This window comes from Enterobacter sp. 50793107 (assembly GCF_001463365.1).
GTDB classification, from domain to species: domain Bacteria; phylum Pseudomonadota; class Gammaproteobacteria; order Enterobacterales; family Enterobacteriaceae; genus Enterobacter; species Enterobacter cloacae.
Window position 1 is genome coordinate 1 of sequence record NZ_LNII01000012.1, and the last position, 57671, is coordinate 57671.

Here is a 57671-nt window from a genome sequence, read left to right on the forward strand (position 1 = left end):
TCACGCTATCCAGCCGTTTGTCGATCTCTTCCCTGACTTCAGAGACCGTTTTTCCCGCCACCGGGAGTTTGCCGACATAGGGATAAAAGAGCGTACCGTCGGCGTTGACCCAGTTGCCGGTGTCACTGGCACTGCGATACTGTCCGGCCGGTGTTGTCAGTTCAGGGTGATCCCAGACGGTTACGGTCAAAATATCACCGGTTCCAATGCGGTACTCCCAGTTTCTGACCTGCTCATCGAGCTTAGGATTAGACTGAGATTTGGTGACGGCAGGGCGCAATTTCTCAATCAATGAAGGGGTAACAGGATAGAGATCCACGCGCTTATCTAAATTATTATTTTCATCACCCGACGTAATGACGTTTTTTCCCGCTGAGCTTAATGTTTGCCCGGGAGAAAATACGCAGCCCGTCAACTGACTTATCGCTAAGAATATTACAGATAATGTGGTTGTGTTTTTCATTAGAATTAATATTTCATTCATGAGCGCAAAAAACGCATAACAGGCCATTCCGGAAGAATCGCCTACTTTTTCAACATGCTGTTTTTCAAGCAATTACGTAAAATTACACATCACTGAATGATGTGTAGAATGAACTGAAGGACCGGAACCACGTAGAATTGAGAATTAAACCGCTCCGCTTTTAGAAGTTTAAATCGTCTTCAAATGAAATGCATGCATTTCAGGTCACAAATTTAGAGTAAACTTATATTTTCAGAATTAATTAAAAAAAATATTTCCGTTCTGAATAAGTCCTAGGAAATAATATTCATAAACAAAATAGTATTAACCGTTTGATCTACACAAAACCGTCCACTTTTGTTACATTTTTTTTCTAACAGGCTCTGCTGGGATACTTAAAATAGGCTGTCTGCCATATCGTCAACACAGCAGGCTGAGCGTATCAGTAACGGTATAACTGGAGAAAAAATGGCTAAGCGTACATGGCTGCTTCTGGGTGTAGTAATGTCTCTTGCGAGCGCGGCTTCGGCAGCCCCGCAAACGGCGTCAGCATCTGGCGGCATCAAAGCTTATGAAGAACAAGAGTTCATTGCTGATTTCACGAAGTTCAAAATTGGCGACACGGCTCCGGCGCTGTATCAAACCCCTGAATACACCATCAAACAGTATCAACTGCGTAACCTCCCGGCGCCGGATGCGGGTACGCACTGGACCTATATGGGCGAGAACTATGTCCTGATCGGCGATGCCGACGGTAAGATCTATAAAGCCTATAACGGAGATATCTTCTATCATCGCTGATACCGTCCATATTCGGCCGTGGCAGGAGAGCGATCGTCCTTTCCTGCGCACCCTTTACCTGCATGCCCGCCGCGAGGCGTGGCCGTGGCTGAACGGTGCAGAATGGCAACTCGAAGATTTTGACGAGGCAACCCGAGACGAAGTGATTTGGGTTGCTGTACAGAACGGCCATCGTGTGGGCTTTGCGTCAGTCTGGACGAATGATAACTTTCTGCACAATCTGTTCGTTGATCCGCAGTATCAGAGCCTGGGTGTTGGCCGTTTGCTGCTGGAACAGGTACAAAAAACGTTTACCAGTACGGGGGCGTTAAAGTGTCTGGTGAGAAACGAACGGGCTATCGCGTTTTATCAGCGTCATGGCTGGCACATCGAGGCAACGGGGGATTCTCCGGAGGGAGAGTACTATCTGATGCATTACCGATTGCGTTAATGTCGGGTGGCGGCTTCGCTTACCCGACCTACATGATGGTGCCATTTGTAGGCCGGGTAAGCGAAGCGCCACCCGGCACTCAAGCGCAGAAGAATTACACCGCGCGGAAGGCGATTTCGCCAGGAATGACTTCACCCTGCCAGTAAAGCTGCGCCGCAACGCGTCCCGCCAGCTGACGGTACAACTCCGCAAACTCACTGTCCGGGCGGTTGATGACCGTCGGTTTCCCGCTATCCAGATCTTCACGCAGCGTGATGTGCAGCGGCATCTGTCCCAACAGCTGGGTGTGATACTGCGCCGCCAGTTTTTCTGCACCGCCGGTGCCGAAGATAGGCTCGTGATGACCACAGTTGCTGCAGATATGCATGCTCATGTTCTCGACGATACCGAGCACAGGCACCTCGACTTTCTCAAACATCACGATGCCTTTTTTGGCGTCGATCAGCGCGATATCCTGCGGCGTAGTGACGACAACTGCCCCGGTGACGGGGATGTTCTGCGCCAGCGTCAGCTGGATATCACCGGTACCCGGCGGCATATCCAGCACCAGATAATCCAGATCCGGCCACAGGGTCTCCTGCAGCATCTGCATCAGCGCTTTGCTGGCCATTGGACCACGCCAGACCATCGCATTGTCATCAGTCACCAGATAACCGATGGAATTCGTTGCCAGACCGTGCGCCATGATTGGCGCCATGTGGGTTCCATCCGGCGAGGTTGGACGCTGGTTTTCTGCGCCCAGCATGTTGGGAATTGACGGCCCGTAGATATCCGCATCCAGAATACCGACCTTCGCCCCTTCGGCCGCCAGCGCGAGCGCCAGGTTGACGGCGGTAGACGATTTCCCCACCCCGCCCTTGCCGGAGCTGACGGCGATGATGTTTTTCACACCGTTAACGCCGGGCTGGTTTTTCACCCGCTTGAGGGTGGCGATACTGTGGCTCAGCTTCCAGTCAATCGCTTTTGCACCGGTAATGCGCAGCAGCTCCGAGCTGGTTTGCTCTTTCAGCGCGTCGAAGGCGCTGGTCCAGACGAACGGCATCTGCAGCTCGATGTGCAGCGTATCGTCCAGCCATGCGACATGGTGCAACGCTTTCAGCGTAGTGAGATTGTGCTTAAGGGTTGGATGCTGAAAGTTAGCCAGCGTCCCGGCGACCATTGCTCGTAAGGCTTCCGGTGATTTGGCCTGGGATTGCGAACTCATCCCGACTCCTTTGTTCTTGTGAATAAGACCTTAGATGAACAAGTTTACCTGAAAGGCCGTGGTTTGTGCTTACTTAATAATGCCCCTTTTGGTAATATCAAAAACCCTTTTCACAGTTAAAAGAAGTAATGCCTACTATGACTCAAGTCGCGAAAAAAATTCTGGTAACGTGCGCACTGCCGTACGCCAACGGCTCAATCCACCTCGGCCACATGCTGGAGCATATCCAGGCTGATGTCTGGGTCCGTTACCAGCGAATGCGCGGCCACGAGGTTAACTTCATCTGCGCGGACGATGCTCACGGCACGCCGATCATGCTGAAAGCCCAGCAGCTGGGAGTTTCCCCGGAGCAGATGATTGCCGAAATGAGTCAGGAGCATCAGACCGATTTTGCTGGCTTTGACATCAGCTATGACAACTACCACTCCACGCACAGCGAGGAGAACCGCGAGCTGTCAACGCTTATCTACACCCGTCTGAAAGAGAACGGTTTTATTAAAAACCGCACTATCTCTCAGCTGTACGATCCGGAAAAAGGCATGTTCCTGCCGGACCGTTTCGTCAAAGGCACCTGCCCGAAATGTAAATCACCGGATCAGTACGGCGATAACTGCGAAGTGTGCGGCGCTACCTATAGCCCGACAGAGCTGATCGACCCGAAATCGGTGGTCTCCGGCGCCACGCCTGTGATGCGTGACTCCGAGCACTTCTTCTTCGACCTGCCATCCTTTAGCGAAATGCTGCAGGCGTGGACCCGCAGCGGCGCGCTGCAGGAGCAGGTAGCGAACAAAATGCAGGAGTGGTTCGAATCCGGTCTGCAGCAGTGGGATATCTCCCGCGATGCGCCCTACTTTGGTTTCGAAATTCCAAATGCGCCGGGCAAATATTTCTACGTCTGGCTGGACGCGCCAATCGGCTACATGGGCTCCTTCAAGAACCTGTGCGACAAGCGTGGCGACACCGTCAGCTTCGACGAATACTGGAAGAAAGATTCCACCGCCGAGCTGTATCACTTCATCGGCAAAGACATCGTTTACTTCCACAGCCTGTTCTGGCCGGCAATGCTGGAAGGCAGCAACTTCCGCAAGCCAACCAACCTGTTTGTTCACGGCTACGTGACGGTGAACGGCGCGAAGATGTCCAAATCGCGTGGGACGTTCATCAAAGCCAGCACCTGGCTGAACCACTTTGATGCGGACAGCCTGCGTTATTATTACGCGGCGAAGCTCTCTTCCCGCATCGACGATATCGACCTGAACCTGGAAGATTTCGTGCAGCGCGTGAACGCGGACATCGTGAACAAGGTGGTGAACCTGGCGTCCCGAAACGCGGGCTTTATCGCCAAGCGTTTTGACGGCGTGCTTTCTGCCGAACTGGCCGATCCTGAGCTGTATAAAACCTTCACCGATGCCGCCGCTGCGGTTGGCGAAGCCTGGGAAAGCCGTGAATTCGGTAAAGCAATTCGTGAAATCATGGCGCTGGCCGATGTTGCCAACCGCTATGTGGACGAGCAAGCCCCGTGGGTTGTCGCGAAACAGGAAGGCCGCGACGCTGACCTGCAGGCGATCTGCACCATGGGTCTGAACATGTTCCGCGTGCTTATGACCTGGCTGAAGCCTGTACTGCCGCAGCTGGCAGCGCGTGCAGAAGCGTTCCTGAACGCCGAACTGAGCTGGGATGCAATCCAGCAACCGCTGCTTGGCCACAAGGTGAATACCTTCAAGGCGCTCTACAATCGCATCGAAATGAAACAGGTTGAAGCCCTGGTGGAAGCCTCGAAAGAAGAGGTGAAAGCAGCTGCCGCACCGGTGACCGGCCCGCTGGCAGACGATCCGATTCAGGAGACCATCACCTTTGACGATTTCGCTAAAGTTGACCTGCGCGTGGCGCTGATTGAAAACGCGGAATTCGTGGAAGGCTCTGACAAGCTGCTGCGCCTGACGCTGGATCTGGGCGGTGAGAAGCGTAACGTCTTCTCCGGCATCCGTTCTGCCTATCCTGATCCGCAGGTACTGATTGGCCGTCAGACCGTCATGGTCGCGAACCTGGCACCGCGTAAAATGCGCTTCGGCATCTCTGAGGGGATGGTGATGGCCGCAGGCCCTGGCGGGAAAGATATCTTCCTGTTAAGCCCTGACGAAGGCGCGAAGCCGGGTCAGCAGGTGAAATAACAAAAAAGCCGGAGATTATCTTCGGCTTTTTTTGTTCTCCCTCTCCCACAGGGAGAGGGCCGGGATGAGGGCATCAGGCCGCACCCATTCCGCAATCACGCCTTCGTATTATGCACCCGGTGGGTCAGCCCGCGCAGGAAATTACGCAGAAACTGGTCGCCGCACTCGCGGTAATTTTTGTGGCCCGGCGCACGCATCATGGCGGTCACTTCCGGCACGGATACACGGTATTTTTGCTCCGTCATGATCGCCACAATATCATCCGTTTTCAGCGAGAACGCGATACGCAGCTTTTTCAGCACCGTGTTGTTGTCCACCCGACGCTCCAGCGCCAGTTCAGGTGCAGAATCATCTTTGCCACGCTTATCGTAGATCAGGCCGTTCAGGAAGCCTGACAGGATAATGTCAGGGCAGCGAACAAACCCCTCTTCGTCCTCTTTGGTCATCCAGGTGTCAAAACCAGCAGAGGTGGATTCCATGGCAGACAGCGCAAGAATGCGCACCATGTCGTTGTTGTTTGCTTTCAGGGTGTAGCGCAGGCTACGAAGAATATCATTACTAAGCATGAGTGCCTTTAACTGTCGATGATGCAATGGCGCGCAGTGTACCAGTTTTACAGCCCAATCGCCTCTTTCAAACTTTTCAGGTAGCGACGACTGACGGGTACCGTTTGACCGGCCCGCAGTACCAGCTCTGCCTGACCGTTATCTTCCAGACGGATCTCTTTCAGGTGCGCCATGTTAACCAGATACTGCCGATGGCAGCGGACAAGCGGCGTGCGGCTTTCCAGCGTGCGCAGCGTCAGCTCGGTGAAGCCTTCACTGCCCTCGGCGCTGGTGACAAACACCCCGCTCAGGCGGCTGCTGACAAATGCCACATCATCCATTTGCAGCAGGTAAATCCGGCTATGCCCGGTACACGGGATAAACTTCAGCGGCTGCTGGTTTTCCGGCAGCAGCGTGACGTCCTGTACCGTACGCTCCTGGCGTAAACGCGTCAGGGTCTTTTCGAGCCGCTTCTCTTCAATCGGCTTCAGCAGGTAATCGAACGCGTGTTCTTCAAATGCCTTCACGGCATATTCGTCAAACGCCGTCAGAAACACGATATACGGGCGATGCTCCGGATCAAGCATGCCGACCATCTCCAGCCCGCTGATACGAGGCATCTGGATGTCGAGGAATAGCACATCCGGGCGCAGTTTATGCACAGCACCAATGGCTTCAATGGCATTGGCGCACTCTCCCACAATCTCAATGTCACTCTGCTCCTGCAACAGCACGCGCAGGTTTTCCCGTGCTAACGGTTCATCATCGACTATCAGCACTCTTAACATGCGGTCTCCTCCAGCGGCAATCGTAACGTAATACGGGTAAATCGGTCCGGCTCACAGGCCACGGTGATGCCACATCCATCCCCAAAGTGAGCGCGCAGGCGTTTATCCACCAGGCTCATCCCCAGCCCGCCGGAAGCGGACGGGACGTAAAGCCCGGCATTGTCTTCAATATTCAGCACCAGATGATGATTAAAACGGCTGGCAGAAATAGTGATCTCCCCGGTGCCCAGAAGCTGCGATGTCCCGTGTTTAATGGCATTTTCCACAATAGGCTGCAGCGTAAAGGCCGGGAGATGCTGATACGCCAGCTCATCCGGCACGGATAACGACACCTGCAGACGAGACTGGAAGCGCGCCTGCTCAATCTGCAGGTAGGCGTTAACATGTTCAATCTCATCGGCCAGGGTCACAATCTCAGACGGCCGTTTCAGGTTCTTGCGGAAAAACGTCGACAGAAACTGCACCAGCTGCGCGGCCTGATCGCTGTCGCGGCGGATCACCGCTTTCAGGGTGTTGAGGGCATTAAACAGGAAATGCGGGTTCACCTGAGCGTGCAGGAGCTTAATCTCCGACTGCGTTAACAGGGCTTTTTGCCGCTCATATTGCCCCGCCAGGATCTGCGCGGAAAGCAGCTGCGCAATCCCCTCCCCCAACGTCCGGTTGATCGAGCTGAACAAGCGGTTCTTCGCTTCGTAGAGCTTAATGGTTCCCATCACCCGCTGGTTTTCCCCCCGCAGCGGAATGACCAGCGTAGAGCCGAGCTTACACTGCGGATGCAGCGAACAGCGGTAAGGCACTTCGTTACCGTCGGCATAGACTACCTCACCGGTCTCTATCGCACGAAGCGTATACGCGGACGAAATCGGTCTGCCAGGAAGGTGGTGATCGTCGCCGGTACCGGTAAAGGCCAGCAGCTTTTCACGATCGGTAATCGCAACGGCACCAATATCCAGCTCCTGATAGAGCACCTGCGCCACCTTCATGCTGTTTTCTTCGTTAAAGCCCTGACGCAGGATCCCCTCGGTTGAAGCGGCGACTTTCAGTGCCGTGGCAGAGAACGCCGAGGTGTATTTCTCAAACATGGCGCGCTTGTCGAGCAGAATGCGCATAAACAGCGCCGCGCCCACGGTGTTGGTGACCATCATCGGGGCGGCAATACTGTTCACCAGATGCAGTGCGTCCTCAAAAGGTCGGGCGATAAGCAGAATGATCGCCATTTGCGCCATTTCGGCCACAAAGGTGATCGCGCCAGCGGTAAGCGGGCTGAAGACTTTATCCGGGCGGCCACGTTTGATCATGTAGCTGTGCACCAGGCCACCAAGCAGCCCTTCTACGATGGTCGAGATCATGCAGCTCAGCGCCGTCATCCCGCCCATGGAATAGCGGTGCAGCCCACCAGTTAAACCGACAAGGCCACCCACAACGGGGCCGCCGAGCAGCCCGCCCATCACCGCGCCGATGGCGCGCGTATTGGCAATGGAGTCTTCAATATGGAGGCCAAAATAGGTCCCCATGATGCAGAAAATGGAGAAAGTCACATAACAGAGGAGCTTGTGCGGCAGGCGGACGGTGACTTGCATCAGCGGGATAAACAGACGCGTCTTACTCATCAACCAGGCGATGACAAGAAACACGCACATCTGCTGAAGCAACAGCAGCACCAGATTAAACTCGTACATACTCAGGAACCGCACCTTCTGAAAACGCGTAACATACACTGAAGGCGCCGAAGTTTCTTTGAAGCAGTCCAAAAAAGCGGTAAATCGTGTCCGTCATCACATCTTTTGCCGAACATAACGGCTGCTTCGCATTATTTGTACAAAAAAAAGGCAATTCTTCCTGGTTCGACAAACTGGGTCTACAGTTAAGCTGGGGACGCGTTAGCCAGGGGGCGAATATGGCGCTTTACACGATCGGTGAAGTGGCACTCCTTTGTGATATCAATCCCGTCACGCTACGGGCTTGGCAGCGACGGTATGGTTTACTCAAACCGCAGCGCACGGACGGCGGTCACCGCCTTTTCAATGATGCCGACATCGATCGGATCCGCGAGATCAAAAGCTGGATAGATAACGGTGTGCAGGTGAGCAAGGTAAAGTCGCTGCTCTGCCATGACGATCCCGATACCCAACACCGCTGGCGCGAACAGCAGGAAACCCTGCTCCGGCTTCTGCAGGCGGGCAACGTTCAACGTCTGCGCGCGTGGATCAAAGAGCAAGGCCGCGATTATCCGGCGCAAACCTTAATCAACCATCTTTTCATCCCGCTTCGTCGACGGCTGCAATGCCAGCACTCTACCCTGCAGGCGCTGCTGAGTATGCTCGACGGGGTGCTGATCAATTATATCGCCGTCTGTCTGGCCTCGGCGCGAAACAAGGGCGGAAAAGACGCGCTGGTTGTTGGCTGGAACGTGCACGATACCACGCGGCTGTGGCTCGAAGCCTGGATCGCCACCCAGCGGGGCTGGCGCGTGGAGGTGCTGGCGCATTCGCTGGCTCAGCTACGGCCCGAATTCTTCGACGGCCAGACTCTGCTGGTCTGGTGCGGGGAAGTGCCCACCGCCTCGCAGCAACAGCGGCTGACGGAATGGCGGGAGCACGGTTATCCGGTTTACGCCCTGGGCCCCGACGAAACGTAACGGCATTTAATGGTTCATTAACAGCTGCGCTTCACCGTATAATTGTTCCGTTAACAACAGGAGCAGATGATGAAGGCAACCAAACTGGCCGTAATTACCCTTTTTGTACTGATGGCCGTAAGCGGCATCGGCGGCGTGATGCTGGCCGGGTACTCATTTATTGTTCGTGGCGGTGTCGGCTGAGAAGCCGGGCCAGTCGTTCAAACAGGCGATCGATAACGATGGCCGCCAGCGCGACCAGTACCGCACCCTGAACGATATAGGCCGTATTGAACCCGCTTAAGCCGATGATGATCGGCGTTCCCAGCGTATTGGCCCCCACCGTAGACGCGATGGTCGCCGTGCCGATGTTAATAATCACCGACGTACGGATCCCCGCGATAATCACCGGTGCCGCAAGCGGCAGCTCAACCTTGCACAGCCGCTGACCGCAGCTCATGCCCATCCCTTCGGCCACGCTCAGTACCGATGCCGGTACCGACGCAATGCCCGCCAGCGTCCCCTGAAGAACAGGCAACACGCCGTAAAGGATCAGCGCAATGATAGCCGGTTGCTGACCAAACCCGATCACCGGCACCGCAATCGCCAGTACCGCCACCGGCGGAAATGTCTGTCCGATAGCCGCAATCGTCTCTACCAGCGGGCGAAACTCTCTCCCCCAGGGCCGGGTGACCACAATCCCCGCCCCCACGCCCAGCACCACGGCAATCGCGCTGGAGAGCGCCACCAGCCACAGGTGCGCCAGGGCAAGATTGATAAAACTCTCCTGCTGATAGACGGGGCGCGGCAGGCCGGGAAAAAGCGAGCTGAACAGCGCCGCACTGTGCGGCATCAGAAACAGCAGGGCAACAAAAAGCACCGTCAGCCAGAGGAGCGGATCACGCATGACCTTCACGCGTCACCTCCCCGGCCAGCAGATCGCGAAAATGCAGGGTGCCACACGGTGCCCCAGCGGCATCCGTAACCGGCAGTACCTCGCACTGGCGCGCCACAAACGCGGAGAGCGCGTCCCGCAGGCTCATCTGTTCTTGTAATGCTTCACCGCCCATCGCCACATCCTGTCGACGCATATAATCGCTGACGGTTCGCAGGGAGAGCAGTCTGACGCCCAGTTCGCTGCGTCCAAAAAACTCGCGCACAAAATCGTTCTGCGGATGGGTCAGCAGTTCAAGCGGCGTGCCCTGCTGGATCACTTCCCCGTGGTCCATCAACACCAGATGATCGGCCAGCCGCAGCGCCTCATCAATATCGTGGGTCACGAGGACGATCGTCCGGCCAAGGATGCGGTGAATGCGGGTCATCTCGGTCTGCAGTGCCCCGCGCGTAACGGGATCGAGCGCGCCAAAAGGCTCATCCATCAGCAATACCTGCGGGTTCGCCGCCAGCGCGCGCGCCACTCCCACACGCTGCTGTTGTCCACCTGAAAGCTGATGCGGATAGCGGCCACGCAGCCCAGGCTCTAACCCCAGCAGCGACATAAGCTCGTCCACCCTCTCGTCACTCTTTGCCCGCGACCATTTTTCCAGCTGCAGCACGGTGGCAATGTTCTGCGCGACCGTCCAGTGGGGAAACAGGCCGATGGACTGGATGGCGTAACCCATGCGACGACGCAGCTCCAGCACCGGCAGACTGCGGATCTCTTCCCCGGCAAAACGTATTACACCGCTGTCGTGCTCCACCAGGCGGTTGATCATCTTCAGCGTGGTGGATTTCCCCGACCCCGAGGTGCCAATCAGTACCGAAAACGCCCCCTCGGCAAAATTCAGGTTCAGGTGACTTGCTGCCGGACGACCGGCAAATGTTTTACTGACATCGTGAAATTCAATCATTGGCTCTTCTCCCGAGCAACGCGAGCCATAAGGCAAACAGCGCATCGATGACGACCGCCAGTGCAATCGTGGGCACCACGCCCAGTAACACCAGATCCAGCGCGCTGCTCAGCAGCCCCTGGAACACCAGCGCGCCAAAACCGCCTGCGCCAATCAGCGCGGCGATAACCGCCATCCCGACGGTCTGGACTGCCACCACCCGCAGGCTGCGCAGCAGCAGGGGCAAGGCGAGCGGCAGCTGGATCTGCCAGAAGCACTGTCGCCGGCTCATCCCCATCGCGTGGGCGCTCTCCAGCACATCCGGCGCGACCTGGCTTAAGCCTGCCACCACGCCACGGACCAGCGGCAGCAGCGCGTACAGTACCAGGGCAATAAGCGCGGGGGTTAATCCGGTTCCGGCGATACCGACCGAGGCTAACGCCGGAAATGACTTCACCAGCCCCGCCAGCGGCGCAATCAGCAGGCCAAACAGGGCCACGGAAGGGATGGTCTGGATCACGTTGAGCACGGCAAAAACCCCGCCCTGGCGGGAGGGATGACGATAACACCACATGCCCAGCGGTACCCCCAGCAGTAACGCCGGGAACAGCGTGCCGAAGAGGATCGTCAGGTGTTGCGCCAGCGCATCATCAAACACCTCCTGACGGTTGGCGTACTCTTTTAACAGCGAGAGATTATTCAGCTCACCGCTGAACAGCAGCAGCAACGGAATACACCAGATCTGGGCATTGAGCACCCAGCGCCAGGCAGACGACGGGATCAGGCGGCGGATCGCATCGCTGCAGGCCAGCAGACACAGCGCCAGCCACAGCCACAGGCCACTGCCCACGGTGGTTCGCGCCAGTGGACTTTCCGCCGAGGTCATGTGCGTGGCGGCAAGCCCGGCACTCCAGAACAAGGTGATGAAGAGACCTTCACTGAGGAGTAACGTCAGCCACTGTGCAACCCGCCCACGGCTGAGCGAGAGCACAACCAGTGCACCCAGCGCCACAACCAGCAGCAGCGGCGTAAACGGCCAGACCTGCCAGAGCGCGCGCCCTTCCCCCGACATCAGGCGGTTTGGCGCCACATTGACAAACGGTAGCGCGACCGCCGCAATGGCCACACAGGCCAACAGCAGCAGTACGCGGTTATGACATTTTATTGGCACAGCCCTGTCCTGTTACTTCACAAGCCCTTGTTGTTTCAGGAAATCGGCGGCCACTTTTTTGGCATCCAGTCCCTCTACGGCAATGCTCGCATTGAGCTGTTGCAGCGTTTTTGCATCCAGTTTTTCAAAGACCGGTTTGAGCCAGTCGGCGATATCCGGGTAGGCTTTCAGCACCGCCTCACGCACCACCGGCGTGGGGGCATAAATAGGCTGAACGCCTTTTGGATCGGTTAAGGTCTGCAGACCAAGCGCCGCGACCGGGCCGTCCGTACCGTAGGCCATCGCCGCATTGACGCCAGAGGTCTGCTGCGCCGCCGCCTTGATGGTCACCGCGGTGTCACCGCCCGCGAGCGAGAGCAACTGTGCCTGGTCAAGCTTGAAGTCGTAGGCTTTTTCGAAAGCAGGCAGCGCGTCCGGACGCTCGATAAACTCCGCCGAGGCCGCAAGCTTGAAGTCGCCCTTCTCTTTCAGATAGCGGCTGAGATCCGCAAGTGACGTCAGTTTGCCTTTCTCCGCCACGTCTTTACGCACCGCGATGGTCCAGGTGTTGTTGGCCGGAGCCGGAGTCAGCCAGACCAGCTTGTTCTGTTCTGCATCGAGTTTTTTGACTTTTTCATACCCGGCTTTGGCGTTTTTCCATGCCGGATCGTTTTCATCTTTGAAGAAAAATGCCCCGTTGCCGGTGTATTCCGGGTAGATATCCAGCTCGCCGGAGGTGATGGCCCCGCGTACCACGGGCGTGGTACCCAGCTGAACTTTATTCACGGTTTTCACGCCGTGGCTTTCCAGCACCTGCAAAATAATATTCCCGAGCAGCGCGCCTTCAGTGTCGATCTTTGAGCCCACTTTTACCGGTTCTGCCGCCTGTAGCGGCAGGCTTAGCGTCGCGAATAACGCCGCAGAAACTACCATCCCCGTTTTAATCGTCATTCCACTATCCTCATTTTTTTGCTGCCTTTTTCAGAGGCTTGAGAGAAAAGCGTAGCTTAAAACGGCGGATTTACCCGGCAAAATGCCTTTTTAGCATAAGGTAAGACGCATCCCCCGGTGAACGGGGGATGCAAAGGAGGGAAAGGTTACAGCAGCTCGAACTCGCCTTTATTGACGCGGGCGGAATCCACACCAATGTAGACATTGAACTTGCCCGGTTCCGCATCGTATTTCATCTGCTGGTTCCAGAACTTCAGGGCATCCACGTCGATCGGGAAGCTGATGGTTTTGGTTTCACCAGGTTTCAGGTTGACCTTCTCAAAGCCGCGTAGCTGTTTCACCGGACGGCTCATGGAGGCGGTCACATCCTGAACATACATCTGGATCACCGTCGCACCTTCACGTTTACCGGTGTTCGTCACGTCAACGCTGGCAGTCACCTTACCGTCACGCTTCAGGCTCGGGGCCGACATTTTCACGTCAGAGACCTTAAAGGTGGTGTAGCTCAAACCGTAACCAAACGGATACAGCGGACCGTTCGCTTCATCGAAGTAACGGGAGGTGTACTTGTTTGGCTTATCGGCGTTATACGGACGGCCGGTATTCAGGTGGCTGTAGTACACCGGGATCTGCCCGACAGAGCGCGGGAAGGACATCGGCAGTTTGCCCGACGGGTTGTAATCACCAAACAGCACGTCGGCGATGGCGTTACCCCCTTCCGTACCGGCGAACCAGGTTTCCAGAATAGCATCAGCCTGCTGATCTTCTTTCACCAGCGCCAGTGGACGACCGTTCATCAGCACCAGCACCAGCGGCTTGCCGGTGGCTTTCAGGGCGGCGATCAGATCGCGCTGGCTTTGCGGGATCGTGATGTCCGTTCGGCTGGAGGCTTCGTGTGCCATCCCCTGTGCTTCACCCACCACGGCAACCACCACGTCAGACTGTTTCGCGGCGTTTACCGCTTCATCAATCATCTCTTTCGGCGAGCGCGGATCCACCTTCACCGCCTCTTCATACTGATTGAGGAAGGTCACGATATCTTTATCATCAGTGACGTTCGCCCCTTTGGCGTACACCACCTTAGCGTTTTCACCGACCGCATTTTTAATACCGGTGAGCACGGTCACGGACTGATCGGCCACACCCGCAGCAGACCAGCTCCCCATCACGTCGCGCTTGCTGTCGGCCAGCGGGCCGACCACCGCAATGGTGCCGGATTTTTTCAGCGGCAGCGTGTCGAGGCGGTTTTTCAGCAGCACCAGGCTTTCACGCGCCACTTCACGGGCCTCTTTACGGTGCAGACGGCTTTCGGCATTGGTGTCCGCCGGGTCTGACTCTTTCGGCCCCAGGTGGCTGTACGGATCGTTAAACAGCCCCATGTCATATTTCACGTTCAGCACGTGACGCGTGGCATCGTCCAGCTCCGCCATTGTCACCTTGCCGCTCTTCACCAGCCCCGGCAGGTATTTGCTGTAATATTCGTCGCTCATGCTCATGTTGATGCCGGATTTGAGCGCCACGCGCACCGCATCTTCCGGGTCGGAGGCCGTACCGTGTTTGATGAGCTCTTTAATGGCGCCATGGTCAGAGACTGTGATGCCCTTGAAGCCCCACTGGTCGCGCAGCACGTCTTTCAGCAGCCAGGAGTCAGAGGTGGCAGGCGTGCCGTTGAGCGAGTTCAGGGCGACCATCACCGCGCCGCTACCGGCATCCAGGCCTGCTTTGTACGGCGGCATGTAATCGTTAAACAGGCGCTGCGGGCTCATGTCGACGGTGTTGTACTCTTTACCGCCTTCCACGGCACCATAGGCGGCGAAGTGCTTGACGCTGGTCATGACCGAATAACGATCCGCCGGGCTTTTACCCTGCATCGCTTCCACCATGGTTTTCCCCATCGTGGCGGTCAAATAAGTATCTTCACCAAAGCCCTCTGACGCGCGGCCCCAGCGCGGATCGCGGGAGACGTCAACCATCGGGGCCCAGGTCATGTTGAGGCCGTCGTCTGCGGCTTCATATGCCGAGACGCGCCCGACGGTTTTCACCGCGTCGAGGTTAAAGGAAGAGGCCAGACCGAGGCTGATAGGAAAAACGGTACGCTGTCCGTGTACCACGTCATAGGCGAAGAACAGCGGAATTTTCAGGCGGCTAAGTTCCATCACCTGATCCTGCATTTTGCGGATATCCTGACGGGTCACGGTGTTAAAAATCGCCCCTACCTGGCTCTCTTTAATCATTTCGCGGATCGCCTCTTTCGGGTTATCCGGGCCGACGCTGATAAGACGCAGCTGGCCGATCTTCTCATCGACCGTCATTTTCTTGAGCAATTCCGTGACAAACGCGTCCCGTGCTTCAGGCGTAAGCGGGTGATTACCAAACAGTTCATCTGCCAGCGCAGGTTGCAGTGCCAGGCTGACGGCGACACCTACAGAACATAGCCATTTCATGTCGTTTTACTCTCTCATCAATTTCCGCCGGAAGATCTCGGCCAGGGCGTGCGAAAAGCGCAGTGTGCCACAAACCCTCAGAACGTTGCAGGGTTATTCTCTGATTTTTCTCGCAAATACGCGCCCTCTAAACAGCTAATCGCGCTATGCTTTACAGCGAGAAATTTGCCCCACCACAAGGAGTGGAAGATGTCTTCTGTTCGAACTGCCGATAACACGACTTTTATTAACGAACTGTCGCGCCTGGTTGGTCACTCTCACCTGCTCACCGACCCGGCCAAAACTGCCCGCTACCGTAAGGGCTTTCGTTCCGGACAGGGCGATGCGCTGGCGGTGGTTTTTCCCGGCACGCTGCTGGAGCTGTGGCGCGTCCTGAGCGCCTGCGTCGCCGCGGACAAGATTATTTTAATGCAGGCGGCTAACACCGGCCTGACCGAAGGCTCGACGCCGAACGGCAACGATTACGATCGCGACATCGTGATTATCAGCACCCTGCGCCTCGACAAACTTCACCTGCTCGATAAAGGCGAGCAGGTACTGGCCTTCCCTGGCACCACCCTCTACTCGCTGGAAAAAGCGCTTAAGCCGCTTGGGCGAGAACCGCATTCGGTGATTGGTTCATCCTGCATCGGCGCCTCCGTCATTGGTGGGATTTGTAATAATTCCGGCGGTTCGCTGGTGCAGCGCGGCCCGGCTTATACCGAAATGTCGCTCTATGCCCGTATTGATGAAAACGGCAAGCTGACGCTGGTGAACCATCTGGGAATCGATCTGGGCGTCACGCCGGAGCAGATCCTGAGTAAGCTCGACGACGATCGCGTGAAAGATGAAGACGTACAGCACGATGGGCGTCATGCCCACGATCACGATTACATCACCCGCGTACGGGATATCAACGCGGATACGCCAGCGCGTTACAACGCCGACCCGGATCGCCTGTTTGAATCCTCCGGCTGCGCGGGCAAACTGGCCGTTTTCGCGGTCCGGCTCGACACCTTCCCGGCCGAGAAAAAACAGCAGGTGTTTTACATCGGCACCAATCAGCCTGACGTGCTGACCGAAATCCGTCGTCATATTCTCGGCGAATTCACGCATCTGCCGGTGGCGGGCGAGTATATGCATCGGGATATTTACGACATCGCCGAACGCTACGGCAAAGATACGTTCCTGATGATCGACAAGCTCGGCACCGACAAAATGCCGTTCTTCTTCACCATGAAGGGCCGCACTGATGCAATGCTGGAGAAAGTGCCGCTGTTTAAACCCCACTTCACCGACCGCTTTATGCAGAAGCTGGGTAACGTTTTCCCGGCCCACCTGCCGGAGCGAATGAAAACCTGGCGCGACAAGTATGAACATCACCTGCTGCTGAAAATGGCCGGGGACGGGATCGCCGAAGCACAAAACTGGCTGAGCGAATTCTTCAAAACCGCCGAGGGAGATTTCTTCGCCTGTACACCTGAGGAGGGGAGCAAAGCGTTCCTGCACCGTTTTGCCGCTGCGGGGGCCGCCATCCGTTATCAGGCCGTACACTCAGAAGAAGTAGAGGATATTCTGGCGCTGGATATTGCGCTGCGACGCAACGATACCGAGTGGTTTGAACACCTGCCGCCGGAAATCGACAGCAAGCTGGTGCATAAGCTCTACTACGGCCACTTTATGTGCTACGTCTTCCACCAGGATTACATCGTTAAAAAAGGGGTCGACGCGCACGCGTTGAAAGAGGAGATGCTCGCCCTTCTGCGCGAACGTGGCGCACAATATCCTGCGGAACACAACGTTGGGCATCTTTACAAAGCCCCTGAGACACTTAAGCAGTTTTATCGCGAGAATGACCCTACAAACAGTATGAATCCCGGCATTGGTAAAACAACGCGGAATAAATACTGGAAAGAGAGCGATAACGCAGAGCAGGCCATTACGCAAGCATCTGATTAATTCATACAGCCATATTTAAGAGATTGTTAAGCACAGCTCAATCGTACTAGAGTACCTGCACTCGCCGGAGAAACGTTTCTCCGGCATTCTTTGACGAGGAGCAGGCACATCATGTCGGCTGTTGATATTTTATCCGTAACCGAAGTGGAAGTGCGCGATGCCCTTCCCGACGATGTGCATGCCATTTCGGCTATTTATGCATGGCATGTACTTCACGGACGTGCGTCGTTTGAGGAAATCCCCCCCACCGTTGATGAAATGCGTAAGCGGTTGAAAAACGTGACCGATAACGGTTTGCCCTGGCTGGTGGCGCTGTATCGCGGCATTGTGGTGGGCTATTGCTACGCCACGCCATACCGTCCACGACACGCGTATCGCTTCACGCTGGAAGAGTCAATCTACGTGGATGCCAGCACCACCGGACGCGGTTTTGGCAGTGCACTAATGGACGCGCTGATTGAACGCTGCGAACAAGGTCCCTGGCGTCAGATGATTGCGGTTGTGGGGGATGGCCATAATAACGCCGGGTCATTGCGGCTGCATAAAAAGCACGGTTTTGAAGTGGTCGGCCAGCTGCGCAGTGTGGGCTACAAAAAAGGCGACTGGCGGGATACGGTGATTATGCAGCGCCCGCTTAACGACGGAGACTGGACCCTGCCGGAATAGGCCCAGTGCGGTCTGGTGACCTCACCTCGGCCCTCTCCCACCGGGAGAGGGAGAAAACATAAAAAACGGTAACACAGTTACCGTTTTGCTTTTACCTAATCGTTCTGCGCCGTCGCCATCTGCTCGGCTTTCTGCTTTTTATACGTCAATGCCGCAGCCGGAACAGGCTGCACTTTCCCGGTTTCAATCCAGGTGCGCAGTCGGCTGGCATCGGCGAAGTGAGTATATTTGCCGAAGGCATCCATCACCACCAGCGCCACCGGTTTACCGTTGAACACGGTACGCATCACCAGACAGTGCCCCGCCGCGTTGGTAAAGCCGGTTTTCGTTAACTGAATGTTCCAGTTCTCGCGATACACCAGGTGGTTCGTATTGCGAAACGGCAGCGTATAGGCCGGGTTCGCAAAGGTCGCCATCTCTTCACGGGTGGTACTGAGCTGCCCAATCAGCGGGTACTGTTTGCTGGCAATCAGCAGTTTGGTCAGATCGCGCGCCGTAGAGACGTTGTGAATCGACAAACCTGTCGGCTCAACAAAACGGGTGTTATTCATTCCCAGCGCTTTGGCTTTGGCATTCATCGCTCGAATGAAGGCGTCGTAGCCGCCCGGATAATGGTGGGCGAGGCTCGCCGCGGCGCGGTTTTCTGACGACATCAGCGCCAGCAAGAGCATATTTTTACGACTGATTTCACTGTTCAGGCGCACGCGGGAGTAAACCCCTTTCATCTCCGGCGTGTGGCTGATATCCACTTTCAGTTTTTCATCCAGCGGCAGATGTGCATCCAGCACTACCATCGCGGTCATTAATTTGGTTATCGAGGCGATCGGGCGCACCAGATCCGGATGGCTGGCGTAGATCACCTTATTGGTGTTGAGATCAACAATCATCGCGCTGCCGGAAGCGATTTGCGGTTGAGCAGCAGCGGTGGTCACCGCGGGCGTTTTGGCGAGAGCTGGCACGCCAGCGGACGCCCCCAGCAACAGTGCCAGGCTAAGTAAAGAAACTCGGAATTTCAGCATGGTGAGACTTCTGATAATTATTCACGCACGTTATGACGTACACCGCCTGCGTCGACGGAGAAACACAGGCTGGCTTCGGCATCATAGCGGTCACCGTGCATTGTCGCCAGCGGATAATCGTGAACAGATGCTGCATTGCTGGCATTTACGCCAGCAATGCAATTAACTCAGAAGAGACGGTAACCATAACCCCAAAGAATCACCGTCAGCGCCAGTAACGCCTCCAGTACCAGCACGCCGATGGCGAGCGTAGAGCTGGAAAAGCTCAGGCCTTCTTCTTTATTGATATTCAGGAAGGTAGGTACGCCCAGATACAGCAGATAGCCGGTGTAAAAGAGCGCAATGGTCCCGATCAGCGCGCACAGCCAGACCAGGGGATAGAGCGCAACAATACCGCTTAAGAACAGCGGGGTCGCGACATATCCGGCAAAGACCATACAGTGTGCCAGGGAAGGACGCTGCGGATAGTTACGTGCCATCCAGTGAATGACGCGTCCCATAACCGCCACCCCTGCCAGCATCAGGCCATAAAAGAGAATGGCAAGATAAAGCCCGGTAAACCAGGAAAGCTGTACTACGGTGCCATCACCAAAGTTCCAGCCGATTTGTGTTGTACCAATAAACGCGCATATCACCGGCACCGCCGCCATCAGCAGCACGTGGTGCGTGTAATGATGCGAGACCGTTTCGTTCTCACTTTTGATGACATGCATTTCACGATCGGGATGGGAAAAAAGTCCCCAGACATGGTTCATAGCGCCCCCTTGTTGTCGGCCCGTCATCGATACCTTAAGTATAATGCAGGGTTTAGATTATTTTATGTACAGTGGGAAATTTCCGTTGATTGCCCCGCGGTTGTCACAAGGGGTATATGATTAACCGAGGCACGCTGAGGGAGATGATATTTACGTAATGGATATCAACGGAGTTATTGAACAATACGGATACGCTGCGCTGGTTGTCGGAAGCGTGGCAGAAGGTGAAACCATCACCCTGTTAGGCGGCGTCGCCGCGCATCAGGGATTACTTAAATTCCCGCTGGTTGTCGCCGCGGTTGCGCTGGGCGGGATGATTGGCGATCAGCTGCTCTACTTTCTGGGGCTGCGTTTTGGGCCAACGCTGCTTAAGCGTTTCGCTAAGCACAAGAAGAAAATTAACCGCGCGCAGCGGCTGATCCAGCGCCACCCTTACCTGTTTGTGATTGGCACCCGCTTTATGTACGGCTTTCGGATTATCGGGCCGATATTGATTGGCGCCAGCCGCCTGCCGCCGAAAATTTTCCTGCCGCTGAACGTGATTGGCGCGTGCGCCTGGGCGCTGATCTTTACCACGCTCGGTTACGTGGGTGGAGAAGTGATTGGCCCGTGGCTACATAACCTTGACCAGCATCTGAAGCACTGGGCGTGGCTGATTCTGGTGGTTGTAGCGGTGATTGGGGTCAGGCTGTGGATGCGGCACAGAGAGAAGAAGCAGGATGAGGAGTGAGTGCGGTCTGTTGCCCTCACCCTAACCCTCTCCCACAGGGAGAGGGAACTTAAAGCCCCCTCTCCCACGGGGTGAGGGGAAGCTACCCCGCTGGCTTAAACTGCGGATTCGCCAGCATAAACCCGCCATCGACGATAAACGACTGCCCGGTGGTGTAGCTGGCGTCGCTGTCGCATAACCACGCCACCAGACTGGCGATCTCTTTGGTATATCCCGGTCTTGCGAGCGGGATCGCTGGCATCGATCCTTCCTTCACTTCACTCTCGTCCATATCATTCATCGGTGTGGCAATCGCCCCCGGCGCAACGGCATTCACCAGAATGTTGTGCTGCACCAGTTCCAGCGCCATCGATTTGGTTAATCCTCCCAGCGCATGTTTTGCGGCGGTATAGGCGCTGGCTTCCGGCAGCGGCGTATGTTCATGCACCGAGGTGATATTGACGATTCGCCCTCCTTCCCCCTGCTCCACCATTTTACGTGCGGCAATCTGCGAACAGAGAAACGCACCGTCCACGTCGACGGTGAAAATGTTTCGCCACTCGTCAAACGGCATATCCAGGAAGGGCGCTTTGGTCATCGCCCCCGCATTGTTAACCAGCACGTCCAGGCGACCAAAACGGGCAATTAACGTTTCTATCTCCTGCGCGCCCTGTGGGAGGGTGCTTAGATCAAGGTGGATAGCTTCAGCCCGCCGTCCCTGCGCCTCCACTTCGCGGCAGGTATCCCGCGCCCCTTGTTCATCAGAGTGCCAGGTGACGCCAATATCAAACCCACGTTCAGCCAGCATCAGGGCCGTGGTTTTACCAATCCCGGAATCCGATGCGGTAACAATCGCTACTTTGGTCATACTCACCTCCTGAAGAACGGCAAAGAGGTAAGTATAGATAATGACCCTGATTAGCCATGATGATAACCACCACCCAGCGCGGAGGTGAGCTGTAGCGTGGCGTCGATATACTCGCCCTGCAGCATCAATCCGGCGAGATGTTCCTTCAGCGCTGGAATTCTGGCTTCACTGACGCGCGAGCCGGCAATAATTCCGGCGCTAAAACGTGCCTGCGCCAGCGCCACCACGCGCGCCGCATCTTTTTCTACCTGCTGCTGATGCTGATTTTTCGCCGTCAGCATTTCCACTTCGCTGGCCGTGCGCGCCACCTGGTTCACGGCATCCACCACCGCCTTGTTGTAGTTCGCCACCGACAGATTGTTCTGCGCCTGGGCAATATCCAGCTGCGCGTTCAGCCTGCCGCTGTCAAAAATGGGCAGAGTCAGCCCGGCGGTCACACCCATTTGCTGGGCTGAAGAACGGAACAGATCGCTCAGGTGCAGGGCATCCTGTTGTAAAAACGCCATCAGATTCACATCAGGATAAAACGCCGCTCTGGCGGCATCGACCTCGCTCATTGACGCTTCGATATACCAGTGCGCCGCCTGCAGATCCGGTCGTCGGGCCAGCAGTTCATACCCCAGCGTCGACGGTAACGACGCTTCAACCGTCGGTAAGGCATGCCGTGTGAGCGCCAGGGCGGGGGTATTAGTCAACGCGTTCAGACGCGCCTCGATGGCTTTCACTTTGCCGTGAACCTCTGCGATCTGCTCTTCGGTTTTGCTGGCACTGATGTCGGTTTCGACACCTTCCACAGAGGAGGTGATCCCGTGCTGATACAGCTCGCGATCGGCACCGATGATATTGTCCTGTTGGGATTTGATCTGCGTGAGGACCTCCTCCACGGCGGCCTGAGTTTGCCAGTCCCAGTAGAGCCGCGCCACGCTGCTGGCAAGCAGTTGGCGGGTCTGCTCAAGCTCCACTTTTTGCGCATTCACCTTGCCTATCCTGGCCTCCAACCGGGCGCGATTTTTGCCCCACAAATCCAGATCCCAGCCCGCAGTCAGACCAAAGGTACCGTTGGTATACCAGGGGCCGGTGGTGCCCGCAGCCGGGTCAGTTATGGCAAAGGGCCCCATCAGCCCTTCAGCGGACATTTTCTGACGTTCGGCATCGGCCGAAAAATCAATTTGCGGGCCGTCGGCCGCCAGGGCTGCTTTGGCCTGGGCTTCGGCAAGGGTAATACGCTGACGGGCAATCTGCATATCGGGCGCATCGCTTAATGCTTTGGCAATAAGCTTATCAAGCTGCGGATCGTTATACGCTTTCCACCATGCATTTTTCGGCCAGTCCTGATGAGGCAGCACCGTATTAACCGACGCCGTGAGCGACTGGGTATTGAGGGGAGTTACCGTGGCATGTTGCGGCGCACAGCCGGCCAGAATAACGGCAAAGGGAGCACTCAGAGATAAAATAAGAAAACGTTTCATTACGCCATTCACGCCAAAAAATAAAGGCGCAAAGTACGCCTGATGTCTCTCTTTTTTTTAGTAATGCGTGGCAATGCGCAAATTGTCATACATTTTTGTAATTAGAAAATTATACATGCCGAGAATAAGTCAAACTAACAAATTCATCTTAATTATAAATCGCCTGCTACACTTACTGTTGACATACATACGCAGGAGAAGGGAATGAAAATATTATTGTGGGTCATTTTAATTATATTTCTGATAGGACTGCTGGTAGTAACGGGTGTGTTCAAGATGATTTTCTGATTCCTTTGCCCGGCACCGCGCCGGGCAAAGGTCAACCAGCCCATGCGTCTGGTCCAGCGCTTCACAGCGATAATTGCGGTCACACGCTTATTATTTTGCCTGGATCACCCGCGCAATATCCGCAGAAGTCTGTAATGTCCGAATCTCCTGAAATAACCCCAGCGCTTCATCGTACTCTTTGCGTAAATAGCTGAGCCACTGTTTGATGCGCGCCACGTGATATAGCCCGGTGTCGCCCTGCTTTTCCAGACGGCTATATTTTTGCAGCAGCGTCACAACATCAGCCCACGGCATACGCGGCTCGTTATATTTAATCACCCGGCTGAGGTTAGGCACATTCAATGCCCCGCGGCCGATCATCACCGCCTCGCAGCCGGTGGCCTTGAGACAGGCCTGCGCGCTCTGGTAATCCCAGATTTCACCGTTGGCGATCACCGGAATGCTGAGGCGTTTGCGGATCTCACCAATTGCCTGCCAGTTAATGCGCTCGGCTTTATAACCATCTTCTTTGGTGCGGCCATGCACCACCAGTTCAGTAGCCCCGGCCTGCTGCACCGCATCGGCAATTTCAAACTGCCGCGCGTCGCTGTCCCAGCCCAGGCGCACTTTCACCGTCACCGGCAAATGGGCAGGCACGGCTTCACGCATCGCTTTCGCGCCACGGTAAATCAGCTCAGGATCTTTCAGCAGCGTCGCCCCGCCGCCGCTGCCGTTCACCAGCTTCGACGGGCAGCCACAGTTGAGATCGACCCCGTAAGAGCCGAGCTCGACGGCACGGGCGGCGTTCTCGGCCAGCCATTCAGGATACTGGCCCAGCAGTTGAATACGCACCAGCGTGCCGGAGGTGGTCCGGCTCTGGCGGTGCAGCTCCGGACAGAGTCTGTAGAACGATTTTACCGGCAACAACATATCGACCACGCGCAAAAACTCCGTCACGCAGAGATCGTAATCGTTCACCTCGGTCAGAAGTTCGCGCACGAGGGAATCGAGCACGCCTTCCATTGGGGCCAGTAAAACACGCATAGCAGTACCTGTGAAAAAAGACGCGCTATAGTAATCGCTCTGTATGTATGTTGAAAGCACGACGTTCTATTCTGGAATGACGGGTATGCTTAAAATTCATGATGTGATCCATGGCACACTTTCTGGTTTAATTGTATGATGAATGCGTTTCAGCAAGGATTTTAACCATGAGAAAATCATTGAACATTATCTGGCAATATCTGCGCGCATTCGTCCTGATTTACGCCTGCCTGTACGCCGGGATTTTCATCGCTTCCCTGCTTCCTATCACCATTCCCGGCAGCATTATCGGCATGCTGATCCTCTTTGTTCTGCTGGCGTTGCAAATTCTGCCCGCTAAGTGGGTCAACCCCGGCTGCTTCGTTCTTATTCGCTATATGGCGCTGCTGTTCGTGCCGATTGGCGTCGGGGTCATGCAGTACTTCGATCTGCTTAAAGCCCAGTTCGGCCCGATTGTCGTCTCCTGCGCGGTCAGTACGCTGGTGGTTTTCCTTGTGGTGAGTTGGAGTTCGCATCTGGTACATGGCGAACGTAAAGTGGTTGGACAGAAAGGAACAAAACAATGATGGCCAATATCTGGTGGTCGCTGCCATTAACCCTGGCGGTGTTCTTCGCGGCGCGCAAACTTGCCGCCCGGTTCAAGATGCCGCTGCTTAACCCGTTGCTGGTGGCGATGGTGGTGATTATCCCGTTCCTGCTGCTTACCGGTATTCCTTACGAACGCTACTTTGCCGGCAGCAAAATTTTAAACGACCTGCTACAACCCGCCGTGGTCGCGCTCGCATTTCCTTTATATGAACAGCTGCACCAGATCCGCGCCCGCTGGAAATCCATTATTACCATCTGTTTTGTGGGGAGCCTGGTGGCGATGATCACCGGTACTTCAGTCGCACTGCTGATGGGGGCCTCTGCGCAAATTGCCGCCTCTATTCTGCCGAAATCGGTGACCACGCCTATCGCCATGGCCGTGGGCGGCAGCCTCGGCGGCATTCCTGCCATCAGCGCCATGTGCGTGATCTTTGTTGGCATACTGGGCGCCGTGTTTGGCCATACCCTGCTCAATGTCATGCGCATTCATACCAAAGCCGCACGCGGTCTGGCGATGGGCACCGCGTCGCACGCGCTGGGCACCGCCCGCTGTGCGGAGCTGGATTATCAGGAGGGGGCGTTCAGCTCGCTGGCACTGGTGATCTGCGGAATCATGACCTCGCTGATGGCGCCGTTCATTTTCCCCGTGATTCTGGCGGTGATGGGCTAAAATTTGCGATGCGTCGCGCAAATTTCATTTTGTTTTCATAAGTTGCATACATAATGAGATATGGATCACATATAAAGCCCCAGCGGCTCCGTACACTACCGATCCATTAACCTTTATGAGGCAAACGCCATGCATCCACGTTTTCAAGCGGCTTTCGCCCGGCTTGCAGAGAATTTGCAATCAGCTCTGGCCCCGATTCTGGCGGATGAGCATTTCCCCGCCCTGCTCACCGCTGAGCAGATCACCACGCTGAAACAGGCCACGGATCTTGACGAAGACGCGCTGGCTTTCGCATTGCTGCCGCTGGCTGCCGCCTGTGCACGTGCCGATCTTTCCCACTTTAACGTTGGCGCCATTGCGCGCGGCGTCAGCGGAACCTGGTACTTCGGCGGAAACATGGAGTTCCTGGGCGCAACCATGCAGCAGACTGTTCATGCGGAACAGAGCGCCATCAGTCACGCCTGGCTGCGCGGCGAAAAGGCCCTGAGCGCCATTACCGTGAACTACACCCCGTGCGGGCACTGCCGTCAGTTTATGAATGAACTGAACAGCGGGCTGCAGCTGCGCATCAATCTGCCGGGTCGCGCGCCGCATACGCTGGGCGACTACCTGCCTGACGCCTTTGGTCCGAAAGATCTTGAAATCAAAACCCTGCTGATGGACGAGCAGGATCACGGTTACACGCTGACCGGTGATGACCTGACCCAGGCGGCCATTCGCGCTGCCAACAAGAGCCATACGCCGTACAGCAAATCCCCGAGCGGCGTGGCACTGCAATGCCGCGATGGGCGTATTTTTAGCGGCAGCTATGCCGAAAACGCCGCGTTTAACCCAACGCTGCCACCGCTGCAGGGCGCACTGAACCTGCTGAGTCTGAACGGCTATGACTACCCGGATATTCAGCGCGCCATTCTGGCAGAAATTGCCGATGCACCGCTGATTCAATGGGATGCCACCGCCGCCACCCTGAAAGCGCTGGGCTGCACGTCAATCGAGCGTGTATTGCTGGCGTGATCCTTCTGGCGGGCAGACATGCCCGCCCGTTTTGCTGAAAAAGCCTTCAGTTGATGCGCTGTTTCTTGCGCTAACCAGGCGGGTACAGTAGCCTGAGTTAAATTCACCTTCGGTACGAGCCATCTGCATGTTAAAGCGCGTTTTTTACAGCCTGTCTGTCCTGGTCGGCATACTGCTGTTGATCGTGCTGGGTCTCGACCGCTGGATGAGCTGGAAAACGGCCCCCTACATTTTTGATGACCTGCAGGACCTGCCCTATCGCCAGGTGGGTGTGGTGCTCGGCACCGCGAAGTATTACCGCACCGGCGTCATCAATCAGTATTACCGCTACCGTATTCAGGGCGCGCTCAACGCCTACAACAGCGGCAAGGTCAATTACCTGCTGTTAAGCGGCGATAACGCACTGCAAAGCTACAACGAACCGGTCACCATGCGCAAAGACCTGATTGCCGCAGGCGTTGATCCGGCAGATATCGTGCTCGACTACGCCGGGTTCCGCACGCTCGACTCCATCGTGCGCACGCGCAAAGTGTTCGACACCAACGACTTCATCATCATCACCCAGCGCTTCCACTGCGAACGTGCGCTGTTTATCGCGCTGCACATGGGCATTCAGGCGCAGTGTTATGCGGTGCCCTCGCCAAAAGATATGCTGAGCGTGCGCGTGCGTGAGTTTGGCGCTCGCTTTGGCGCGCTGGCCGATCTCTATATCTTCAAACGTGAACCGCGCTTTTTAGGCCCGCTGGTGCCAATTCCGGCCATGCATGAAGTGCCGGAAGATGCGCAGGGTTATCCGGCGGTGACGCCGGAGCAGTTGCTGGACATGCAGAAGAAAAAGTAATCAAATTCTATAATGCGTGATATAACACGCACTACTCTGTCATCAGCTATCTAATGAGTGATATAAGTGGCGCTATTTGCCATTTTCATTAACAATGAGTAATATTTTACTCATTGTCGTTTTATGGAGGTGAGATGGAGACGTTAACCGTACAAGCATATCTGAATGAAACATGGACGGATATCGCCCTCATCAAATATCCGGGAAGCGAAAACAATGACTGGAACACCACACAGTTAGACTATCTTACTGAGTATGCGATTAATTTTCTTGACTATGATGATTTTCACGCGGTCTCAGTCAACCACCCTGTATCACTCTTTTTTGATGACCAGGGTCAACCGGGCTGGCTGCGATTTATCGACGATATCATTCCTGCCGGAGCCAGTCGCCGTTATTGGATAAATGCACTCGATATCAGTGAGTTGCCTGTTGATCAGCAGAATTTTTTATTGTTGAAATTTGGCACAATGTCCCCTGTCGGGAATTTGCGTATAAAAGAATCCGTTCCTGAATGGAATGAATTCGCACGCACTAAAACGTTTACGGTTGCGGACGTCATCGATCGTGCGGCAGATTTTCTGGATTATGCCCAGGAAAGAGGCGCGGCGGCGGGTGGTGCAACCGGCGCTGGGGGTGAAGCGCCGAAACTGTTGCTGCGCTGTAGTGAAACGGATGCCATATGGATCGATACCTGGCAAAACGAACCGGATAACCGGGACCGCTATTATTTGGTTAAATATCCACGCGGAAACAGAACAGAAGTTGATTGTAATATTCTCCGGGCTGAATTTCATTATTACCATGAGCTTAACGCGATGGGCTTTTCCACGATCCCAGTGGACACAATGCGCCTTGAAGAAGGTAGCCACTATCCTTCGCTGTGGTTGCCACGTTTCGACATAGTGAGAAATGAGCAGGATCAACTGATCAGGCTGGGTATGGAATCGGTGTATTCACTATTACAAAAAGCACCCGGTACTCTCCTGGATCATGAGGCAACGCTGCGCGCGTTAATTAATAAAATTACCTCCAGCCATATGGTTCAGCAGCAGGGCTATCAATTTGATATCCCTGGTTTTGTAACAGAATGGGTACGTCGCGATCTGTTAAATATTATTTTTGGGAATAGTGACAACCATGGGCGAAATACCGCCTTTGTGAAAGCTGAAAATCACATTATGCTCTCCCCTGTTTATGACTTTGCTCCAATGAAAGCCGATCCAGAGGGGATACCGCGAACCCTAAAGTGGTCATTATCTTGTGAATCTGGGGGGGATTATAATTTCAACGCTATCGCGCAAGCGCTGGCGGAGTGGATCCCTCCCACAACTTTACTTGACGCTCTGCATGATACAGCCGTCCAGCTCATCGATCTCCCGGAAAGGCTGGAGGCGCGAGGCGTTCCCGACCAGATAATGGAAATGCCCGCGATTGGTTTTCGCTATATTCCGAATAAACTTTCTCGTTGGGGTTTATTATGAAAATATCTAATAAATCTGAATCAGAGCTTCTACAAACATTAGCCCGGGTACGCAGCGTAAATGAAAAGCGACGTCATGATGAGGATGAAGATCCGGACAAGTCATCGGTAGTAAAGAGGCAACGCGTTTCATCAGGCTTAACACGGATTAGTACTCTTGATCGCCAGGCTGTATTGCATGCAGCCATACGGGACATTTTACTGGGTAAAATCACACAGGGTGAGGCGCTGAAAAGACTCAGGGTCGAAGTGTTGGGGATGAAGCAGGATGAATATGCAAAGCTGGTCAGCGTATCCCGGAAAACATTGTCGGATGTAGAAAATGGCAGAGGCAATTATTCCGCTGACATTATAAATAAAATCTTTAAACCCTTTGGGCTTCAAACCGGACTGGTGCCCATTTCCAAATCGCTTATAGCTTCACTTTTCACGTAAAAAACCCGCATGCCGTTCACGGGCAGCGGGTTTTATTTATTCGCCTGATAATTATTTCTTACGCGCGTATTTCAGTGAATCCAGCGCAACCGCGAAGATGATAATGGCACCCTTGATGATGTACTGCCAGTACGGGTTCACGCCGATGTAGGTCAGACCATAGTTGATGACCGTAAAGATGATCACACCGGTGACCACGCCAAGCACGGTACCCACACCGCCGCTGAAGGAGACCCCACCCACCACGCAGGCGGCAATCGCATCCAGTTCGTACATAAAGCCGAGGTTGTTGGTGGCAGAGCCGATACGGCCCGCTTCCAGCATCCCGCCGAAGGCATAGAACACACCGGACAGGGCATAAATCATCAGCAGGTTCAGGGCCACGTTAACGCCGGACACTTTCGCTGCTTCCGGGTTGCCCCCGATGGCGAAGATGTTCTTACCAAAGCGGGTTTTGTTCCACAGGATCCAGACGAACGCCACCGCAATCAACGCGTAGAAAGTGATGTACGACAGGCGGAAGCTGCCCAGCGCAATAAATCCTTGCGTGAAGGTCGAGAAGCCGCTGTCGAAGCCCGAGATGGGGGACGCACCGACGAAGTCGTAGTACAGGGAGTTGATACCGTAAACGATGATCATCGTACCCAGGGTGGTGATAAATGGCGTCACGTTCAGGTAAGCGATGATGATACCGTTGATCAGACCAATCACTGCACCGATGGCGCAGACAATCAAGATCACCACGAAAATGGGCATGGTCGCCATTTCCGGGAACACCTTGTTGGCGTTTTCCATCGACTGCAACAGGGTTGCCGCGATCACCGCCGCGAGGCCAACCTGGCGCCCTGCGGAAAGGTCAGTCCCCTGGGTGACGATGAGCCCCGCCACGCCCAGCGCGATGATAATACGCACGGAAGACTGAGTCAGAATGTTACTCAGGTTCAGCAGACTTAAGAACGTAGGGTCCTGGAAAATGATAATGGCCAGCAATACTAAAAGAACAACGTAAATACCGCCTTCTTTCAGATAAGTGAGAAAACTTTTTTTATTTAACGCACTCATGAGGAGCCCCTGATCTTAAAGGTGCAAAGACGCTAAACGCAAGATTTCGTTTTGCGTTGTCGTTTTCGTGTCAACAATACCGGCAACGAGACCATTGCTCATAACCAGAATACGGTCTGTGATCCCTAACAATTCCGGCATTTCGGAAGAGATAATAATGATCCCTTTATCCTTTTTCGCCAGTTCAGCGATCAGCTGATAAATTTCAAACTTCGCGCCGACGTCAATACCGCGGGTTGGTTCATCCAGCATCAGAATTTCTGGCTGCGTTAATAACCAACGACCGATAATGACTTTTTGCTGGTTGCCGCCCGACAGCGAACCAATTTGCGTACGATGCCCCGGCGTTTTTACGCGCATAGAGTCAATGACCCACTGGGTATCGCTCTTCATGCGGGAGTTATCCAGCAGACCCACTTTGTTTTTATAGTTGCGGATATTAGAAATTAACGAGTTAAAGTTAATATCCAGATAGGCATAAATACCGGTCGAACGCCGCTCTTCCGTCACCAGTGCAAAACCATTATTAATGGCTTCGTTGGCGTTGTGGTTGTTAATTTTCTTACCGTGCAGCGTGATGGTGCCTTCGGCTTTCTCGCGAATACCAAACAGGGTTTCGACGATATCGGTACGTTTTGCCCCGACCAGGCCTGCAATGCCCAGAATTTCGCCCTTGTGCAGGTCGAAGGAGACGTCGCGAATAGAGGGCTGACGCAGCGAGGTCAGATTACGCACCTCAAGGATCACCTCACCCGGCTTGTTCTCTTTGTCCGGGAAACGCTGGTTCAGGGAACGGCCCACCATCATGGCGATGATCTTGTCCATGTCCAGCCCTTCGAGAGGCTGAGTGGCAATCCACTGACCGTCGCGCAGGATGGTTATCTCATCACACAGCTGGAAGATCTCTTCCATTTTATGGGAGATATAAACAATGCCGCAGCCGCGATCTTTTAGCTTACGAATAATGGTAAAAAGGTGGTTAACCTCTTTTTCCGTTAATGACGATGTCGGTTCATCCATGATGACAATTTTGGCATCATAGGAGAACGCTTTAGCAATTTCGATCATCTGCATTTGCGAGACGGATAATGTTCCCACGCGGGCGCGCGGATCGATATCAATATCCAGCTCATCGAAAATGGCTTTGGTGTCACGGTACATTTTGTCCTGATCGACAAAAACACCTTTGGTTGGATAACGTCCCAACCACATATTATCCATTACCGAGCGTTGCAGTACCAGGTTCAATTCCTGGTGAACCATAGAGATACCGTTTTCCAGTGCTTCTTTCGCTGAATGGAAATCGATCTCTTTCCCCTGAAAAAGAATGCTGCCAGAATCTTTTTGATAGATCCCAAAAAGACATTTTAATAATGTTGATTTACCGGCACCGTTTTCACCCATTAAGGCATGAATTGAATGAGGCCGAACTTTTAAATTAACATTATCGAGTGCCTTAACACCGGGAAACGACTTGTTGATGCCGTTCATTTCCAACAAGAATTCACCGGACGACGGAGTAGTTGTGCTGACCATAATTATACCTTGTTGGCCTCGCATATCGCGTTATAAAAGGGCGCAACATGTTGCGCCCTGTGGAGACATAACTAACTATCTTATTTACCGATAAACTCAGCCAGGTTGGACTGGTCTACGCCCACGTAAGGTACGCGAACGATTTTATTGTCGATTTTCCAGTTGGTGCCATCAGCCGCACCTTTACCGTCGGCCAGGTTTTTCGCCAGATCGAAGGTGGCTTTCGCCTGGTTGTTGGCATCGTTCAGCACGGTACCGGCCATCGCACCTGATTTCACCAGTGCCAGCGCTTCTGGCAGCGCATCCACGCCGAATACAGGGATAGAGGATTTGTTGTGTGCTTTCAGGGCTTCTACCGCACCCATTGCCATCGCGTCGTTGTTAGCGATGACCACTTCAATTTTGTTCGCGTTAGGACCAGACAGCCACGCGTCCATTTTATCTTTCGCCTGAGCGGTATCCCACATCGCGGTATCTAAAGCCAGCTGCTGGGTTTTCAGACCTTTGTCGTTCAACTCTTTGACAACGTAAGTGGTACGCGCTTCAGCATCCGGGTGGCCTGGCTCGCCTTTCAGCAGCACAAACTGGATCTGGCCGTCTTTGTTCAGATCCCAGTTCGGGTTGGCCGCCCAGTGTTTCGCGATCAGATCGCCCTGAATAATACCGGACTCTTTGGAGTCAGTACCGACGTAATACGCTTTGTCATAGCTGTCCAGCGCTTTACGGGAAGGTTCTTTGTTGAAGAAGACGATTGGCACGTTCTGGCCGCGCGCTTTCTCGATAACTGTGCCTGCAGCAGCCGGGTCAACCAGGTTGATTGCCAGTGCCTTCACGCCTTTTGCCAGCAGGACGTCAATCTGATCGTTCTGTTTGGACTGGTCGTTCTGGGAGTCATTCATCAGCAGCTGAACATCTGGCGCTGCTTTAGCATCTTTCTCGATCGCTTTACGCACAACAGACATGAAGTTGTCGTCGTATTTATAGATAGTCACACCAATACGGGTATCCGCAGCGTGCGCTGCTGCACCAAAAAGCATGCTTGCCATTACAGCAGACAGAGTCAACACCTTCTTATTCATGGTATCTCCGGTTTTTTTTATGCAGGATAGTTCTTGTGAATAACGATCGGCGGGCAGGTGTTAATAAAACGTTACTGACAGCCGAAGTTCACTTATAAAATTTCTATCTTCCGTGTTCGGTAACGCTCCAGAAATGCGTTTTATTCGTTGTTTGCGGCACGTTGGCTATAGTGAAAGTGAATAATCACTGTTACATAGCGTTTCAGCCCCTAAAACGCTGACATCATAGTCAGCGCCTTGTTAAGATACTGTGAATTTACTCACAGATTGAAAACGGTTACATCAGCTGGCTTTATCAGTTAGTGATCGGAACCACAATTTGCCGGGCAGAGACCGAATGGCGGCGCACTAATGTCGGCATGAAACAGTGTGTTGCTCCCGTATCAAGCAGCCCTGCCGCGCCCTGTAACGCCAGCTCAGTCGCCAGTTTGGCCATCGAGACAATGGGATAGCGTACCGTTGTCAGCTGCGGGTCGGTGTAACGGGCAATGGGAATATCGTCAAAACCGATCAACGACAAATGCTGTGGCACCGCAATGCCGTTATCTTTTAACGCCGTCAGTGCTCCGGCAGCCATGCTGTCGTTGTAGGCAAACACCGCGGAGAGCTGTAGGTTACGGCCCAGCAGCTCGACCATCGCCGCCTCCCCTCCCTGCATGTCCGGGGTACCGGTGCCTACCCAGCTTTCAGCAGGCGCAATGCCATGCTCTTTCAGGGCGTTTTGCCAGCCTTCGCGACGCAGTTCGTCGTCCTCAATCGCGTGGCTGGAGGCCAGATAACCGATTCGCTGGTGCCCGTTATTAATCAGCATGCGCGTGGCCATCATGGCGCCACTCACGTTATCCAGCCCCACGCAACGCTGGGCATAGCCGGGCACAATCCGGTTGATGAGCACCATGCCGGGGATTTGCTCCATAAATCCGGCAAGTTCCTCATCACTCAGGGCTTTTGAATGCACAATCAGCGCGTTACAACGCTGGCGGATCAGCACTTCGATGGCATAGCGCTCTTTTTCTGCTTCATGATAGCTGTTGCCGATCAGCACATACTTTTGGTGCTGCTGGGCGACAACATCCACCGCTTTCACCAGCGCGCCAAAAAACGCATCCGACACGTCCATCACCACCACGCCAATGGTGTCACTGACCTGCGTAGCCAGCGCCTGCGCGTTAGCATTGGGGCGGTAACCCAGTTGGGTCACGGCTTTCATTACGGTTTCACGGGTTTCAGGGCTGACCAGCGCGCTGTTGTTCAGCACGCGAGAGACGGTGGCCACAGAAACGCCCGCCTGACGGGCGACGTCACGAATGGTGATCATATTCACCATCCTTAAAAGGATTGCAGCAACTCACAGACACCCCCTGTGTTTAGCAAGGTGGCTATTTTGGCAGCGAGAGAAAGGGGACTACGTGAAGAAGCTCACACAGATGAAAACGGTTACATCCATTTTGTTAATGATTGTGATCCAGATCGTTATCTGGATGTATTATTCAATGAAACACCTGACGCTTTTGCGGTTAACTGACGCCATCCCCACTCCAGGGGCCCCTGGCGGAAATACCGCAGCCAGATAACCGAAAACGCCAGATTTATCGTCCAGACCGGAAGAACAAACGCCACCAGCGTAAGGCGGTCGAATTTCATAAACAGGCCAAATCGATAGAACAGCGTGGTGCAGATGAGGGTCTGCAGAATGTAATTGCTTAACGCCATGCGGCCAACGCAGGCCACGGCACTGACAATCCAGAGGCGGGAGAGCTGCGGCCAGTAGCCATAGATGAGCGCGGCGTAGCCGATGGTCTGGAACGGGGCACCGAGCTCGCGCGGAACCTGCAGCAGGAAAGCGCACCAGCGGTAATCCCAGTGAAGATGCCACTGCGCAATCACCGCCGGAAGATTGATCGCTACGCCCAGCAGCACCAGCAAGACGCCTGTGCGACGATAGTGGCGCAGGCTAAATTCCCCTTTCAGCCAGCCGGTGCGCATCAGGGATGCGCCCATCAGCATCATTCCCGCCAGCTGCCAGCCGTATTGCGCCCCCAGCGCCAGCAGGTTATCGCCCAGCATATCCGCGCGATTGCTTATCGCTTCCGCGCCGCCTTTTAGCTTCCAGAACTGCTCATACTGCAGGTTGGCGGCGTCCGGTATCCACGAGCGGCTTGTTGCGTCGCCGGCAATCATGCCCAGCAACAGCAGCACCCCAAGCCCCATGACATAGAGCATCACGCCGGTGTTAAACAGGCTTTTGACGCTATGCGCATCACGGATGAGTCGCCAGCAAATCAGCCCGACTAATCCATAGGCGAGAAGAATATCACCGTCCCAGAAGAACAGGCCGTGAATAAAGCCAAGGAGCACCAGCAGGGTCAGACGTGACTGGATCCACCGGGTGCCGCGTTTGAGCAGCAGTTGCAGACCGGCGCCAAACAGCAGCGCAAAGAGGGTGAGGAATTTCACCTGAGCAAAGAGATCGAGGATTGCCCACGTCCAGGCATCGCGACGGGTGATCTCGCCATACCAGGCGGGGTTAAGATAAGCGGCCTTCGGCAGACCGAAGGCGCTGATATTAAGCAGCAGGATACCGAGAATGGCGACGCCGCGAACAAAATCGAGCGTGACGTTTCGCTCCATGGTCCCTGCCCTGTCTGATTAGTTGTGGTGACGCACGGCGCGCAGGAACTCCTGGCGGGTGTTCTGGCTGGATTTAAACAGACCGCCCAGCGACGTGGTGGTGGTTGCACTGGTGGCATCACGCACACCGCGCGCCTTCACGCAGTAGTGAACCGCGTCAATAGAGACCGCGACGTTATTGGTGCCCAGCAGCGTTTGCAGCGCGGTCAGGATCTGCTGCGTCAGACGCTCCTGCACCTGTGGGCGTTGGGCAAAGAACTGCACGATACGGTTGATTTTGGACAGACCAATCACCGTATCTTTTGGAATGTAAGCCACGGTCGCTTTACCGTCGATGGTAACGAAGTGGTGCTCGCAGGTGCTGGTCAGCGTGATATCGCGCACCGTCACCATCTCATCCACCTTCATTTTGTTTTCAATGACGGTGATTTTCGGAAAGTTGGCGTAGTCCAGGCCGGAGAAAATTTCGTCGACATACATTTTTGCGATGCGATGCGGCGTTTCCATCAGACTGTCGTCGCTCAGATCGAGATTCAGCAGTTGCATGATCTCGGTCATGTGCCCGGCAATCAGACGTTTACGGGTTTCATTATCCACTTCCTGAACGGGTGGACGCAGTGGCGTTTCAAGACCGCGCGCAACCAGGGCTTCGTGGACAAGGGCCGCTTCTTTACTGAGTGATGACATTCTTTTCTCCTGCAGGTGTGGCGTCTTTTGCCCTCGTTGTGGCAAAAGTGTGCGCTCATTGTGCGTGAGGCCGCGCACATAATCCAGTATTCACGACGATAATTATTGCAATTGCTGCTGCCTTTCGGCCTGACGGTTCCACACCAGCGCGCCCGCAATGAACAGCGCAATGCCTGCCAGCCCCAGCGCAGGCTCAAGCTTGTGGGTAAGCCAGGTGGATAACGCCGAGGTCATCGGCCCCACCAGCTGTCCAATGGCATAACCGGTAGTCAGCAGCCCCGCCATATAGCGGGTATGTTCGGGTGCAAGCTCGCGCCCGTAGAGTAAAGAGAGCTGAACAGCACACAGGAATCCGCCGCCGACCAGCAGGCCGCCCGTCAGCAAGCCGCCAATTCCCGGCAGTAGCCATGCCGCCAGCACACCCGCCCCCTGTAACCACAGCACGATAGCCAGCCTGCGGTTCGAGGTAGAGGTGTGGCGCAAAACGATGCTGAGCACGATGCCCACAACAGCGGCAGCGCCAAATATCGGCCAGACAAACTGTGCAAACAGGCTGCCGGGAAAACGCACGGCCGCCATTTGCGATAAAAATGTTGCAGGCAGGATGTAGCCAAATCCGGCCAGGCTGTAGCTCCAGACCAGGCACTTCAGATCTTTCGTCAGAATAAGGGGTTCAGGCGCGCTGCCCGGCCGATGCAGTTGCCCGGCACGCGGTAAATAGCGGGCAACCAGTGCGATAAGCACCAGCGCCAGCACGCCGTAAATCTGCCATGCGGCCCCGGCCGACAACGCTTTTGCGTGAATATAGACCGCAAGCAGTCCGCTCAGGGCGATACCTGCGCCCGGCCCGGCAAACACGGCCGCGCTCAAACCCGGTTTACCCAGTTGCCCCAGCCGCTCGTTGGTCCAGGCGGCAATCAGCACCATCGACCAGCCGCTCATGCATCCAATCACAAAGCGCAGCAGACCATGTACCAGCGCGTTATCCGCGGCGGCGGAAAGCAGCGTCAACGCCACAGCGCCAGTAATACCCAGCCAGAGGCGGGTTTCAACGAAGCGATGGGCGCGCATCGCATCCCATGCGCCCACCAGATAGCCCAGATAGTTCATCGCCGCCACCAGACCTGCGCTGGTGAGCGTGAGTTGCCCGGCGGCAATCATCAGCGGCACCTGAGGGGTAAACGCGAAGCGCCCAATTCCCATCGCTACCACCAGAACCACAAATCCACTGAGCGCAATTCGCAGCGCCATGACCGCTCCAGTTGTTAATAAAAAGTAAATTTATGATGCAGGATCTCGCTGTCTTGCGAAAGTGAAAGTTGCTCACAGGTAAATGAAAACTCTGTATTATGGGTTGAATGAATAGCAATTCGTATTAAGGAGCCCTGCATGGAACTGCTCGAAGAGCATCGTTGTTTTGAAGGTCGACAGCAGCGCTGGCGCCACGACTCCACTGTCCTGAACTGTGCCATGACGTTCAGCATTTTCCTGCCGCCCACTGAAGAGGGTGTTAAGCCCCCGGTTCTGTTCTGGCTCTCGGGATTAACCTGTAACGATGAGAATTTCACCACCAAAGCGGGTGCGCAGCGTGTGGCGGCCGAGCTGGGTATCGCCCTGGTGATGCCAGACACCAGCCCGCGTGGCGATGAGGTGGCGGACGATGCCGGATATGATCTGGGCAAAGGGGCCGGGTTCTATCTGAACGCCACAGAGCAGCCGTGGGCGAGCCATTACCGCATGTACGACTACATTGCCGACGAGCTGCCAGCCCTGATCCAGCGTGAGTTTGCAGTAAGCAACCGGTGTGCCATCAGCGGGCATTCCATGGGTGGGCACGGCGCGTTGATCATGGCGCTAAAAAATCCTGGCAGATACACCAGCGTTTCCGCGTTTGCGCCAATAGTGAACCCCACCCAGGTACCGTGGGGGCAGAAAGCCTTTACGAACTATCTGGGCGATGACGCACAACGCTGGCAGGAGTGGGACAGCTGTGCCCTGATGCTGGCGAGCCAGCCTGGAAATGCGATCCCGACGCTTGTCGATCAAGGTGATGCGGATCAGTTCCTGGCCGGACAGCTACAGCCCGCCGTGCTGGCTGAAGCCGCACGTCAGAAAGACTGGCCGCTGACGCTGCGTATTCAGCCCGGATATGACCACAGCTACTATTTCATTGCATCCTTTATTGAGGATCACCTCCGCTTCCATGCGGAGCATTTGTTCGGGTAAGTGCGGTCTTTTTTGCCCGGTAAGCGAAGCGCCACCGGGCATGAAAACCACATCAGAACTTATAATCCACACCCACAAAGTAGCGGCGGCCATCTTCCGTGTAGCTGTAATCGTCGCGGCTCAGATCTTTATCCAGCAGGTTCTGCACGCCCGCGCGCAGCTTCACGCTTTTCGTTGCCTGCCATGCCGCGCCGGTATTCCAGATGACATAGCCGCCCGGCGTTGCGTCTGCGCTGGTTAACGCACGTTTCTCGCCGGTGTAGTGGCCCTGGACGTAGAACGACCAGTCCTGCGTCGCCTTCCAGTCCACGGTACCGTTGGCGGTATGGAACGGCAGTTCGGACAGCGGTTTGTTGCCGCCGTTGCTGATATCACGCCCGTCGTTGTAGGTATAGTTCAGCGTCAACTTCCAGTCCTCAGCCACCGGGATCTTCAGCTCGGTTTCCACGCCACGAATACGCGCCTTGTTGACGTTGTAATAGCGGAAGATCGGTTCACCGTCAGCATTCAGCCCCACGTAGTTCGGGTAGCTCTTAGCCTGGTCAACGTTCGCCGTACGGCTGATGCTGATACGGTCATCAACATTGTTCTGGAAGGTGGTAATGCTGGCCTGCACGCCCTCTAACCATCCCTCTTCCCCGCTGTAGTACAGCCCGAGTTCAAAGCTTTCGCTGGTTTCCGGTTTCAGGTTCGGGTTACCGACAATCTCGCAGGCACCGCGACACGATCCGGTGATCCAGTCCGGACTCAGTTGCAGCAGGGATGGCGCTTTAAACGCGGTTGCCCAGCCCCCTTTCACCGTGACGGTATCGGTCGCGTTATAGACCAGATACGCTCGCGGACTCCAGTGATCGCCGTAGGTGTCGTGGTCGTCCATACGGATGCCGGTAGTCAGCGCCAGCGGTTCAAATATCCGCCATTCATCTTCAAGGAAGAGAGCATACTGGCTGGTAGAGGTCGCGCTGCCGGAGCCGCCGGTCAGGTTTACCGGATCTTTCAGCTTGTCGTGACGCCATTCGCCGCCGAAGGTCAGCAGCTGATTGATTTCACCCAGCGGCAGCACGTATTTACCATCAACGGCGTTGCTCTCGGAAGTGATGGTATGGCTGTTACCCGGGTTTTTGTTGTCCACCTTCTCGCCGTAAACTTTCAGTTCGCTGTTGCCTGTCCCCCATCGGCCGTTGTGGCTCAGGGAGTAGTTCTGGCGCTCAAGGCGATTTTTATCGAGGGAATCGGAATCACGATCCTGGCGGTCGAAACCATAGCCTGCGGTAAAGTCATGATTTTCCGTCGGCGTCCAGGCGAATTCCACGTTGGCATCGCGGCTGGTGAAGCCCTCAATGCGCGGCGTTTCACCGCTCGTTGTGGTAGACGATTCTTGCTGCTTGTCTTTTTCACGCTTAGACACGCTGCCGTAGGCCTTCAGCCCCAGCACGCCGTCCACCAGCGGGCCGCTGGTGTAGAACTGGCCGTTGTTGGTGTCCCCGCGATCGCGGTGTTCCTGAATGGTGGAGTCGGCGCTCAGGGTGCCCGTCCACTTCTGACCGATTTTCTTGGTGATGATGTTCACCACGCCGCCCAGCGCATCTGAGCCGTAGAGCGAGGACATTGGCCCGCGCACCACTTCGATCCGCTCGATCGCATCGACCGGAACCCAGTTCAGATCGAAATCGTTATGGCGGAAGACGGCGTTGCGGGAGTTAACACGCTTACCGTCGATCAGGATCAGCGTATAGCTGCTGTCCAGACCGCGAATACTTACCCCTTTACGGTTGTCCCCTTCATTAGTGAGCTGCACGCCCGGTACGTCCTGCAACACATCTTTCAGGTTCTGAACGGGTTTACGCTGCAGGTCTTCCTGGGTGATGACGCTGATGCTCGCCGGTGCGTCCTTCAGGTTTTGCTCAGTCGCTGACGCCGTGACAACCAGTGTGTCGCTGGATTCCGCAGCGATGACAGGCAGTGCCAGGGACATTGCGGACGCACAAAGTCCTCCCCTGACGAAGGGATTCAACCTAAACATTCCATATCTCCATGAGGTAAATACAACTAAATCAAAAGATTATTGCCCACAATGCCTTTTGCTCCGCCCGCATCTCCGGCGGGTCGGTGGTCTGCTTATTTTGACGTAACGATAAAGCAAACGATTATTATTATCAATTAAATTGTTAAAAATTATATCCGTTCTGCATAATGTGGAGATAAAAAAGCCCGCTCAAATGAGCGGGCTAAAAGAGAGGAAGTGCGGTTTATTTGTTAAATCGTTCAGGGAATTCCATTTCACTGTAGCGAACGAAGTGCGTTCCTTTCATCAGCTTGTAACCAAACCAGATCACCAGGAACAGCGGAATACCAATGTAGGTGGCCGTTACGGCGCCCCAGTCAATGGTGTCCGCCAGGAACGCTTCATAGTTCTGGCCCAGGGTGATAATCAGACACAGAATAAAGGCGAAAATCGGTCCCAGCGGGAAGAACCCGGAACGGTACGGCAGGTTGTTCAGATCGTGTCCCTGCATCACATAGCCGCGACGGAAGCGGTAGTGGCTGATGGCAATCCCCAGCCAGGCAATAAAGCCCGTCATACCAGAGGTGTTGAGCAGCCACAGGTAGACCGTCTGGTTACCGAACATGGAGGTCAGGAAGCACAGACCAGCAATGACCGTTGTGGCATACAGCGCGTTACGCGGCACACCGCCACGAGACAGTTTTGCGAAAATACGCGGCGCTTTACCGTCACAGGCCAGGGTATAGAGCATACGGGTTGAGGCGTACATACCGGAGTTACCCGCAGACAGCACCGCTGTCAGGATAACGGCATTCATTACCGCCGCCGCAGAGAGCAGACCGGCATGCTGGAAGACCAGCGTGAACGGGCTGACGCTGATGTCTTTGACATCGTTGCGCAGCAGGCTTGGGTCAGTGTACGGGATAATCAGGCTGATAATCAGGATCGCGAACACATAGAACAGCAGAATACGCCAGAATACCTGACGCACCGCGCGCGGAATGTTCTTCTCCGGGTTTTCAGACTCACCGGCGGCAATACCAATCAGCTCGGTGCCCTGGAAGGAGAAGCCAACAATCATCGCCACGCCAATCATCGCCGAGAAACCACCGGCAAACGGCGCATCGCCAATCGTCCAGTTGCTCCACCCGGCCGGTTCCGCCCCTTTGAAAATACCAACGATCATCGCCACACCGACGACGATAAAGATGATGACGGTTGCCACTTTGATCAAAGAGAACCAGTATTCCGCTTCGCCAAAGCCGCGAACGGAGATGTAGTTCAGCAGGAAGATGACCGCGAGGAACAGCGCACTCCAGATCCAGCCTGGCGTGTCCGGGAACCACCAGGTCATAACCAGCTGTGCGGCGACAAGGTCAACGGCGATGGTGACCGCCCAGTTGTACCAGTAGTTCCAGCCCAGCGCGAAGCCAAAGCCTTCTTCAACGTATTTCTGACCGTAGGTCGAAAACGAACCGGATACCGGCATGTACGCGGCCAGTTCGCCCAGGCTGGTCATCAGGAAGTAGACCATCAGGCCAATCAGGATATAAGAGAAAAGCGCCCCACCCGGGCCAGCTGCCGAAATGGTTGCCCCGGAGGCAACGAAAAGACCTGTACCGATTGAGCCGCCGATGGCGATCATCGTCAGGTGACGCGCCTTGAGTTCGCGGCGTAGCGCGGGCGCTTCTGTGGTTTTAGTTTCTGAAACCATGTGAAAATGCTGTCCATCTAATAAATGAGGCGCGATTGTAGCAGACGATCCGCGTTCCTTCCGGCAGAAATACTGAGTTATAAGAGAGCTTCATGACTCGGCCAGGATTATAAGTAAAGCATAATTTTTCCCTCTCCCCATTGGGGTGAGGGGCACTTTTACATGGCGCAATAGCGCAGAAAACGCTGCAGCGAGCTGGAAAGGTGTTTCTGACGATGGTGAATACACCACAACGTGCGCACCAGTTTGGGCAGCGGAAGCGGAACTTCAACCAGCGTTCCGGCCTCAAGCTGTTCAATAATGACTCGTCGTGAAAGGCAGCTGATCCCAAGGCCATGTCGCACCGCATGCTTGATCGCCTCTGAGTTGCCCAGCTCCATCCCCAGCTGGAAATGCGGCAAATGGGAGAGCAGCAGATAATCAACAATTTCCCGCGTGCCGGAGCCCTGCTCGCGCAGGATCCACTGCGCCTGCGCCAGACGTTCCAGGGTTACTTCACCCTGCAATAACGACGAGGCGGGTGAGGCGAAGACCACCAGCTCATCTTCCAGCCAGGGTTCCGCAATGATATCGACGTTATGGCACGGCCCTTCGATAAGACCGATATCCACGCGAAAATCGATTACCGCGTTAATCACATCCTGACTGTTCCCCACGCTCATCTCCAGCGGCAAGGTCGGGAAATCCCGGCGATAGCGGGCAATCACTTCCGGCAAGATATAGTTCCCGATGGTGCTGCTGGCATACACGCGGATGGCACCGTTCTCTTCCCGGAAGAGTTGTTCAATTTCCGTTGCCTGTTCCAGCAGCGCCAGCGCGCGGGGATAAAGCAGGCGGCCATGTTCGTTAACCACCAGCCGCTTCCCTACCCTGTCGAAGAGCTGCACGCCCAACTGGCCCTCAAGATCGGTTAACGCGGCGCTGACCGCAGACTGAGAAAGCGAAAGCATCTGCGAGGCCTGTGTCGTCGACCCGCTTTTCAGCACTTCGGCAAAAACTTCCAGCTGACGCAAAGTAATGTGCATGGTTGCTTACCACTTATATAGATTGATTATAAGTATATAATCAATTTTATTTTTAAACCAGCGCGCCGTAACCTTTAGCCAGACAAAGGAGAAGGTTATGTCAGAAATCACCTTACAGCATCATCGTACATTGTGGCACTTCGTGCCGGGTCTTGCGCTCAGCGCGGTCGTCACCGGTGTGGCATTATGGGGCGGCAGCATTCCCGCCGTCGCCGGTGCCGGTTTTAGCGCCTTAACGCTGGCGATCCTGCTCGGCATGGTCGTGGGTAACACCGTTTACCCGCACATCTGGAAGTCCTGTGATGGCGGCGTTATTTTTGCCAAGCAGCATTTGCTGCGCCTCGGGATCATTCTTTACGGCTTTCGCCTCACCTTTTCACAGATTGCGGATGTCGGCATTAGCGGTATCGCCATTGACGTCCTGACCCTGACCAGCACCTTTTTACTGGCCTGCTTTATCGGGCAGAAAATCTTTGGCCTGGATAAACAGACCAGCTGGCTGATCGGTGCCGGCAGCAGTATTTGCGGTGCGGCGGCGGTACTGGCAACCGAACCTGTGGTCAAGGCGGAATCCAGCAAAGTTACGGTGGCGGTCGCGACCGTGGTGATCTTCGGTACGCTGGCTATTTTCCTCTACCCGGCCATGTATCCGCTGGTGGCCCACTGGTTTAGCCCGGAAACCTATGGCATCTACATTGGCTCAACCATGCATGAAGTGGCGCAGGTCGTGGCGGCGGGTCATGCCATTAACCCGGAAGCAGAAAACGCCGCGGTGATTGCTAAAATGCTGCGCGTCATGATGCTGGCACCCTTCCTGATTATCCTGGCCGCCCGCGTGAAACAGCTTGCGCCCGCGGGTGGTAATCAGAAGAGTAAAATCACCATACCGTGGTTTGCGATCCTGTTTATCATGGTGGCGATTTTCAACTCCTTCCACCTGCTGCCAAAAGCGGTGGTCGATATGCTGGTGACGCTGGATACCGTGCTGCTGGCGATGGCGATGGCGGCGCTGGGGGTGACCACGCACGTCAGCGCGCTGAAAAAAGCCGGTGCGAAACCGCTGCTGATGGCGCTGGTGCTCTTCATCTGGCTGATTGTGGGTGGCGGTGCGATTAACCTCGTGGTTCACAGCCTGATGGCATAAACCACTACATCCTTCCCCTGTTAACCCGTTATGATACGCATTTCGGGTTAACAGGAGTCCCTTTATGAAATACGTTGGAGCGCACGTCAGCGCTGCCGGTGGCCTTGCGAATGCCGCCATTCGCGCCGCCGAAATTGAGGCGACCGCTTTCGCCCTGTTCACCAAAAACCAGCGCCAGTGGCGCGCCGCGCCGCTTACCGCTGATGTCATAGATGATTTCAAAGCCGCCTGTGAGAAGTACCATTACGGGCCGGGTCAAATCCTTCCCCACGACAGCTATCTGATCAACCTCGGTCATCCGGTTCAGGAAGCGCTGGAGAAGTCCCGCGAAGCGTTTCTGGATGAAGTCCAGCGCTGCGAGCAGCTTGGGCTGACGCTGCTGAACTTCCATCCGGGTAGCCATCTGATGCAGATAGACGAAGAGGCCTGCCTGGCACGCATTGCGGAGTCCATTAACATCACGCTGGATAAAACCCAGGGGGTTACCGCGGTGATCGAGAATACCGCCGGTCAGGGCAGCAACCTCGGCTTTAAGTTCGAACATCTGGCCGCCATCATCGACGGCGTGGAAGATAAGTCCCGCGTGGGCGTATGTATCGATACCTGTCACGCGTTTGCAGCCGGTTACGACCTGCGCACAACCGAGGCCACGAAAAACACCTTCGATGAGTTCGAACGCGTGGTGGGCTTTAAGTATCTGCGCGGAATGCACTTAAACGATGCCAAAAGCGCCTTTGGCAGCCGCGTAGACCGTCACCACAGCCTGGGTGAAGGTAATATTGGCCATGATGCGTTCCGCTTTATCATGCAGGACGCCCGTTTCGATGGTATCCCCATGGTGCTGGAAACCATCAATCCGGATATCTGGGCGGAAGAGATCGCCTGGCTGAAGGCACAGCAGACTGCTGAACAGGCGGCATAAAAAAAGCCGGATCGCGTTAAGCGTCCGGCTTTTTTATAGGTCGGGTAAGGCGAAACCGCCACCCGACACCTCTTTTAGGCTGCTTTTGCCACCGCTTCCGCTTCAGGGCGTTTCAGCACCGCGTAAGAGAGCCCCGCCACCAGCGTACCGGCAACAATCGCCAGCAGGTAACCCAGTACCGGGGTGATAGCGCCTGGGATCAGCAGAACGAACAGACCACCGTGCGGTGCCATCAGCTTCGCGCCAATCGCCATTGAGATAGCCCCGGTCACCGCGCCGCCAACGATACAGCAAGGCAGAACACGCATTGGGTCACGGGCAGCGAACGGAATCGCCCCTTCGGTGATAAAGCACAGGCCCAGTACCAGCGCTGCTTTGCCGCCTTCCTGCTGCGCTTTGTCGAATTTACGACGCGCAATAATCGTTGCCAGGCCGAGCGCCAGCGGTGGCACCATACCGGCCGCCATAATGGCCGCCATTGGCGCGTAGGTCTGGGTACTCAGCAGGCCAACACCGAATGCATAGGCCGCTTTGTTTACCGGACCACCCATGTCGGTACACATCATGCCACCGAGGATAGCACCCAACAGCACCGCGTTTGCCGTGCCCATGGTTTGCAGCCAGTGGGTCAGACCCGCCAGGATACCCGCCACCGGCTTACCAATCAGGTAAATCATCGCCAGACCGACCACCAGGCTTGAAATCAGCGGAATGATCAGAATCGGTTTCAGGGCTTCCATACTTTGCGGCAGCTTCAGCTTCGAGCTGATAAGCTTCGCGACGTAACCCGCCAGGAAACCGGCAATGATACCGCCAATAAAGCCGGAACCGGTGCTCACGGCCAGCATACCGCCGATAAGACCCGGCGTCAGGCCCGGACGGTCAGCGATGGAGAAGGCGATAAAGCCTGCCAGCACCGGCACCATCAGCGCGAACGCGGAGCCGCCACCAATCTGCATTAACGCCGCAGCCAGCGTCCCTTCTTCTTTAAATGCGGTGATACCAAACGCGAATGACAGTGCGATACACAGACCGCCCGCCACCACCATCGGCAGCATATAAGACACACCGGTCAGCAGGTGACGATAGGCGCCCGCGGATTCTTTTTTCCCTTCGGTAGCCGGTTTAGCCGCACCGGTTGCCTGATAAGGCTGGGCTTCCACCAGCGCTTTATCAAACTCCTGCGCGGTCTTTTTCAGCGCCAGGCCGGTAGAGGTGCGGTACATCGGTTTACCTGCGAATTTCGCCAGATCCACTTCGATATCCGCCGCAACGATCACCAGATCGGCTTCCGCCACTTCTTCTGGGGTGATGGCATTGCCCGCACCCACCGAGCCACGGGTTTCAACTTTAACCCACCAGCCGCGTTTTTTCGCTTCAGTTTCAATCGCTTCAGCCGCCATAAAGGTATGCGCGACGCCCGTCGGACAAGCTGTCACCGCCACAATGCGTTTCGGGCCCGTGGCAGCAACCGGTGCTGCCGCAGCCGGTGCACTGTAGACAGACGCGTGGCCTTTCGCTTCGCTCAGGAACAGTTCCGGATGTGCCACCGCGCGATTAATATCGCCCAGCCACACTTTTTTGCCGTTCAGCGCGCTGTCAGCCGGGACCTTATCACCCAGCACAATCGCCAGTTCAGCGTCGCCCGGGTTATCGGTCATTTCCAGATGTGCTTTGTTCGCCGCCGCTCCCAGCAGGGTCTTCGCCATATAGGCGCGAGCCTGTCCGAGACCGGAGTCAATAATCAGCAGCGTTTTCATTATTCCTCTCCTGCTGTTAGTTAAAAGGTTTTAAGTCAACGCGCGCCATCATCGCGGCTAACTGGGTACGATCGGTAATGCCGACATTGCTCTGACTCACGGCCAGGGCTGCAACGGCGGTGGCAAGACGTAAAGTATGTTCACTGGATTCGCGCATCAGCAGGCCATAGATCAGACCGCCAACCATCGAATCCCCGGCGCCAACGGTGCTGACAACGTCAACCGACGGCGGTTTGGCGATCCATTCGCCAGACGCGTTAACCCACAACGCCCCTTCTGCACCAAGCGAAATCACCACGTGAGCGATACCCTGCTCGCGCAGCGCATGGGCAGCGTCAATCACATCTTTTAATTCTGGCAGCTTCCGGCCAGCCCAGATCTCCAGTTCACGGCGATTAGGCTTCACCAGCCACGGGGACGCTTTCAGGCCGGCGACCAGCGCATCACGGCTGCTGTCAAAGATGATGCACGGGCACTGGCTGCGCAGGCGCGTCATCCAGTCGGTGAAGGCTTCCGGGCTTACGCCAGATGGCAGACTGCCGCTGACGCACACCATGTCGAACTGGCCCAGCCAGGTCAGAGAATCATTAACAAAACGCTCCCAGTCAGACGGCGTCACTTCAAAGCCAGAGAAGTTCAGATCGGTCACTTCCCCGTCTTTCTCCGTCAGTTTGACGTTGATACGGGTACGGCCCTGAACAACCTGGAAACGGTTAGCAATGCCCAGCTCGCTGAACAGCTGCTGGAAACCATCCTGGTTATCTTTACCGAGGAATCCCCCCACGGTGACATCGATACCGAGATCCTTGAGCACTTTCGCGACGTTAATCCCTTTGCCCGCAGCATGCAGGCCAGTGGTACGCACGAGGTTTACTTCGCCGCGCTCAATCTCCGGGCAAAACCCCACCAGGTCATAAGCCGGGTTCAGCGTAATAGTCGCAACACGTCTGCTCATTATGCGCCCTCCCCCAGACCCGCCGCGATGGCATCGCCAATCGCTTTCAGCGCCTGTTCAGCATCCGCACCCTGCGCGGTGAAACGCAGACGGTGACCCTTCTTCACGCCCAGCGCGACAACTTTCATCAGACTACGACCATTGGCCGCTTTGCCCGTGCCATCCAGGTTAGCCACGGTGATCTCACTTTCAAATTGTTTAATGGTATTCACCAGCATGGTGCCCGGACGGGCATGCAGGCCGTGCTCGTTACGTACAACGAACTCTGCGCTCAGCACGTCATCCGTCAGCGCATCATCACTGGTCAGCAGAGCCAGCACGGTGGCGGCATCCGCGTTCAGCAGTTTTTCAGCTTTGTTGTTCAGCAGCAGATCGCCCAGACGCTTCAGCACGGCAACCGGCTGGTCATCGGTCATGGCGACGGTCACCAGCAGGGCAGCGCTTTCACCGTCTACGTCAAAGGCGTTTGCGGCACGGCTCACCGCGATAGCACTCCGCAGGTTGCCTTCAGCACTGTCGTTCAGCCAGATACCCTGGCCCAGATTGAGAGGCTTATCGTTAATGACGCGGGTAACAAAGGTAGCGTCTGCTGCCCCGGCTTCTTTCAGGCGTCCGGCATTCAGAGCCTGCAGCGTCACCAGATCGGTCGCGACAACGTCCAGCGTCAGCGTATCGTTATCCAGTTTCAGCGCTTCGCTCTGTTTTTCGCCCATCAGCAGAGCGCGCAGCTCTTCAGCGGTGGTGGCAGATTTCAACTGCTCGGCCACGGCGTCATCGCTCAGCACATGCGTCAGCTGACGCAGCAAACCTAAGTGCTCGTCGCTGCTGGCCGCGATACCGATGGCCACGTAAGCCACCTGCCCCTCGCCCCACACTACGCCCTGCGGGAACTGATAAACCTTAACGCCGGTTTTCAGCACCTGATCGCGGGTGTCAGTGGTGCCGTGCGGAATGGCGATGCCATTGCCGAGGAAGGTCGAGGTCTGCTGCTCACGCGCCAGCATGCCGTTGACGTAGCCTTCAGCCACATTGCCGGCCTGCACAAGGGCAGCGGCAACCTGATGAATGGCCTCTTCTTTGTTCCCGGCCTGAGCGCCCGGGTGGATATCCTGTACAGATAACTGGAACATGGTTCTCCTCTCCTGCTGAAAGTGAATCGTTTCAGCTTCACTGAGAAAAAATGCGCTAGCCTGCTCCGTTTGTTAAAACAAGATAGCGCTGAAACGTTTCAAAAAGTCTTGCGCTTTCTGCAAGACGTTGCAAGGAAAGTTACATTTCTGATTGCAGAATTTAGAGATGCAGCACATTTCTTCCTCGTTCAGCTGAATTTTGCTGACGGTCAGCAAATCAGTTTCAGCTAAGGTCAGCTGCACGCAAATATGAAATGCCATTTTGATTATTCGTGGCGAAATTGACCTCACCCTCTGTTTATTTTCTGACTCGCGACGTACACTCCGCGTCTCCTGGAAACTCACCGACTGTGAAACATGCATAACACGCCCGCCGCCGTCTCACCGAAGCCCTTTGATTTCACCTCAACGGCATTTTTAATTGTTGCCTTCCTGACCGGCATCGCCGGTGCGCTGCAGACCCCTACGCTGAGCCTGTTCCTGACCAATGAAGTCCATGCGCGCCCGGCGATGGTGGGCTTCTTCTTTACCGGAAGCGCCATTATCGGCATCCTGGTGAGCCAGTTTCTGGCGGGGCGTTCAGATAAAAAAGGCGATCGTAAAAGCCTGATCGTCTTTTGCTGTCTGCTGGGGGTGTTCGCCTGCGTCCTGTTTGCCTGGAACCGCAACTATTTTGTTCTGCTGTTTATCGGGGTGTTTCTGAGCAGTTTCGGTTCAACGGCGAATCCGCAGATGTTCGCCCTTGCCCGTGAGCATGCCGACCATACCGGGCGAGAAGCGGTGATGTTCAGCTCTATTCTGCGTGCGCAAGTATCGCTGGCGTGGGTTATTGGCCCGCCGCTGGCTTACGCGCTGGCGATGGGGTTTGGCTTTACGGTGATGTACCTGAGTGCGGCAGTGGCCTTTGTGGTGTGTGGCGCCATGGTGTGGTTCTTTCTGCCATCGATGCGTAAAGAGCCAAAAGTGGCAACAGGCGTGCTGGAGGCACCGCGTCGTAACCGTCGTGACGCCCTGCTCCTCTTTATTATCTGTACGCTGATGTGGGGCACAAACAGCCTGTATATCATTAATATGCCGCTGTTTATTATTGATGAGCTGCATCTGCCCGAGAAGCTTGCTGGCATCATGATGGGGACCGCGGCCGGGCTTGAAATCCCCACCATGCTGATTGCTGGCTATTACGCGAAGCGTTTCGGGAAACGTTTTCTGATGCGTATCGCCGCCGTCGCCGGGCTACTGTTCTATGTCGGAATGCTGACGGTTCATACGCCGGGGCTGCTGCTGGCTTTACAGCTGCTGAACGCCATCTATATCGGCATACTCGCCGGAATTGGCATGCTCTATTTCCAGGATCTGATGCCGGGCCAGGCTGGCTCCGCCACCACCCTTTATACTAATACCACCCGCGTGGGCTGGATCATCGCAGGCTCAATGGCCGGCGTGGTGGCTGAAATCTGGAACTATCACACGGTGTTCTGGATTGCGCTGGTGATGTGCACCCTGACGATAGCGTGCCTGACAAGAATTAAAGACGTTTAAGGTGCGGTGAGTGCTTCCAGATTAAGCAGGTACGTCATCGCCTGCGCGCGCGTGTTGCCGCACATCTCGGCGGAGGGCTGCAGCCCGGAGCAGACCTTCGGGCGCAGAGGCGAGCCAAAGATCATGCACAGGTTGGTTTCAGAGAGCTGAACGCAGCGGGTATTCGCAGGCTTGCCCTCCGGCATTCCTGGAATGGGGCTGGAAATGGACGGTGCGGTACAGCACGCGCCGCAATCGGGACGACAATCCATAAATGCTCCCTATCGGTGAAAGACCCGCGCAGTCGGGTATCGGGCGCACAGTAACACCTTTTGTGTATTGATAGCAAAAGCCACGAATTCCGCTTGCCTGAAAGGCCGCGCACGAGTAATTTGGCGCGATATTTTTTACCTCCCGTAGACAGGATTACTGCAATGCCAAGAGCGAACGAAATTAAGAAAGGTATGGTACTGAATTACAACGGCAAACTGCTGATTGTGAAAGATATCGATATTCAGGCCCCGAGCGCCCGTGGCGCAGCAACGCTGTACAAAATGCGTTTCGCCGATGTACGTACCGGCCTTAAAGTGGAAGAACGTTTTAAAGGTGATGATATCGTTGATACCGTCACTCTGACCCGTCGCTATGTTGATTTCTCCTATATCGACGGCAACGAGTATGTATTCATGGATAAAGAAGATTACACCCCGTACATCTTCACCAAAGATCAGATTGAAGAAGAGCTGCTGTTCATTCCTGAAGGCGGTATGCCGGATATGCAGGTTCTGACCTGGGACGGCGTGCTGCTGGCGCTGGAACTGCCGCAGACGGTTGATCTGGAAATCGTTGAAACGGCACCGGGCATCAAAGGCGCGTCCGCCAGTGCGCGTAACAAACCCGCGACGCTGACCACCGGTCTGGTGGTGCAGGTACCTGAATACCTGTCCGCGGGTGAGAAAATCCGCATCCATATCGAAGAAAAACGCTATATGGGTCGTGCTGACTGAGTGCGGCTTTTGTCGGGAGGCGGCTTCGCCTTACCCGATCTACAAAAACACAAAAACCGGCTCTCAGGCCGGTTTTTTGTAGGCCCGGTAAGCGTAGCGCCACCGGGCAACAGAACTTACAGAAGCTCAGGATACTTCGTCATCTTCAGCGCCAGCTCTACGCCGCGCACTTCTGCCATCCCTTTCAGGCGGCCAATCGCCGAATAGCCCGGGTTCGTTTTCTTACGCAGATCGTCCAGCATCTGGTGTCCGTGATCCGGGCGGAACGGGATAGGACGTAAATCGCCAGCCAGTTTACGACGTGCCTCTTCCGCCAGAATGGCATCCACCACCGCCACCATATTCACATCACCGCTCAGGTGCGCCGCTTCGTGGAAGGTTTTCGGGTTCTCTTCACGGCAGGTTGCACGCAGATGCGTGAAGTGAATACGATCGCCAAAGGTTTCAATCATCCGCACCAGGTCATTATCCGCACGCACGCCATACGAGCCCGTGCACATGGTAAAGCCGTTATAGATGCTATCGACCGTCTCTTTCAGCCACTGCATATCTTCAATGGTTGAGACGATACGCGGCAGGCCGAGGATGGGACGCGGAGGATCGTCCGGGTGTACGGCCAGACGCACGCCCGCCTCTTCCGCGACCGGCACAATCGCGCGCAGGAAGTACGCCATGTTTTCGCGCAGCTGATTTTTATCAATGCCGCCGTACTCTGCCAGACGGGCGCGGAACTGATCCAGCGTGTAGCCCTCTTCTGCACCCGGCAGGCCCGCGATGATATTGCGGGTCAGCTTCTCTATGTCTGCTTCACTTGCTGCGTTAAACCATTCGCGCGCCTGCTGCTGCTCGTCGGCCGTGTAATCGGCTTCCGCGCCAGGGCGTTTCAGAATGTGTAACTCAAATGCCGCGAAGGCGATCTGATCAAAACGCAACGCTCGTGAACCGTCTGGCAGTTGATACTCAAGGTCAGTACGCGTCCAGTCAAGAACAGGCATGAAGTTATAGCAAACGGTATCGATGCCGCAGGCCGCCAGGTTGCGGATGCTCTGCTGATAGTTAGCAATCCAGGTCTGATACTCCCCAGAATGGGTTTTGATATCTTCGTGAACGGGAATACTTTCCACGACAGACCAGGTTAAGCCTTTTTCTGCCAGCAGCGCCTGACGCTGTTGAATCTCCTCTACCGGCCACACCTGGCCATTCGGAATATGATGCAGCGCCGTGACGACACCCGTTGCGCCAGCCTGACGCACATCATCTAGAGAAACTGGATCGTTCGGCCCGTACCAACGCCAGGTTTGTTCCATTGCCCACCCTCCAAAGTTGTTATACCAATATGTATTACTGCGATGACGACTACCATACATGTTTAATGAAGAGGGTCAACACAGCGCCACAGATTGATTGATCGAACTCACAGAACGGCGATATTTACGGCTTACCAATTCTCTTTGTTGTCATATAACTTTACACTGACATTGTTAATTAATGGTTAATCAGGTGTGTATTTCATGAAGACAATTGCCTCCACCTCGCTTCCTGCCCATGTTCAGCAGCCGCGCTACGATCGCTCGCTTCTGCGCTCGCGCATCGTTCACTTCGGCTTTGGTGCTTTTCACCGTGCGCATCAGGCGTTATTAACCCATCGGGTGCTGAATGCCAAAGGAGGCGACTGGGGCATTTGTGAGATCAGCCTGTTCAGCGGCGACGTGTTGATGAGCCAGCTGCGGGCGCAGGATCACCTCTTCACCGTGCTGGAGAAAGGCGCGGAGGGCAACCAGCCGATTATCACTGGAGCCGTGCATGAATGCCTGAACGCAAAACTGGACTCGCTGGCCGCCATCATTGAGAAATTTTGCGAGCCGCAGGTGGCAATTGTTTCCCTCACCATTACTGAAAAAGGCTATTGCATCGACCCCGCAACCGGGAAACTCGATTTGCAAAACACCCGGATCGTTCACGATCTGGAAAACCCGACGGAACCCCATTCCGCCCCAGGGATCATAGTCGAAGCGCTCCACCGCCGCCGTGAACGCGGCTTACCCGCCTTTACGGTACTTTCCTGCGATAACATCCCGGATAACGGCCACGTGGTGAAAAATGCCGTGCTCGGCATGGCGCAGAAACGCTCTGAAGACCTGGCCGGATGGATTGATACCTATGTGAGTTTCCCGGGCACAATGGTTGACAGGATTGTGCCCGCCGCCACCGATGCCTCGCTGGCGGAGGTCGCGCAGGAACTCGGTGTGGAAGATCCGTGCGCCATCAGCTGCGAGCCCTTTATTCAGTGGGTCGTGGAAGATAACTTTGTCGCCGGACGCCCGGAGTGGGAAGTGGCAGGCGTGCAGATGGTGCAGGACGTTCTGCCGTGGGAACAGATGAAATTACGTATGCTGAACGGCAGCCATTCCTTCCTGGCGTATCTGGGCTATCTCGCCGGGTATGCGCACATTAATGAATGTATGGAGGATGAGGCGTTTCGTCAGGCCGCGCGGCGGTTAATGCTGGATGAACAGGCCCCTACGCTGCGTATCGCCGACGTTGATCTGACGGCTTACGCCGACAGCCTGCTCGACCGTTTTGCCAACCCGGCACTGCAGCACCGTACCTGGCAAATTGCGATGGACGGCAGTCAAAAGCTGCCCCAGCGCATGCTGGATGGGATCCGTATTCATCTGGAGCGTCAAAGTGCGTGGCCACTGCTGGCGCTGGGTGTGGCGGGCTGGATCCGCTACGTCAGCGGTACAGATGAACAAGGCAATACGATTGATGTCCGCGATCCGCTCAGCGACAAAATCCGTGCGAAGGTTGAAGCCAGCAATGACGCAAACCGCGTAAACGCTCTGCTGACGCTGAGCGAAGTCTTTGGTCACGATCTCGCGCAAAACCACGTTTTTGTCGAGTCGGTGAACCAGGCATACCAACGTATTGCCCGCCTCGGGGCGCGCCAGGCTGTTATCGAAACGTTAAAACTTTAACGTTTATTGCGCTTAAGGCGAACGGACATGCGCTCCGTTTGCCCTTCCTCTTCTCATTGCGCCCTTTTTTCGTCAGGATAAGAGATAATTGTTACATCATCACAATTATCTACCGGAGCGCACGTGACCAGGACCAACCTTATTACCGGTTTTCTCGGTAGCGGGAAAACCACCTCAATTCTCCACCTGCTGGCCAATAAAGATCCGGCAGAAAAATGGGCCGTGCTGGTCAACGAATTCGGCGAAGTGGGTATTGATGGCGCGTTACTGTCTGACAGCGGCGCCATGATCAAAGAGATCCCGGGCGGATGCATGTGCTGTGTGAATGGCCTGCCCATGCAGGTGGGGCTGAACACGCTGCTGCGTCAGGGTAAACCCGACCGCCTGCTGATTGAACCGACGGGGCTTGGCCACCCGAAGCAAATTCTTGATTTACTCACCGCACCGGTTTACGAGCCGTGGATAGACTTACGCGCCACGCTTTGCCTGCTCGACCCGCGACAGCTGCTGGATGAAAAAGCGGTGGCCAACGACAACTTCCGCGATCAGCTCGCCTGCGCAGATATTATCGTCGCAAATAAAGAAGATCGGGCCACGGCTGAAAGCCAGGCGGCATTCGATGCCTGGTGGCAACATTTCGGGGGCAACCGTCAGCGGGTACAAACCACTCAGGGGAAGATAGATGTCGCTCTGCTCGACCTGCCACGCCTGAACCTCACCGAGCTGCCAGCCAGTGCGGAGCATGCGCATAGTCATCCCGCAAAGCAGGGTCTGGCGGCGTTGAGCCTGCCGGAACACCAGCGCTGGCGACGTAATCTCAACAGCGGTCAGGGTCATCAGGCCTGCGGGTGGATCTTTGCTGCCGACACCGTTTTCGACACCATAGGCGTGCTTGAGTGGGCAAGACTGGCGCCGGTCGATCGCGTTAAGGGGATTATGCGCACCCCCGACGGCCTGGTGCGCATCAACCGTCAGGGTGAAGATTTCTTTATTGAAACGCAGAATGTTGCGCCCCCGGATAGCCGAATAGAGTTAATTAGTGCGGTTAACGCCGACTGGAATGCCCTGCAGTCCAGCCTGTTGAAGCTTCGTTTAAGTTCGGGCGGCTAACGTTGCCCCTGATTTCCCTGTATGCTGAATGTTATGACAACTCGAATTCCCCTGATTTTGCTGCTCAATGTCGCCGGACTGGCGCTCTTTTTCTCCTGGTATATCCCGGTGGATCATGGTTTCTGGTTTCCGCTGGATTCTGCCATCTTCCATTTCTTTAACCAGGCTCTGGTGAAGAGTGATGCCTTTCTGTGGCTGGTGGCGATTACCAACAACCGCGCGTTTGACGGCTGTTCGCTGGTGGCGATGGGCTGCCTGATGCTCTCTTTCTGGCTGAAAGAGGACAAAACCGGGCGTCGCCGCATTATGATTATTGGTCTGATGATGCTGCTGCTGGCTGTCGCCATTAACCAACTTGCTACGGCGATTATTCCGGTCAAACGCTCAAGCCCAACGCTGTTCTTTACCGATATTTATCGCGTCAGCGAATTGCTGCATATTCCAACGAAAGATGCCTCGAAGGCCAGTTTCCCTGGCGATCACGGCATGATGCTGCTTATTTTTTGTGCGGTCATGCTGCGCTATTTCGGCAGGAAGGCGTTCGCCATAGCCCTGATTATTTTTGTGGTTTTCGCCTTCCCTCGCGTAATGATTGGCGCACACTGGTTCACCGATATTGCCGTGGGCTCGCTCTCTGTTGCGCTGGTCGCGTTACCGTGGTGCCTGATGACACCGCTGAGCGACCGGATAATAGCCCTGTTCGATCGCTATCTGCCGGGTAAAAAGCAACAAGCATTAAACAAATAATTAACCAAAATTAACGTCCGCTATCAGGGATCATTGCGATCCCTGATAGATCTCCCGCCACGATCGTTTCGCACTGTCATCTTCCCGTCATCTCTTTCATGATAAAAATGAATCAATTGCGTGATTAAGCGCCGGATCTGACTGCATTTTAAGCAATGTCGGATTTTTACTTTCTGTATCACAATTTCTTATAAAAAAAAGGCTTTTTTTACTCGCAATAGCCCTGGCAATCGGTTAATCTCAAACTCGTTTTGCCCCATAGAGATAATTATTTCCTTGGTGAATAAATTTGTGCGCTGCGCCACAAATGTGACCAGAAAGAATTGTCTCATTGTGAACAGATAATTAGTCTCGTCACGTTTGGCATTTTTATAACGATATTTGTCGTTAAGGACTTCAAGGGAAAATAAACAAAATGGTCAAATCTCAACCGATTTTGAGATATATCTTGCGGGGGATCCCGGCGATAGCAGTTGCGGTACTGTTGTCTGCATGTAGTACATCGAACACCGCAAAGAATATGCATCCTGAGACGCGTGTTGTGGGAATGGAAGATTCCTCGTCACTGCAAGCCTCTCAGGATGAATTTGAAAATATGGTACGTAATCTGGACGTGAAGTCCCGTATTATGGACCAGTATGCTGACTGGAAAGGCGTGCGTTACCGTCTGGGCGGCAGCACCAAAAAAGGTATCGATTGTTCCAGCTTTGTACAGCGTACCTTCCGTGAGCAGTTTGGGTTAGACCTGCCGCGTTCAACTTACGAACAGCAGGAAGTGGGCAAGTCGATTTCACGTACAAAACTGCGCACCGGTGATTTAGTTCTGTTCCGTGCCGGTTCAACGGGTCGACATGTCGGCATCTATATTGGTAATGACCAGTTTGTGCATGCCTCCACCAGCAGCGGTGTGACCATTTCCAGCATGAACGAGCCATACTGGAAGAAGCGCTACAACGAAGCGCGTCGCGTACTGACCCGCAGTTAATATGATGATTGTATCGTTGGTTATCCCTTGGCTGGCGATATGATGAAAAAAAACACTGCTTCGGCGGTGTTTTTTTTTGCCCGTTACACTGAATACATCCAGCGGCAATTCAGGAATCACGACGTCTATGTTCACCCGCTACTTTTCCAGTCATCGCAAGATACTGTTCCTCAGTATTATTACAGGTCTGGTCACTGCCCTGCTTTTGGGTTCATTGCAATTTTTCTGGAGTTACCACAAGCGGGAAGTCCGGTTCGACACCCTGATTACCGATGTGAGCCTCTACATGGA

The 57671-nt window shown here is 55.1% G+C and carries 54 protein-coding genes (1 of these 54 running past the window's edge); 24 read left to right on the forward strand and 30 right to left on the reverse strand.

Annotated elements, in window-relative coordinates:
• Nucleotides 1-463, reverse strand: a 463-nt coding sequence (locus APU11_RS01910; RefSeq protein ID WP_192842101.1) for a polysaccharide biosynthesis/export family protein, incomplete at its 3' end; no start/stop codon positions are given.
• Between the two features lie 468 nt (nt 464-931).
• On the opposite strand from APU11_RS01910, the gene APU11_RS01915 reads away from it, so the two are divergent.
• Both APU11_RS01915 and APU11_RS01920 read left to right on the forward strand, forming a co-directional pair.
• Complete coding sequence (locus APU11_RS01915; RefSeq protein ID WP_013097925.1) at nt 932-1264, forward strand: RcnB family protein; 333 nt, start codon at nt 932-934, stop codon at nt 1262-1264.
• A complete protein-coding gene (locus tag APU11_RS01920; protein ID WP_028028119.1) occupies nt 1209-1694 on the forward strand; it encodes a GNAT family N-acetyltransferase in 486 nt (161 codons plus the stop codon). The genes APU11_RS01915 and APU11_RS01920 overlap by 56 nt, the downstream gene beginning before the upstream one ends.
• 94 nt (nt 1695-1788) lie before the next feature.
• Here the strand turns inward: APU11_RS01920 and apbC are convergent, their stop codons facing one another.
• A complete protein-coding gene (gene apbC / locus APU11_RS01925; RefSeq protein WP_013097927.1) occupies nt 1789-2898 on the reverse strand; it encodes an iron-sulfur cluster carrier protein ApbC in 1110 nt (369 codons plus the stop codon).
• A 137-nt stretch (nt 2899-3035) separates the two neighbouring features.
• Here apbC and metG point away from each other — a divergent pair, with 137 nt between their 5' ends.
• Nucleotides 3036-5069: a methionine--tRNA ligase gene (metG, locus tag APU11_RS01930; RefSeq protein WP_058651737.1), complete on the forward strand. Its 2034-nt coding sequence runs from the start codon at nt 3036-3038 to the stop codon at nt 5067-5069.
• Between the two features lie 95 nt (nt 5070-5164).
• Here the strand turns inward: metG and APU11_RS01935 are convergent, their stop codons facing one another.
• From APU11_RS01935 to APU11_RS01945, 3 genes are read right to left on the reverse strand one after another with little or no spacing between them, the layout of a single operon-like run.
• Nucleotides 5165-5635: a DUF1456 family protein gene (locus tag APU11_RS01935; protein WP_020690148.1), complete on the reverse strand. Its 471-nt coding sequence runs from the start codon at nt 5633-5635 to the stop codon at nt 5165-5167.
• A gap of 47 nt (nt 5636-5682) precedes the next feature.
• Nucleotides 5683-6402, reverse strand: a complete 720-nt coding sequence (gene btsR, locus APU11_RS01940) for a two-component system response regulator BtsR (RefSeq protein ID WP_057071273.1) — start codon at nt 6400-6402, stop codon at nt 5683-5685.
• Nucleotides 6396-8081: a sensor histidine kinase gene (locus APU11_RS01945; RefSeq protein WP_013097931.1), complete on the reverse strand. Its 1686-nt coding sequence runs from the start codon at nt 8079-8081 to the stop codon at nt 6396-6398. Before APU11_RS01945 ends, btsR begins: the two co-directional genes overlap by 7 nt.
• Before the next feature lie 218 nt (nt 8082-8299).
• Between APU11_RS01945 and mlrA the strand changes: the two genes are divergently transcribed.
• Both mlrA and APU11_RS26335 read left to right on the forward strand, forming a co-directional pair.
• Nucleotides 8300-9040, forward strand: a complete 741-nt coding sequence (gene mlrA, locus APU11_RS01950; RefSeq protein WP_038420186.1) for an HTH-type transcriptional regulator MlrA — start codon at nt 8300-8302, stop codon at nt 9038-9040.
• 69 nt (nt 9041-9109) lie between these two features.
• Nucleotides 9110-9223, forward strand: coding sequence for a protein YohO (locus tag APU11_RS26335; RefSeq protein WP_010433613.1), 114 nt, complete (start codon nt 9110-9112; stop codon nt 9221-9223).
• On the opposite strand, the gene APU11_RS01955 is transcribed toward APU11_RS26335, so the two are convergent.
• From APU11_RS01955 to bglX, 5 genes are all read right to left on the reverse strand, one after another.
• Nucleotides 9198-9935, reverse strand: a complete 738-nt coding sequence (locus APU11_RS01955; RefSeq protein ID WP_038420188.1) for an ABC transporter permease — start codon at nt 9933-9935, stop codon at nt 9198-9200. The genes APU11_RS26335 and APU11_RS01955 overlap by 26 nt on opposite strands.
• On the reverse strand, nt 9919-10869 hold the full coding sequence (locus tag APU11_RS01960; protein ID WP_058651738.1) for an ABC transporter ATP-binding protein: 951 nt from the start codon (nt 10867-10869) through the stop codon (nt 9919-9921). Before APU11_RS01960 ends, APU11_RS01955 begins: the two co-directional genes overlap by 17 nt.
• Nucleotides 10862-12019: an ABC transporter permease gene (locus APU11_RS01965; RefSeq protein ID WP_020690143.1), complete on the reverse strand. Its 1158-nt coding sequence runs from the start codon at nt 12017-12019 to the stop codon at nt 10862-10864. The genes APU11_RS01960 and APU11_RS01965 overlap by 8 nt, the downstream gene beginning before the upstream one ends.
• A 12-nt stretch (nt 12020-12031) precedes the next feature.
• The gene (locus APU11_RS01970) at nt 12032-12949 is read right to left on the reverse strand and encodes an ABC transporter substrate-binding protein (RefSeq protein ID WP_058651739.1); all 918 of its coding nucleotides are present in this window, start codon (nt 12947-12949) and stop codon (nt 12032-12034) included.
• Nucleotides 12950-13095: 146 nt separating this feature from the next.
• Complete coding sequence (gene bglX / locus APU11_RS01975; RefSeq protein WP_020690142.1) at nt 13096-15393, reverse strand: beta-glucosidase BglX; 2298 nt, start codon at nt 15391-15393, stop codon at nt 13096-13098.
• A 189-nt stretch (nt 15394-15582) separates the two neighbouring features.
• On the opposite strand from bglX, the gene dld reads away from it, so the two are divergent.
• A complete protein-coding gene (gene dld, locus APU11_RS01980) occupies nt 15583-17331 on the forward strand; it encodes a D-lactate dehydrogenase (RefSeq protein WP_013097938.1) in 1749 nt (582 codons plus the stop codon).
• 111 nt (nt 17332-17442) lie between these two features.
• Nucleotides 17443-17997, forward strand: coding sequence for a GNAT family N-acetyltransferase (locus APU11_RS01985; RefSeq protein ID WP_020690140.1), 555 nt, complete (start codon nt 17443-17445; stop codon nt 17995-17997).
• A 95-nt stretch (nt 17998-18092) separates the two neighbouring features.
• Here APU11_RS01985 and pbpG read toward each other — a convergent pair whose 3' ends face one another.
• Both pbpG and APU11_RS01995 read right to left on the reverse strand, forming a co-directional pair.
• A complete protein-coding gene (gene pbpG, locus APU11_RS01990; RefSeq protein ID WP_013097940.1) occupies nt 18093-19016 on the reverse strand; it encodes a D-alanyl-D-alanine endopeptidase in 924 nt (307 codons plus the stop codon).
• A gap of 167 nt (nt 19017-19183) precedes the next feature.
• Nucleotides 19184-19771, reverse strand: coding sequence for a Yip1 family protein (locus APU11_RS01995; protein WP_013097942.1), 588 nt, complete (start codon nt 19769-19771; stop codon nt 19184-19186).
• Nucleotides 19772-19928: 157 nt separating this feature from the next.
• Here APU11_RS01995 and APU11_RS02000 point away from each other — a divergent pair, with 157 nt between their 5' ends.
• The gene (locus APU11_RS02000; protein WP_013097943.1) at nt 19929-20501 is read left to right on the forward strand and encodes a DedA family protein; all 573 of its coding nucleotides are present in this window, start codon (nt 19929-19931) and stop codon (nt 20499-20501) included.
• A gap of 82 nt (nt 20502-20583) precedes the next feature.
• Here the strand turns inward: APU11_RS02000 and APU11_RS02005 are convergent, their stop codons facing one another.
• The 3 genes from APU11_RS02005 to dusC form a co-directional block, all read right to left on the reverse strand.
• Nucleotides 20584-21348, reverse strand: coding sequence for an SDR family oxidoreductase (locus tag APU11_RS02005; RefSeq protein WP_072200345.1), 765 nt, complete (start codon nt 21346-21348; stop codon nt 20584-20586).
• 50 nt (nt 21349-21398) lie between these two features.
• Entirely contained in the window at nt 21399-22817 is a 1419-nt protein-coding gene (gene mdtQ / locus APU11_RS02010; protein WP_047352225.1) for a multidrug resistance outer membrane protein MdtQ, read from the reverse strand.
• A gap of 378 nt (nt 22818-23195) precedes the next feature.
• On the reverse strand, nt 23196-24128 hold the full coding sequence (gene dusC / locus APU11_RS02015; RefSeq protein WP_013097946.1) for a tRNA dihydrouridine(16) synthase DusC: 933 nt from the start codon (nt 24126-24128) through the stop codon (nt 23196-23198).
• Nucleotides 24129-24295: 167 nt separating this feature from the next.
• On the opposite strand from dusC, the gene APU11_RS02020 reads away from it, so the two are divergent.
• The 6 genes from APU11_RS02020 (at nt 24296) to APU11_RS02045 (ending at nt 29159) form a co-directional block, all read left to right on the forward strand.
• The gene (locus tag APU11_RS02020; protein WP_023619766.1) at nt 24296-24694 is read left to right on the forward strand and encodes a CidA/LrgA family protein; all 399 of its coding nucleotides are present in this window, start codon (nt 24296-24298) and stop codon (nt 24692-24694) included.
• Nucleotides 24691-25386, forward strand: a complete 696-nt coding sequence (locus tag APU11_RS02025) for a CidB/LrgB family autolysis modulator (protein ID WP_013097948.1) — start codon at nt 24691-24693, stop codon at nt 25384-25386. Before APU11_RS02020 ends, APU11_RS02025 begins: the two co-directional genes overlap by 4 nt.
• Nucleotides 25387-25515: 129 nt before the next feature.
• Nucleotides 25516-26400 carry a cytidine deaminase gene (gene cdd / locus APU11_RS02030; protein ID WP_023619765.1) on the forward strand — a complete coding sequence of 295 codons (885 nt, stop codon included), beginning with the start codon at nt 25516-25518 and terminating at the stop codon, nt 26398-26400.
• A 127-nt stretch (nt 26401-26527) separates the two neighbouring features.
• Nucleotides 26528-27241 carry an outer membrane permeability protein SanA gene (gene sanA / locus APU11_RS02035; RefSeq protein WP_023619764.1) on the forward strand — a complete coding sequence of 238 codons (714 nt, stop codon included), beginning with the start codon at nt 26528-26530 and terminating at the stop codon, nt 27239-27241.
• A gap of 134 nt (nt 27242-27375) precedes the next feature.
• Entirely contained in the window at nt 27376-28725 is a 1350-nt protein-coding gene (locus APU11_RS02040; protein ID WP_048972324.1) for a HipA domain-containing protein, read from the forward strand.
• Nucleotides 28722-29159, forward strand: a complete 438-nt coding sequence (locus tag APU11_RS02045) for a helix-turn-helix transcriptional regulator (RefSeq protein WP_029883072.1) — start codon at nt 28722-28724, stop codon at nt 29157-29159. The genes APU11_RS02040 and APU11_RS02045 overlap by 4 nt, the downstream gene beginning before the upstream one ends.
• Nucleotides 29160-29210: 51 nt before the next feature.
• Here APU11_RS02045 and mglC read toward each other — a convergent pair whose 3' ends face one another.
• The 7 genes from mglC to APU11_RS02080 form a co-directional block, all read right to left on the reverse strand.
• Nucleotides 29211-30221: a galactose/methyl galactoside ABC transporter permease MglC gene (mglC, locus tag APU11_RS02050; RefSeq protein ID WP_013097952.1), complete on the reverse strand. Its 1011-nt coding sequence runs from the start codon at nt 30219-30221 to the stop codon at nt 29211-29213.
• A gap of 15 nt (nt 30222-30236) precedes the next feature.
• Nucleotides 30237-31757, reverse strand: coding sequence for a galactose/methyl galactoside ABC transporter ATP-binding protein MglA (gene mglA, locus APU11_RS02055; protein ID WP_029883073.1), 1521 nt, complete (start codon nt 31755-31757; stop codon nt 30237-30239).
• A gap of 80 nt (nt 31758-31837) precedes the next feature.
• Nucleotides 31838-32836: a galactose/glucose ABC transporter substrate-binding protein MglB gene (gene mglB / locus APU11_RS02060; RefSeq protein WP_014832691.1), complete on the reverse strand. Its 999-nt coding sequence runs from the start codon at nt 32834-32836 to the stop codon at nt 31838-31840.
• Between the two features lie 295 nt (nt 32837-33131).
• Nucleotides 33132-34154 (reverse strand): HTH-type transcriptional regulator GalS, encoded by a 1023-nt coding sequence (gene galS / locus APU11_RS02065; protein WP_045292101.1) that lies wholly within the window; start codon nt 34152-34154, stop codon nt 33132-33134.
• A 155-nt stretch (nt 34155-34309) separates the two neighbouring features.
• Nucleotides 34310-35467, reverse strand: a complete 1158-nt coding sequence (gene yeiB, locus APU11_RS02070; protein ID WP_029883075.1) for a DUF418 domain-containing protein YeiB — start codon at nt 35465-35467, stop codon at nt 34310-34312.
• 18 nt (nt 35468-35485) lie between these two features.
• Nucleotides 35486-36154 (reverse strand): GTP cyclohydrolase I FolE, encoded by a 669-nt coding sequence (folE, locus tag APU11_RS02075; protein WP_013097957.1) that lies wholly within the window; start codon nt 36152-36154, stop codon nt 35486-35488.
• Between the two features lie 102 nt (nt 36155-36256).
• Nucleotides 36257-37405 carry a YbfB/YjiJ family MFS transporter gene (locus APU11_RS02080; protein ID WP_013097958.1) on the reverse strand — a complete coding sequence of 383 codons (1149 nt, stop codon included), beginning with the start codon at nt 37403-37405 and terminating at the stop codon, nt 36257-36259.
• A 138-nt stretch (nt 37406-37543) separates the two neighbouring features.
• On the opposite strand from APU11_RS02080, the gene fghA reads away from it, so the two are divergent.
• Entirely contained in the window at nt 37544-38380 is an 837-nt protein-coding gene (gene fghA / locus APU11_RS02085) for an S-formylglutathione hydrolase (protein ID WP_047352227.1), read from the forward strand.
• A gap of 52 nt (nt 38381-38432) precedes the next feature.
• Here fghA and cirA read toward each other — a convergent pair whose 3' ends face one another.
• The 3 genes from cirA to yieE all read right to left on the reverse strand — a co-directional run bounded on the left by cirA (nt 38433) and on the right by yieE (nt 43124).
• Complete coding sequence (cirA, locus tag APU11_RS02090) at nt 38433-40403, reverse strand: catecholate siderophore receptor CirA (RefSeq protein WP_038984029.1); 1971 nt, start codon at nt 40401-40403, stop codon at nt 38433-38435.
• Nucleotides 40404-40629: 226 nt separating this feature from the next.
• Nucleotides 40630-42099, reverse strand: a complete 1470-nt coding sequence (locus APU11_RS02095; protein WP_013097961.1) for an amino acid permease — start codon at nt 42097-42099, stop codon at nt 40630-40632.
• Nucleotides 42100-42257: 158 nt separating this feature from the next.
• Entirely contained in the window at nt 42258-43124 is an 867-nt protein-coding gene (gene yieE / locus APU11_RS02100; protein WP_029883079.1) for a DNA-binding transcriptional regulator YeiE, read from the reverse strand.
• A 97-nt stretch (nt 43125-43221) separates the two neighbouring features.
• Between yieE and APU11_RS02105 the strand changes: the two genes are divergently transcribed.
• On the forward strand, nt 43222-44268 hold the full coding sequence (locus APU11_RS02105) for a YeiH family protein (RefSeq protein WP_058651741.1): 1047 nt from the start codon (nt 43222-43224) through the stop codon (nt 44266-44268).
• Between the two features lie 64 nt (nt 44269-44332).
• Nucleotides 44333-45190: a deoxyribonuclease IV gene (gene nfo / locus APU11_RS02110; protein WP_013097964.1), complete on the forward strand. Its 858-nt coding sequence runs from the start codon at nt 44333-44335 to the stop codon at nt 45188-45190.
• Nucleotides 45191-45264: 74 nt separating this feature from the next.
• Here the strand turns inward: nfo and fruA are convergent, their stop codons facing one another.
• Genes fruA through fruB form a run of 3 tightly spaced genes read right to left on the reverse strand, consistent with a single transcriptional unit; the run spans nt 45265 to nt 49035 of the window.
• Nucleotides 45265-46950 (reverse strand): PTS fructose transporter subunit IIBC, encoded by a 1686-nt coding sequence (gene fruA, locus APU11_RS02115; RefSeq protein WP_023619758.1) that lies wholly within the window; start codon nt 46948-46950, stop codon nt 45265-45267.
• Nucleotides 46951-46966: 16 nt separating this feature from the next.
• Complete coding sequence (gene fruK / locus APU11_RS02120; protein ID WP_014170919.1) at nt 46967-47905, reverse strand: 1-phosphofructokinase; 939 nt, start codon at nt 47903-47905, stop codon at nt 46967-46969.
• Nucleotides 47905-49035, reverse strand: coding sequence for a fused PTS fructose transporter subunit IIA/HPr protein (gene fruB / locus APU11_RS02125; RefSeq protein WP_058651742.1), 1131 nt, complete (start codon nt 49033-49035; stop codon nt 47905-47907). Before fruB ends, fruK begins: the two co-directional genes overlap by 1 nt.
• A gap of 357 nt (nt 49036-49392) precedes the next feature.
• Between fruB and setB the strand changes: the two genes are divergently transcribed.
• Nucleotides 49393-50574: a sugar efflux transporter SetB gene (setB, locus tag APU11_RS02135; RefSeq protein WP_013097970.1), complete on the forward strand. Its 1182-nt coding sequence runs from the start codon at nt 49393-49395 to the stop codon at nt 50572-50574.
• On the opposite strand, the gene APU11_RS02140 is transcribed toward setB, so the two are convergent.
• Complete coding sequence (locus tag APU11_RS02140) at nt 50571-50825, reverse strand: YkgJ family cysteine cluster protein (RefSeq protein ID WP_038420213.1); 255 nt, start codon at nt 50823-50825, stop codon at nt 50571-50573. The two genes, setB and APU11_RS02140, sit on opposite strands and share 4 nt — an antisense overlap.
• Before the next feature lie 162 nt (nt 50826-50987).
• On the opposite strand from APU11_RS02140, the gene yeiP reads away from it, so the two are divergent.
• Entirely contained in the window at nt 50988-51560 is a 573-nt protein-coding gene (yeiP, locus tag APU11_RS02145; RefSeq protein WP_008500940.1) for an elongation factor P-like protein YeiP, read from the forward strand.
• A 116-nt stretch (nt 51561-51676) separates the two neighbouring features.
• On the opposite strand, the gene uxuA is transcribed toward yeiP, so the two are convergent.
• Nucleotides 51677-52867 carry a mannonate dehydratase gene (gene uxuA, locus APU11_RS02150; protein WP_013097978.1) on the reverse strand — a complete coding sequence of 397 codons (1191 nt, stop codon included), beginning with the start codon at nt 52865-52867 and terminating at the stop codon, nt 51677-51679.
• Between the two features lie 204 nt (nt 52868-53071).
• On the opposite strand from uxuA, the gene APU11_RS02155 reads away from it, so the two are divergent.
• The 5 genes from APU11_RS02155 to APU11_RS02175 form a co-directional block, all read left to right on the forward strand.
• Entirely contained in the window at nt 53072-54538 is a 1467-nt protein-coding gene (locus tag APU11_RS02155) for a fructuronate reductase (protein ID WP_058651744.1), read from the forward strand.
• Nucleotides 54539-54661: 123 nt separating this feature from the next.
• Complete coding sequence (locus tag APU11_RS02160) at nt 54662-55648, forward strand: GTP-binding protein (protein ID WP_058651745.1); 987 nt, start codon at nt 54662-54664, stop codon at nt 55646-55648.
• A gap of 33 nt (nt 55649-55681) precedes the next feature.
• Nucleotides 55682-56395 carry a phosphatase PAP2 family protein gene (locus APU11_RS02165; RefSeq protein WP_029883087.1) on the forward strand — a complete coding sequence of 238 codons (714 nt, stop codon included), beginning with the start codon at nt 55682-55684 and terminating at the stop codon, nt 56393-56395.
• 415 nt (nt 56396-56810) lie between these two features.
• Complete coding sequence (gene mepS / locus APU11_RS02170; RefSeq protein ID WP_023619753.1) at nt 56811-57380, forward strand: bifunctional murein DD-endopeptidase/murein LD-carboxypeptidase; 570 nt, start codon at nt 56811-56813, stop codon at nt 57378-57380.
• A 127-nt stretch (nt 57381-57507) separates the two neighbouring features.
• A protein-coding gene (locus tag APU11_RS02175) for a cyclic di-GMP phosphodiesterase (RefSeq protein ID WP_045292122.1) crosses the window boundary here: on the forward strand, nt 57508-57671 show its start. 1393 nt of this gene lie beyond the right edge of the window; 164 of the gene's 1557 nt are visible here — the first part of the coding sequence; the start codon lies at nt 57508-57510; its stop codon lies off the right edge, out of view.

Bases quoted from the DNA above. Each gene is read 5' to 3' on its own strand.
- cdd (WP_023619765.1), top strand. From the start codon at position 25,516: ATGCATCCACGTTTTCAAGCGGCTTTCGCCCGGCTTGCAGAGAATTTG.
- btsR (WP_057071273.1), bottom strand. From the start codon at position 6,402: ATGTTAAGAGTGCTGATAGTCGATGATGAACCGTTAGCACGGGAAAAC.
- pbpG (WP_013097940.1), bottom strand. From the start codon at position 19,016: ATGCTGAAATTCCGAGTTTCTTTACTTAGCCTGGCACTGTTGCTGGGG.
- mglB (WP_014832691.1), bottom strand. From the start codon at position 32,836: ATGAATAAGAAGGTGTTGACTCTGTCTGCTGTAATGGCAAGCATGCTT.
- sanA (WP_023619764.1), top strand. From the start codon at position 26,528: ATGTTAAAGCGCGTTTTTTACAGCCTGTCTGTCCTGGTCGGCATACTG.
- APU11_RS01995 (WP_013097942.1), bottom strand. From the start codon at position 19,771: ATGAACCATGTCTGGGGACTTTTTTCCCATCCCGATCGTGAAATGCAT.
- setB (WP_013097970.1), top strand. From the start codon at position 49,393: ATGCATAACACGCCCGCCGCCGTCTCACCGAAGCCCTTTGATTTCACC.
- cirA (WP_038984029.1), bottom strand. From the start codon at position 40,403: ATGTTTAGGTTGAATCCCTTCGTCAGGGGAGGACTTTGTGCGTCCGCA.
- APU11_RS02095 (WP_013097961.1), bottom strand. From the start codon at position 42,099: ATGGTTTCAGAAACTAAAACCACAGAAGCGCCCGCGCTACGCCGCGAA.
- fruK (WP_014170919.1), bottom strand. From the start codon at position 47,905: ATGAGCAGACGTGTTGCGACTATTACGCTGAACCCGGCTTATGACCTG.
- APU11_RS01920 (WP_028028119.1), top strand. From the start codon at position 1,209: ATGCCGACGGTAAGATCTATAAAGCCTATAACGGAGATATCTTCTATC.
- dld (WP_013097938.1), top strand. From the start codon at position 15,583: ATGTCTTCTGTTCGAACTGCCGATAACACGACTTTTATTAACGAACTG.
- APU11_RS02005 (WP_072200345.1), bottom strand. From the start codon at position 21,348: ATGACCAAAGTAGCGATTGTTACCGCATCGGATTCCGGGATTGGTAAA.
- APU11_RS01915 (WP_013097925.1), top strand. From the start codon at position 932: ATGGCTAAGCGTACATGGCTGCTTCTGGGTGTAGTAATGTCTCTTGCG.
- APU11_RS02140 (WP_038420213.1), bottom strand. From the start codon at position 50,825: ATGGATTGTCGTCCCGATTGCGGCGCGTGCTGTACCGCACCGTCCATT.
- APU11_RS02045 (WP_029883072.1), top strand. From the start codon at position 28,722: ATGAAAATATCTAATAAATCTGAATCAGAGCTTCTACAAACATTAGCC.
- APU11_RS02165 (WP_029883087.1), top strand. From the start codon at position 55,682: ATGACAACTCGAATTCCCCTGATTTTGCTGCTCAATGTCGCCGGACTG.
- APU11_RS02020 (WP_023619766.1), top strand. From the start codon at position 24,296: ATGAGAAAATCATTGAACATTATCTGGCAATATCTGCGCGCATTCGTC.
- APU11_RS01960 (WP_058651738.1), bottom strand. From the start codon at position 10,869: ATGATTGAATTTCACGATGTCAGTAAAACATTTGCCGGTCGTCCGGCA.
- mglC (WP_013097952.1), bottom strand. From the start codon at position 30,221: ATGAGTGCGTTAAATAAAAAAAGTTTTCTCACTTATCTGAAAGAAGGC.
- yeiP (WP_008500940.1), top strand. From the start codon at position 50,988: ATGCCAAGAGCGAACGAAATTAAGAAAGGTATGGTACTGAATTACAAC.
- metG (WP_058651737.1), top strand. From the start codon at position 3,036: ATGACTCAAGTCGCGAAAAAAATTCTGGTAACGTGCGCACTGCCGTAC.
- folE (WP_013097957.1), bottom strand. From the start codon at position 36,154: ATGTCATCACTCAGTAAAGAAGCGGCCCTTGTCCACGAAGCCCTGGTT.
- fruB (WP_058651742.1), bottom strand. From the start codon at position 49,035: ATGTTCCAGTTATCTGTACAGGATATCCACCCGGGCGCTCAGGCCGGG.
- mglA (WP_029883073.1), bottom strand. From the start codon at position 31,757: ATGGTCAGCACAACTACTCCGTCGTCCGGTGAATTCTTGTTGGAAATG.
- mepS (WP_023619753.1), top strand. From the start codon at position 56,811: ATGGTCAAATCTCAACCGATTTTGAGATATATCTTGCGGGGGATCCCG.
- bglX (WP_020690142.1), bottom strand. From the start codon at position 15,393: ATGAAATGGCTATGTTCTGTAGGTGTCGCCGTCAGCCTGGCACTGCAA.
- apbC (WP_013097927.1), bottom strand. From the start codon at position 2,898: ATGAGTTCGCAATCCCAGGCCAAATCACCGGAAGCCTTACGAGCAATG.
- APU11_RS02040 (WP_048972324.1), top strand. From the start codon at position 27,376: ATGGAGACGTTAACCGTACAAGCATATCTGAATGAAACATGGACGGAT.
- fghA (WP_047352227.1), top strand. From the start codon at position 37,544: ATGGAACTGCTCGAAGAGCATCGTTGTTTTGAAGGTCGACAGCAGCGC.
- APU11_RS01985 (WP_020690140.1), top strand. From the start codon at position 17,443: ATGTCGGCTGTTGATATTTTATCCGTAACCGAAGTGGAAGTGCGCGAT.
- galS (WP_045292101.1), bottom strand. From the start codon at position 34,154: ATGATCACCATTCGTGACGTCGCCCGTCAGGCGGGCGTTTCTGTGGCC.
- APU11_RS26335 (WP_010433613.1), top strand. From the start codon at position 9,110: ATGAAGGCAACCAAACTGGCCGTAATTACCCTTTTTGTACTGATGGCC.
- nfo (WP_013097964.1), top strand. From the start codon at position 44,333: ATGAAATACGTTGGAGCGCACGTCAGCGCTGCCGGTGGCCTTGCGAAT.
- APU11_RS02155 (WP_058651744.1), top strand. From the start codon at position 53,072: ATGAAGACAATTGCCTCCACCTCGCTTCCTGCCCATGTTCAGCAGCCG.
- APU11_RS02000 (WP_013097943.1), top strand. From the start codon at position 19,929: ATGGATATCAACGGAGTTATTGAACAATACGGATACGCTGCGCTGGTT.
- APU11_RS02025 (WP_013097948.1), top strand. From the start codon at position 24,691: ATGATGGCCAATATCTGGTGGTCGCTGCCATTAACCCTGGCGGTGTTC.
- APU11_RS01935 (WP_020690148.1), bottom strand. From the start codon at position 5,635: ATGCTTAGTAATGATATTCTTCGTAGCCTGCGCTACACCCTGAAAGCA.
- uxuA (WP_013097978.1), bottom strand. From the start codon at position 52,867: ATGGAACAAACCTGGCGTTGGTACGGGCCGAACGATCCAGTTTCTCTA.
- APU11_RS02080 (WP_013097958.1), bottom strand. From the start codon at position 37,405: ATGGCGCTGCGAATTGCGCTCAGTGGATTTGTGGTTCTGGTGGTAGCG.
- APU11_RS01970 (WP_058651739.1), bottom strand. From the start codon at position 12,949: ATGACGATTAAAACGGGGATGGTAGTTTCTGCGGCGTTATTCGCGACG.
- dusC (WP_013097946.1), bottom strand. From the start codon at position 24,128: ATGCGTGTTTTACTGGCCCCAATGGAAGGCGTGCTCGATTCCCTCGTG.
- yieE (WP_029883079.1), bottom strand. From the start codon at position 43,124: ATGCACATTACTTTGCGTCAGCTGGAAGTTTTTGCCGAAGTGCTGAAA.
- APU11_RS02105 (WP_058651741.1), top strand. From the start codon at position 43,222: ATGTCAGAAATCACCTTACAGCATCATCGTACATTGTGGCACTTCGTG.
- fruA (WP_023619758.1), bottom strand. From the start codon at position 46,950: ATGAAAACGCTGCTGATTATTGACTCCGGTCTCGGACAGGCTCGCGCC.
- mdtQ (WP_047352225.1), bottom strand. From the start codon at position 22,817: ATGAAACGTTTTCTTATTTTATCTCTGAGTGCTCCCTTTGCCGTTATT.
- APU11_RS01945 (WP_013097931.1), bottom strand. From the start codon at position 8,081: ATGTACGAGTTTAATCTGGTGCTGCTGTTGCTTCAGCAGATGTGCGTG.
- yeiB (WP_029883075.1), bottom strand. From the start codon at position 35,467: ATGGAGCGAAACGTCACGCTCGATTTTGTTCGCGGCGTCGCCATTCTC.
- mlrA (WP_038420186.1), top strand. From the start codon at position 8,300: ATGGCGCTTTACACGATCGGTGAAGTGGCACTCCTTTGTGATATCAAT.